The following is a 48,044-nucleotide window of genomic DNA, read 5'->3' as shown; positions in this document are numbered from 1 at the left end:
AAACTGCGCTACACTAGTTTTCGGCGGTATGCTTACTAACATATGTATATGATCCTGACATGCATTTGCTTCTATTATTTCTACGCCTTTATACTCACAAAGCTTTCTTAATATTTTTCCTATATCAACCTTTATCTTTCCATATATAATCTGCCTTCTATACTTAGGTGCGAATACTATATGATATTTGCAATTCCATTTGCTGTGTGCTAAACTTTGTGTATCCATTTGGATAACCTCCTTTGTTCTCATTTCGGTTGGCGAACCTAATTTGAGTTTAACAAAGGGGGTTTCTTTTTTCTACTCATAGCTATAAGCTTTTTAGAACCACGGGCATAGCCCGTGGTATTCGTTACACAAAAAAGCAGGAGCACCAAATAAATTTGGCATTCCTGTTTTTTGATTAAATGTATTAATATTTAAAATCGTAGAACCATCCACAATTTCTACAATGGTATCTCGTGAAACCATTTTCATGATACACAGTTTCTATGTCTGGACTTGGACATGTACAAACCGGTCTAGCAATTGCTGTCTTTATATTAGCCCCAGCCCCACCTACAATACATAATGTAGTTAGTGCAAATAAAAATAAAGAAACTTTTTTAAAAAACTTACCTTTTTTCATTTATACATCCCCTTTTTAATTTATATCAAACATATTATACCTAATATTATATAAAAAATACAATATTAGTAAATTAAAATATGATAAATATTCCTTTTATATAGTAAAATTTATATATTTTTAAAAGGTTATTCTTAATTAATGTAGAATATTTACTTTATATACATATTTATACTTATAATCTAATAATATATGGGGGAATGTATAATGAAAAAATTTAAGCTGCTTTTATCCACCTTAATAATACTCTGTGTTATATCAGGTGGTTGCAGTAATAAAATCAAAAGAGATTCTTCCTTAGATAACAGCTATAATAAAGCAATTGAAACCCTTAATAAAAATGAAGAAGCTATTAACAATAAAATTGCTGAAAAATATATGAATGTAAACAAAGGTACATTAAACTACGACACTTACCCTGGACAATACTATTTCTATGAAACCTATGATGGATTTGTAACTACAGACTTAATGTCTAAATTTCCTAATTTTGATGATAAAAGATATGGTGAAACCCTATGTGAATACACCTATGCTCCCGAAGATAACCCTTCAAGTATGAACTATGAGGATGCAATAAAACTAGTGTATTCAGTCTTGCCTGATGATATAAAAGAAGAAAGAACTATATATAATAAAGCACTTCAAAAAACATATATTGTATATTCATCTAGCCAAGGTAACTTTGTAGTAGGCTTAACCCACAGTGTTATTGTTAATACCAATGGAACACCTACAGAAAATAGAGATACAATTGTAGGTATAGATTATCTTAAAGAAATTTAAGATTAAGAATAAAATTCATTTATCCTTGAAAATAGAATTATAATTATCGTAGACAAGCAGATTTCACCAACATTTATCATTCTATTTTCATTAGATAATTTTTATTTTATGAGAATATTTAATTTGAATTGAAATTTAAACCTACAGTTTTTCTAAAAAATATTTTTATTTTAGAAATCTTTCTAAGAAGATTTTATCCTTCACTCTCAACTATTTACACTACTTACCCTCACTTTTCTTAGATAATTCTTTAATTAAAATATAGAATTTAATTATAAGTTTTTCCGAACATAGTGAAGAAGAACACCTCTAACATTATATTTTATAAGGTTTTCACCTAATCTTTATATGTTATTTAATAATTATATTACACAATCAGAAACACAAATATATATGTATATATTTGTGTTTACGTTTATATTTTTGTATTTATTTTTATAGATTAACTTGTTACACACCAATTCTAAACCATTTACATATTAGGCACATGAAAGAAAATAACAATTCCAAGATTCCATGTATATTTTATACAAACTGTTTCTTATATAATACTTTTGAGTGTATGTCATGCAAAATTATAATAAGTATTATCTTTAATTATCAAACTCTCCTTATTTTTAGTAGTAACTTCATTTATGAACTCATTCCAATTGTCTATTATAGTGGTTTTAATTGTTTTATTTTCTCCATAATAGTTTTTATATTTTATGTTATCCATATTTTTAAAAAACTCTGAATCATTGCTATATCTATAAATATCGCTATATTTAATATCTTTCCGTTTTTCATCATATTTATTTTTTGCATAATCTAGGCTTTCATTAATTGTATCTAAAATATTATTACTATTATTGTATTTATTTATTACAAATTTAAATACATCGTTAATAGCTTGTTTGTCCATCCTTGCAAATCCTCTTTTATCTTGTACAATTTTTTGAGAATTTGCATATTTATTATCATAATTCTCTATAGTATTATGATAATAATTTTTCTTTACAATATTAATTTTATCTACAATATCGTCTCTCAAGTTAGAATTTTCTAACAATATATTGGTTTTTAGTTCTATTATACCAAAATTAAGTCCTAGGGCTTCTTCGTTTTGGTCAAACTCCCACTCACAATATATAGGTTTTTTAATATTATTAACAAAAGTTGACATTACAGAAAGTTCATCTTTACTATAGGTTTTATCTAAATCCTTATAATCTCCTGATTTGCAAACCCCCCTTAACTTAGAGGACATATAATAATTATCTTTCTCTAACCATTTATTCTTAGGACTTTTAATATTTGCATAGTTATCATTTTCATCTATATATTTGGAGTAATTTTTAACCTGTTCTGAATATATATTTTTTATACTATTGTAAATTTTGTCCTTTTCTCCACTTAATCCATTATTTTCTAAAAATCCACCAACCATATTTGAAAATTCATGTGAATACCTATCTATTGTATTCTCAAACATATTATCAAGTAAACTTATTTGCTTCTTTAAGTCTTCCCCTTGAAAATTCTCTTGAATCTGATTTTTTAAAACTGAATACTGCGATGATAGATAGTCTAAACTGTCACTAAAATTATTATTATTTAAAATATTTCCACTAACATTCACTAAATTCAAATTTAATGAATCCCAATTTATCTCTTTATCAAGTCCATTGTTTTGTATTTGTTTTATAAATTCATCTTTAGATACTTTACTTACATCCGTATTAAAATATTCCCTATTTTGCGCTTCATCATAGGTAATTGGTTTTAGTGGGTTATAGTCACAACTTTTAATTTTCATACTTTTTAATTCATCACTAATAGGTGTAATCCCTGAACTCTTTACTATATGTGTAATATCAATTTTCATTGTTAAATTCCCTTCTCCCTAATTACTTACTTAGTTACATTTAAATAAATAACAAATCAAATGCATTAATGTACTGACTTGTTATTTTCTTTCATGTGACTTAAATAAACTTATCACTTAATTCAAAAAGTTTATTGTTGGTATAGGTTCAATTCCACTTGCATAATAAAAATTTAGTACGCTAAAAAAGTCAATTGACTTACCTGTATCTAAATCTACTACCAATATATGATCTCCGTAAGTTGTCATATCCTCAGCATCAATCCTTCTAGGTGTTGTTTTTCCAGTAGTATCAACAAAAGAATTATGATAGGATGTATTTACACCAGATTGAAATGCTGATTCAAAATAGGTAAACAAAGTTCCTTTGTCTAGATAAATTAACATTGCGTTAGCTGAACTTGCATACGATGATTTATAGCTTACAGGTCCTGATACAGACTTAATTTTCATATCAGAAATACTATGCTTACGACTAGTATATCCTCCACTATTCGGAAAATAAAATTCACGTTCCCAATTTAATTGTGAATTGTCCTTGTCTAGATTACAAACATATTTTCCATTTGAATATATATCTTTATTAACATATTGTATTGTTAAATATTTTAATGAATCAGACTTTCGTAAAATTGTAGAATTATCACCACCTGGATTTAATGCATTCATTCTAAGAGTATATTTATCACCAACAGTGTTATTATTTGAAAATACCCTAATACCATAACTACCTGTTGGTAAATTAGCTAATTTAATTTGATTACCAGAAAATACATATATATCTGTTGGATTAAACGTTCCATCTTGCCAATTAACTATTCCTAATTGTGCTACATAATTTGAATTACTTGATACCATATTCATTAGCATAGTTTTAGTGCTATCAACATTAAAAAAGTAAAAATCAGTATTATCTTCTGCAGTTAATGACTCCTCTAAACTTATTAATGGAACATCTACCATCGATTGCGATTTTAATTTCTTATTTTTTATTAATTCTTCTTTAATCTTTATAGTTTTATTATTAATTTGTCCTAGATTATTAACTTCGCGTACATCTTCATTTTTTGTGATCAAACTATTTAAATTAAAATCAACATTTTTTTCATTTGTTGTTGCCTTAACCGAAATGGCTCCTCCTAAAAGTAAAGCTATACAAAGAAAACCTAAAGCTTTTTTAAAATAATGTCTATTGTTTTTCATCACATTTACCCCTCCATTTTTTTATATTGCTATATATATCGTACTATATTGGAAATACTTTAAAAAATTTTATAATATTTACATTAAAACAAAAATAAGGATGTTAGATTCACTCAAAAAATTTTATATTTTTCTTTACAGCAAATACAGTTATATTAATATGTACTATAATTGGTGAGAAAATCCGTATTGTTTCACATTAAATTGAAAATAGTTAACTTTAATATCTATTAAATATCTTTTCAATAAGTTTATTTGAAATAAATTTAACTATAAATAGTAAAATAATTATAATGTATTTAAGATCTATATTATCTGATTAATGCACATTCAAAAAATAATAGACCTGTATGCTTGTCTATTTTGCATCATACTTCGTCAGCAAATTCAGCTAATACCCCTACTATTAACTAAACTTTTCTCCTTGCCTCATATAAAATATACGATACCTCTTTGGTCTATTCTTTTATTTCATATGCCTAAATATATAATTTGAATATACAAAACAACTTTAGTTGTCTTTATGTTTAAACAATTAATTATATAATTATTTAAGTAAACACATTCTATATACTAAAATCATTTAATTTAAAATAATAAAAATTCAAGTTATAAAACAAACTTTAAAATTACTAATTTGTAAACATAATTGTTTATGTTTATGTTTTTATTTATATATTTATTTTTTTAAATAATTTTGTAATTGTATTTATAGAAATATAATTAAAATTAAATACTAAAATATATGCCATTTTTTGCAAACATATAAATCGATTAATTTGTAAACTTTATTGTTTACATTTACATTTTTAATTATATAAATATATATATATTTGTTTTTTATTTTATTTATAAAGATATTTGTATAAATATCTTTATAAATGTACATATATTAAGGAGTTATAATATACATAGTTTACTTAATTAATATCTTATATATAGGGACATTTTCAAAAGCTGTCTACATAAAATAAAAAAAAATTAGGTTGAAACTAATATAAAAATTTATAAATAGTTTCATCATTATAATTTTATTTTAGCCTAATTTTTTAAATTAAATTTATTATTTTTTAATTATTATATTACTTTATTTTTATAAATTTCACCGTGTTATTTATAAAAAAATTTAACTTTACATAAGTTAAGCTTTATCTAATTTTTTATTTTACATTGTTTTTTTACTGCATTTATTAATAATAAAAACCCATTAAAGATTAATATAAATTCTTAATGATTTTTTACAATATAAAGATACCAAATTTCAGTTGTATTTTTTGTTTATTCCTTATTCTTAGTAAATCCTTTTATGTTTATTTATATATGTTATTAACTATGCATATAAAAGCCTTGAATTAGTAACAAATAGTATGAGAAATGAATTCTCTAATAAATTCATATTTTGAAAAGGTCATTTATAGTAGTGCTATTAGTGACTTTTGACCATGAAGTATTATTCCAACTAGACAAGAATACTGGTTTATTATTTTTTAGAGATGTCTTAAAAACCACCACTATAAATTAGTGATGGCTTTTAAAATATCATTATAAAAAGTAGATACTCAAAGTTCTAATTAAAAATTGATAATTATAGTTGAGATTAGAGCGTTGTGGTTGAAAATCACAGATTTTCTTTAATAATATCTTTTTATTTTATAAATCTTCATAAGAAGATTTCATCCTTAACTCTCAACTATCCACATTCAACTTTCAACTAACAAAGACTATACATATCTAATGTCTTTTAACTATACGCATATTCAACTTCATTATAAAGACCTACTCATCTAAATAGTACTCACATCTAAATCCATAACCACAAACTTGCTAGTTGAAAATGGTAATAAATTATCCTTTGACACTCCTCTAAATCCATTTCCAAACATATCATAAATATTTGATGTAAATTGTATTTCTGGTAACCTTCCTAATATCTTCTCGCCATCAAATAAAAATGCTAATTGAACAGGAGTTGCAAAATCACCTTTTGGCGTAAATTCTCCTCCGTCTGCCATCATACTAATAATAGCCATATCTCCACCAATAAGTTCCTTTAATGTGTTGTTACTTTCCTTAATCTTATAATTTAAAGGTGAGACAACAGGAACACCATCATAAAAAGAAGTTGAACTTCCTGTTAAAGGTAAATTAAACTTTGTTGATGTCTTTTTATCAGTATAAAGAGCTTTTAATACTCCATTTTCAATAAGTGTACACCTATAATCATTATTTACCACACCTTCTGCATCAAAAAAAGGCATATTTATAACATCCTGAGGATTAAGTGATTGGTGAAATGTAAAATTTTCACTAAAAATTTTTTCATCTATTTTGTTTGAAAATAATGAACTACCAGTACCAAATGCCTTTCCACTTAAATCATTTATTAATTTATTTACTGGAATATAGTGTGCAAATACCACTGGATACTTCTTGTTTTTAGGAAGATTTACTTTATTATTAAATGTATTTAGAATAATTTCACTCTCTTGAAGTAATAAATTTCTATCATATTTTCTTTCTTCAGCTCCTATAAACCCATCAAAAAGACTTGATGAGTTCTTATGCTTGAATAAAAGTTGTATAGTAATGCCTCTATCTGCATATTGAAGATCTAATACATTATCATTTAAAATTCTTGTACTAGTTTCTTTTAAGTTTATTTTATTTGAAAAACTAAATTCAGGATGATTATTTTTAAGTTCACACAAGAATTTATCAACTTCACTTACTAATTCTTCTTCTTTAATAATTTCTAATCTTTTATCAACATTTTCTTTTCTATACCCTGAAAGCTGATATGGATAAGGAATATTTTGTTCTAACCCTTCTATTGCTTGTTTTTCAAGTTCATCCTCATTATATTTTCCTATAGCCCCTGCAACGCCAATAATTCCATCCTTATACACTCTAAGACTTGTTTTAGTGTCATTTTTAAGTCTTACAGCATCTATATTGGAATTAGCAATACTAATGGAAGTCTCTTTAATATTCTCTATATATTTTTCTTTTAGCATAACATTCCCTCCTATTGAACATTCATATTTCTTACTCTTACATATGGTCCACCAAATCCCACTGGTAACGTATATTGTTCTATTTTTCCGCATCCCCCTAATGCACTTGACCATATTTCTAGTTCATTAGAGAGTCCATCTATTTCAGAAAGAGTTTCAAATACATTACCAGTTATTACAGATATGTCAACAGGTTCTACGATCTTACCATTCTCAATTCTATATGCAAGGGATGGAGCTATTGTAAATGTAGACATTCCTGATCCATATTTAAAAGTTTCAATATAAAATCCTTCTTTAATTTCAGAGAAAAGTTCTTCCTTACTTTTCTTTCCTGGAAGTATATAAGTTGATGTCATTCTTACGATAGGTTCAAATTCATAATTCATTGAACGTGCATTTCCTGTTACTTCCTCCTGAAGTTGTGCAGCAGTTGATACACTGTGAAGTCTTCCTGTAAGAACTCCATCCCTAATTAAATATGTCTTTCTTGCCTTAGTTCCCTCATCATCAAATGGAACATACCCATTGCCATTTTCTTGTCCACTATCAACAATTGATAAAATATCAGAACCCACCTTAGTCCCAATTGCCCATTCCCTTTTCATAGTTTCATCCCAAACCATAAAGTCTGATTCACTCTTATGTCCAAAACTTTCGTGAGCAAATACACCTGCCACAATTGGTGATAAAACCACTGTATATCTTCCTGGTTTAGCTTTTTTCGAATTCATTAAGAACTCCTCACATTTTTCAATATAAGTTATTAACTTATCTTCTTGTTCCTTTAAATCATTATAATAATTAGACCCCTTATTAAATTTCTCAGATAAGTTTTTATCACCATTTACTAAGTCAAATTCTAATGCAAAACCAGATCTTTGAGCATCAAAGATAAGATTTGCTCCTTTACTAGAGTAAAATTCAAAATTCTTTTTACAGTCAATATAAGTAGCTTTCCACATTTTTATAGACTCTCTACCCTCAATAACTTTAAAATATGATTTTAAAAGTTCATCTTTTTCTTTCTTGGTTATATGTTCTATACTATCATCATTAAACTTTAAATATTGACCCTTATTTACCTCAAATTTTTTAACTATAGGATTTTCATTCAAATTTGCATTTGGCTTTGCCATGTTACAAAGCTTATTAATTTCATCTTGGATTGAATTCACATCAGATATTGATGAATAATACCATCTCACACCGTCAAAAACCCTTAAAAAAGCAGCCTTATACTTTCTAATTTTCGATTCTTCTAAATCCCCTAATGTGTATACAATATTTGTCTCGAATACATCCTCAATTCTTACATCAGTATAAAGATTTTCTGGAAATTTAAACATAACTCTACCCCCTTACAATTTATTAAGTTACAAGTTTAAAGTTACAAGTGACAAGTTAAATTAAATATTCCTAACTATTTCACTCCAACTTATAACTAAATAACTTATCACTAAGTGAAGCTCTTTTTTTCAATTTGAAAAATCAATTATTTATTTTTTAGTATCAAGTGATTCTTAGCCCCACATTGTAGAAAATTTGATCATTAGATCCCCTAGAAATTTGGTAATTTTTAAGAAATAATGGTATGATACTTGTATAATTATTGCTATAATTGTAAATGTATGTTATATAATTATTACATAAAGTCCCTAATAATTGCAACATTATAGGAGGTAATTAAAAATGGATATTAAAATCGATGAACATTTTGAATATACTAAAACCCCTTGGGGTAACATGTTCTATAAAATTGCTTGGAAGGAACAAAAAAGAAATAAAGGAAAGCTAAAAAGCTTTCCTTTAATCTTTATATATTATTTTATTGAGTCAAAGTAGTTTCTAATCCTCCATAAAGATAATACAAGTTATAAAAGTATTCGTGTCTTTCTATTAATGAAGAAAATTTACCAATTTCAATAATCCTTCCATTTTTCATAACAATGATTTCATCATATTTTCTTAATATATCTTCTCTTAATTTATGAGTTACAACTATAGCAGTAATATAATCTAAGTTTAATATAGAATTTTCTATATTATAAGATGTTTCATTATCAAGAGAAGATGTTGATTCGTCTAGAATTAATATAGAAGATTTTTTTATTAAAGCTCTAGCAATAGCAATTCTTTGCTTTTCTCCTCCAGATAATTTATTCCCATTCTCCCCTACAGAATCCTTTATACCTAGTTCAAGCTTATCTATAAATTTTTTTAATCCTGATACCTCTAAGGCTTCATCTATCGTGTCCTTACTATAATTTGAATATAATCCTATATTATCTTCAATAGTACCATCAAACATAAATACATTTTGATTTATTACTGATATATGATTATAAAAATCATTAAAATCTATAGCTTTCAAATTTAAATTATCAACCAGTATTTGTCCATAATACTCATTGTAATAACCTAAAATTAATTTTATTAAGGTGCTTTTACCACATCCACTCTCACCTACAATTGCATATTTTTTCCCTTTTTCAAAGGTTAAATTAATATCATCTAGTACATTTTTATTTTCATCATATCCAAAGGTAACATCTTTTAATTCTATGCTTTTATTAAATTTATTTATTTTATTTAATTTAATATCTTCTTTGTTATTACTTAGTAGTATACTTTCAATTTTATTTGAGATGTTTTTTATTGATTTTATTCTATTTAGAATAGCTACACTACTACTTAATGGAGTTGCTATGTTGTTCATAAGCTGCACTGAAGCTATTATTGACCCAAAGCTTATTATTCCTCTCAAGTTAAGAAAGCCACCTACCATAATAACACCTATAAACATAGAAAAACCTAATAAAGCCGCCAATAAATTTATGAATTCTTCCATTAGTGTATAATCTTTTTTACTTTCCTCCATTTTATAAGTAGACTTACCAAAAACTTCTTCAACTTTATTATATAAGTTAAAGCTTTTTATAACCTCAAATCCTGAAAGCATATCCTTAGTTGTTGATGTAAAGTTTTCAAGGCAATGAGAATACCTTGTTTTTTTATATATTAACTTATTAGATAATATGGTTGGGATAATAAATGTAAAAAACCCCAATATAACTATTGTTAATGTAATGTATACGCTTATGCTAATTAAGGATATAAGTGCAATAAAAAAGCTTAAACTAAAACTTATTAAGTTAAATATGTTATTAAAAAAATCGTCCTCAATAATCTTCATATCATTAGTCAAAATAGAAATATATTTTCCACTATTATTCAGTGTAAACTCCTTCATATCTTTTTTAATAATACTATTAAAAAGATCATTCTTTAATGTAATTAAAGTTTTCTTCATGTAAATAGCTCTTATGTATCTGTTTAAATAACTAATTATTAAATAACTTAATAAAAAAATTATAATTATAATTAATCCATTATGAAAAAGCTTATCAAAATTTCTATTTGTTATTAATTGAATTAAATATCCTAAAAGAAAAGCCAATGATATATCAAGAATACTACAAACAAGGATTGTAAAACACCTCAATATAAATAGTAGTTTATATTTAAATAAATATTTTTTCATTAAAATTATCCTTTCATAACTAATAATAAAAAAATTGTATATAAGTTGAATATTCAAATATATACAATTTTTTTTATTATTTAATTTTTTTATTTTTTTTAAGTACAAGCCCAAATATGACACCAACGGCTGCACAAAATACTATAAATAAATAATTCAAATTAACAACTCCTCCTATTTATTTATACTTTTAATCAGTAAAATAAAGCATGTCCTCACTTTCAAACGCTCTTAAAAGTATAACTATAAAGACAAATATTGCTATAATATTAGATATTAATATAACCCCAATTTTATAAATATTAAAATCATATCTAATACTCATTTGTATTAAGTCATAAAAATTTACTATAGGTATAAAATCAAACCACCCTAAAGCACTTCTATATGAATTCAACGTATTAATATCCATACCAAAAATTATAGTCATTGGACAAAGCAAAACCCATGGAAGGTAAACTAAATATACTTGAGCTTGTTTTACACTCTTAGCTATTAATCCAAAGGTAATTTGAGCTAATGAAAATACCGTGCAAAAACCTAATATATTAAATATTAGCAAAGGAATTTTACTAACTAAATCTAAATCTACCTTAAGAAATACTTTAAAAAGCATTGTAAAAACAAAATATATTGGTAAGAAAATAACTATTGCTATAGAAAAGCATGAAATTAAATTAGATAACCATTTGCCTAATATTATTTGCATTTTTGATAATGGAGAACTTAATACAATTTGTATAGTCCCTGAAGCTTTTTCTTTTGTAGATAAATAATAGGCATTTGAATTATTTATTCTCATAGATAATAAGATTATTATATAAGAACATATTACTCCAATTACATTATAAATAATTTTATTATAATCCTTATCCCTATATTCTATGATTGATTGGACTGAAGGTAAATTTATATTACCTAATAATATTATTTTTATATTGCTTAAAATATCATCCTTTAAAGCTTCCATATATGGATCATCTTTAGTTGCACTGTTTTGAAAAAAAATAACAGATTCTTTTGATTCATCAAAAATAACACCTAAAGATATTTTTTCATTTTTAATATCGTCTTCAATATCCTCCTGACTTTTTTCAACAAACTCATAATAAGTATTTGAATCTCCTAATTGCTCTTTTATATACAAAGAATTGATTCCTATAGTAATCTTGTCACTTTTTTTCTTAGAATAATTTCCTAATAATGCTGATGTTATTGATATAAATATAATTATTAACAATGGAAATAAGATATTAAAGATTAAGCTTTTCTTATCTCTTGTTAACTCTTTTATTTCCTTTAATGTTATATGAATAAATGACATCAACACATTCCTTCCTTTTCAATTTTATCTTGAATAGAAATATATACATTTTCAAAACTATCAGCATTGTATTTATTTTTAAGATTTTTTATAGTATCATGTTCAAAAATAGTTCCCTTATTCATTATCACAACCCTATCACATAATAAATCTATATCTTCTGCTATATGAGAAGTAAGAATTATTGTTTTCCCTTGTTCCTTTAATTTTTTCGTATATAACCTAATTAAATTTCTAGAAATAATATCAAGTTCACCTGTAGGTTCGTCCATTAATATTATTTTGGGATCAGTAATAATTGATCGTATAAAGGATATTTTTTGTTTCATTCCCTTTGAATAAGTATTAACTTTTTGATTCTGAAAGTCTACATGTAATTCTTCATATAAATTTTTAAGTCTAGAATACACAACTTCTTTATCAACCTTAAATAATTTTGCATAATACACTATATTTTCTTCACCAGTTAACTGCTCATATAACATTGGATTTTCAAATAAATACCCTAAATTTTGCTTTACCTTTGATGGATTTTTAATGGTATCATAACCTGATATATATATAGATCCCGAATCCTGTTTATACAAAGTTGATAATAATTTCATTGTTGTTGATTTTCCAGCTCCATTATTACCAAGTAATCCAAATATACATCCTTTTTCAACTTTAAAGCTAAGATCTTTTACACTATAAAAAGTATTCCCTTTATATTTTTTATAGACATTGTTCAACTCTACCATTTAAGTCTCCTTTAAAAATTTCAAATTCATTTGTTTTTCCTAATAGTACATTAACAAACTTTTGATAGTATTCTCTTAAATCATTAGCTGTTAAATGTTTAGTGTTAATAATTGCATTGTCCATTGTAAACTTATTCCAATCAGCTGTTAATAATTCCATTTCATAGCTTTTCATATTCTCATAAATCTTTGTACCTGGATAAGGAGTTAATATACTACCAAAAACATTAGCTTTATATAATCTTCGTAACTTTAAAGCAAATAATATTGTCTCTTGTACTGTTTCGTGAGTGTCGAATGGATGTCCCATAATAAATGAAACATTAATATCGAATCCAATACTAGAAGCTATTTTTACTGCATTCTCAATTTGCTCAACAGTAACTTTCTTACCAATCTTTCTTAATATTTCATTATTAGCACTTTCCATGCCAAATTGAATTTTTCTACAACCTGCATCATATAAACTCTGTAGAAGCTCACTACTAGCAACATCTGCCCTTGATTCACATCCCCAAATAAACTTTTTACCTGTATCCTTTAATATATTACAAAACTTTATAGCTCTTTGAGCATTTATAGTAAATGTATCATCTATTATAAAAAACATATTTAAATTAAATTTATTTTCTATTTCTAAGACTTCTTCTAATATATTTTCTGGTGATCTAAAGTATATTTCTTTTCCCCAATATGCTCGAGAAGAACAGAAAATGCAATCTCCTGGGCATCCTCTCGAAGTAGATATAGTAATTGGATATACATATTTCTTTAAATCTATAAAACTTCTATCCGGAATTTCTAATTCATCTAAGTTTTTTATCCTAGATTTTTGTTTAGTTATATGAACCTTACCTTCTTTTAAATAGGATATTCCATCTACTGATTCTATATCCAATTGTTGTTTTATTATACAATCACATAGTTGAGAAAATGCAAATTCCCCTTCTCCAAAAATTACATAATCAAAATCTAACTCTTTTAATATTTGATCGTTACAGAAAGTAGCACAGGCCCCTCCTCCGACAACTACAACATCACTTAATGTATTCTTAATTAAATTTGATACTATTTTTATAGGTAACCATGATTCAACAAAGGTTGATATGCCTACAATTTTAGGCTTAGTTCTATTTAGTAAACTCACAAAATCGTTTTTATTGTAATAATTAACAGCCATATCAATAACCTGAACCTCATAGCCCTCTTTTTTAAGATGAGATGCTATATAAAGTAATCCTAAAGGTGGCATTGATATCACATCTGCTAAATCCTTCTTATAGCCCCTATTGGTTGGAACATTGATTAACAAAACATCTATATTTTTCATATTTTAAAATTCTCCTATACTATATTAATATGCATAATAACTACTGATTCTAAAATACTAAAAACCTTGCAATTCATTGAACGCATTATCTACATTAAGAAATTTTATGTCTTCATTTGGAGTAGTTATTTTTTTGGAATGATCTAATAATAAATTTTTTAACTTCTTAGGAGAAAGTACTTTATTTTGAGATTTTAATAGAGCAATTGCTCCCGTTACAAATCCACACGCCATTGAACTACCAAAATCATAAACATAATTTCCTCTTATATCAGTTGTATAAATATATTCTCCTGGTGCATATATAGTATCTTTTTTGCATTTATTATTCTTAGGGGATGCATACAAGTGAAAAGGACTTAGTTTTATTCCACAAGATGCAACAGATATTACACTACTATATGCTGCTGGATACTGTGTTTCTTTTCCATAACCATTACCCACCGCACTGATTATTGGGACAGACTTTTTTATCAATTCACTTACTATTTCTTCCTCAATGAAATAATCCTGAGAATTTTTATTAGTTAATATATTTAAGCAATCTTTATAATATCCCAAACTTAAATTTATTATATCTATATCATTATTCATACACCATTCCAAAGCTTTAATTATGTTTTTTATATTTGCTTTTCCTCTATGATCCATAACTTTAAGAGGAACTATTTGTACTCCACTAGCAACTCCTGCAATTCCAATTTTGTTGTTTTTTTCTGCACCTATAATCCCTGCCACTCTAGTACCATGACCAAAATGATCTGTTGTATCCTTAGAATTATCAATAAAGTTAAACCCTTCTATGACAATATTTTTTAAATCTTCATGATTTCTATCTACTCCAGAATCTATTAATCCTATTTTAATATTGCATAAATCCAAGTTACTAATCTTACTCCAAGTTTCTTCTAAATTTATTAGCCTAAGTCCCCATAATAACTCTTTATATTCATCATTAATCAAATCATAAACTTTATTTTTCTTATTATATAAAGATTTAGTCATTTTAAGCCTTACTCTACAGGTTTTAATGGGCTCCATAAGATATTTTCTATAGCACCCTTTTCATATTCACAAAGTGGATATTTACCGCTTTTTTCTTCTGTATGAAAAATAGTATGAGCCCTACAACCACCTAGGCAAAATATTTTATAATCACATGAAGTACAATCCTCAAGTTCATCAGTTCTAACAAAAGGCTTATGCTTAATAGGAGCCTCTTTTGCATTAGAAATTAAAAACTTACTGCTATGGAGAACATGACAAGGATATATGTTTCCATTTACATCAATACTTAATTCATTTACACCTGCACCACAGCTTAATTTTGGTGTAAGAGAGAAAACATTATTCATACATCTTTGTATATCTCTCACAAAAATTATGTTATGTTTTTCATGCTCACTATGTTTAAGTTTATTATTTTTCCAAGAATTCATTATAGCAATCATCTTGCCTAGTTCCTTATTTTTCTCTTCTATTTTCTTATGGTCGTAATTAAAATGTTCTTTTAAATTATTGCCTTCTGAATCTATTAAGATTGGTTCATTTACAATAAAGCCTAATGAACCTACATTCTTAACAAAACCTATAACTTTTTCTAAGTTATCTATATTGTACTTTAATGGAGTAATTCCAATAAGAAATGGTAAATCATATATTGTACACATTTCAGAAGCACTTAGTACACCCTTAAATGATCCGTCACCTCTAATATAATCATTCTTTATTTCTTCAAATTCATCTAAAGAAATAATTATATAATCGCAGTATTCTTTTAACAAAATTGCTTGTTTAGAATCCAGCAATACACCATTTGTCCATAAAACTATTCTACAGTTATATGATTTAATAGATTTTAATATTTCTTCTAAGTTTGGATGAAGCAATGGTTCCCCACCTGTAATGTTTACAACTATATTCATATTTTCTGATAATGGTGTTAAATTATCTAAAATAGTTTTTAAACTTTCTAATTCCATAAATTTTGCATTGTTTGTAGAAACACATTGTTTATTACAATATCTACAGTTTAAATTACAGGCATCTGTTATATCTATAAATAATGATTTTAAGTTATTATCAAACTTAGGTCCAATACATTCTTTTTTCTCCTCAAATATTACCTTATTTTCTATACCATATTTACAAAACTTAATAACATCATGTTCAACTATTTCTTTAGGTAACATATATTCCTTAGAAATTTCATCTACAACTTCAAATAGCTTTTTATTTCCATCAAGTTTATTTAAAATATCAGCGCCTGTTAAGCTTGTCTTTATCCAAGAAAAAAATGTGTTTGAAAAAAATAATTTAAACCCATTTCTTTCTTCAGAATTAAAATAGTCTTTATGAAAGTATAATTTTTTATCAAGTAGTTGCATCGTATTTCCCCCTATTCACATATTTCCACAAAATCATTTTTAGAGTTATTTGCATTCATTAAAGCTACTATTTTCTCATAATAATATCTTAATTTTTCTATACTTATGCTTTTAGTGCTTATTATGGGATTATTAAGTTTAAAATTATCCCAAGTATTACTATGAATTTTAATTCCTAACTCTTCTGCTTTATAATATTGTTCAGTACCTGGAAAAGGAGTATTAACACTTCCCATAACATAAGCACCATATTTACTTTGTATATATTTTGCAAATGAAATTGTTTTTTGAATAGTTTCATCTGTATCGAAAGCATGTCCTACAATAAAAGATGCAGAAATATGCATTCCATATTTATGAGCAAGGCTTATTCCATTCTCAATTTGTTCGATAGTAACTAACTTATTTAATTTTTTTAAAATATTATTATCTGCACTTTCTAAACCTATTTGAATTTTTTTACATCCACATTCTGAAAGCATACTCATTAACTCTTCTGTTATAATATCTGCTCTGGATTCACATCCCCATAAAAAATTTATATTACTTTCTTTTATCATTTTACAAAACTCATAAACTCTTTTTGAAGATGCTGTAAAAGTATCATCAGTAATATAAAATACAGTAGTACCGTATTTTTTATTTAAATCCATTAATTCATCAAATACACTTTTTGCTGATCTCATTTTTACTTTTTTACCCCAAAATGCTCTAGATGAACAAAAGATGCATGCTCCTGGACATCCTCTAGAAGTACTTATAGTGTATGGAATTAGATATTTATTCAAATCAACTAAGCTTCTATCTGGAAATGGTAATTTATCTAAATCTTCAATTCTTTCCATAGATTCATTTATATATAATTCTTCATTATGTATTTTGAATACTATTCCGGGAACATTCTCAAGCTTTTCATTGTTTCTTTCAAATATAGCATCACATAAATGCAATACTGAATGTTCTCCCTCACCTTGTATTATATAATCAGTCTTGCTGTCCATTAAAATATCTTTATAACAAAATGTAGCAAATGCTCCACCTGCAAATATTTTTGAACTTGGAAGAACTTCCTTTATAAGCTCACAAAGTAGTTTTTGTGCTTTCCATGATTCATTATAAGTACTCATACCAATTAATTTAGGATTAAGCTCATTTAACGTATTAGAAAAGGATTCTTTTGTAAATTTTTCAACTGCAAAATCAATTATTTTAACCTTATAGTTACTCTCTTTTAAAACAGTTCCTATATATAAAAGACCCAAAGGTGGCATTCCATTGCTTTGGGCAAACTTTTCTTTATACCAACTGGTTGTAGGAAGATTGATAAGTAAAACATCTATATTATTCATAATTTGCTCCCTTCAATTAACCAAAAATCAAATTAAATTCATCTTCAACATCAATTATATAAATTAAGTTATATAACTTTAGTTCTTCAATTGTATTTTCAAATTGATTCCATGTGACTGAATCCTTAACTTTATTCCATAGTTCCTCTAAGGTGATCTCATAATTTATATTAACCCATATATTGCTAAAAACAGGATTTAATATAACGGACCCACCATCTTGGGTACATATTTGAATTAATTTATCCTCTCGTATATACCAGTTATTACATTCCCATTTTACAAGCTGTTGATTTTGAAATTCCATATATATACTCCTTAGATAATAAATACTTAGTTTTCTTATTAATTGACTTTAAGAAAACTATCTATATACAAAAACTTTTAAAACTAATTAATTACATATAAAATAACATAAAGAACAATACTGTCCTATAGAGGACAGTATTGCATTTTAAATTTTAGCCCGGAACAGCTGGACCTGGAATAGAGTCAGCAACTATAGCCCCAGCAACACCACTAGAAACACCACCAATAACATTACCAACAACTGTCTCTAACCATGATGCAGGCATATACATATCAGTATTATTTTTTGGTAGTACTAATTCAGGAGTCATATAAATCTTCATGTTCATCCCCCCTTCTTATTTTATAAAATACATAAAATCGCCTTTTTATAAAAAGGAAAATAATACGTTTTAAGTGTTAATACTTGCAATCCTCAATATAAGTAATAGCGATAAAAACATTTATAAGATTTATTTCAAAAACCTTAATAAATGTTATGGCTTATTTTAACAATTTTTATAATATGTTTCAATATATTGGGGACAACTGGTCATATATAGGGACAACTGGTCAACTTTTCATAAATACAAGTTATTATAATTGAAAAATGGATAAAACTAGTTTCCTTAATTTCTTTGCATTGATTCAAAATAATGATATTAAGTTTGATTCAACCTTTCATAAAGACATGTTAAAACTTGAATTATCTGTATCAGATATGGAACCCTATAAAAGCATTTCTTTTTTAAAACACTATATTTTAACAAAAAAGAAATAAAGGAAAGCTAAAAAGCTTCCCTTTAATTAAAAATTATCTTTATTCTATTATTTGAGTGTGATATGAAATCATCCTTATTTATTAGTTAAATGCTCCGGGTAAATGAGCAATTAATTCTTTATATTGGTTTAACAGGGTCATAATAAAAGATGATTTCATATCTTGGGGACCTTTTTTGTTAATTTCATTAACAACCTATTTCATAACCTAATATACTACCCTATGAATATATATACAACCCCTTAGGGACAACTGGGTCATCTCAGGGGACAACTGGTCACTTTTTATCAAATTGGAATAACTATCTTTAAAATAAATCTATCTTTTGTATAATCTACAACCACTTCTCCATCATATTTTTCAGCACATCTTCTTATACTACTTATACCAAATCCATGTTCAAATCCATCTGCTTTATCTGTAACAATCTTATTATTATGGATTTTTATACTATTAACCTTGCTATTATCAACTCTTATAACTAAAAAATTACCTACATATGTATTTTTTATATCTACATATCTTTTTATATTACCATCCTTAATTTTATAACAGGCTTCAATTGCATTATCTAATGCATTAGAAAATATACTACTTAAATCAATAACTTCTATGGGTATTCCCTTATTAATATTAATCTGAGTATTAAACTCTATATTATTTTCAGTACATATTCTCTTCTTTTCACTTAAAATAATATCTATAATTGAATTGCCAGTATTAAATATATTAATATTCTCTACTTCTTCATTTACTTTTTCTATATAATCATATGCTTTATTTTCATCTCCATAAAGCTCCTTTATACAGACAATATGATTCTTCATATCATGTTGAAGCTCTCTTAAGTTCCTATAAGACTTTTGTAATTTTATATAATTTTCATGGTCCATCATTGTTTTTTGTTTGATTAAAGTATTTTCTAACTTCAACTCATTATTTTTAATTAACCTTTTCATCATCCCAATTATAGCCACGTTAGATAATATAATTATTACAGTAATCACAAGCAACATGTAATTATTTATTGAATTTTTTACTGTAATTGAAAATGTGAATTTAAATATAATGAATAGACAAAGCATATTTGATAATATAGGTACTGCTATAAGATTAAAATCTTGCTTCTTTAAACCTACCGATATTGTTTTGTTCTTATAAATTATAAAAATAATTATAAAAAAAAGCTTAGATAAAGCAACTGTTATTATCTTATATGGATTTTCATATACTACAGCTCCTATATTTTGAGAAGTAACTATTGCAATAATAATCATACTTATTGATTCAGTTGCTGATAATATAAACCAACATATCATTATAGTTATTGTGCAATTCCATATATCCACCTCATAATTAATTTTATAAAAAATAGCTACAATGACCATATTTACAATTACTATAGTATTTGGAAAAATATTAAGTATATTAATCCCTATTCCTAGTACCATTAAAGTAATTAAGCCTATGCCTATGAAGGTTCCATTTCTTTTTCTAACACTTATATTATCTAATATCACATAAAAAATACCTATTTCTACGCTTACTAATAATACAATAGTTATAGTCCAAGGTGCACTGTATTCTAACATAACATATCTCCCAATAAATTTGTTAATTCAATCTTTAATTCTTTATATCTATGTTTACTCACAGGTATAATTTTCTCTCCGAGTCCCACATTATCTCTATTTAGTGATGTTATACCTTTCAAATTAACTAAATAGCTCTTATGGCATCTAAAGAAGTTATAACTAACTAAATTTTTTTCTATTTCCTTCATACTTAATTTTGCATGATAAGATCCATATTCCATATGTATACATATATAATTCTTTATTGATTCTATATATAATATCTTGTCTATATGTATCTTCTTCAATCCTTCAGTGCATTTAATTGCTATAACACTATTCTTTTCTTTCACATACTGTATACATTTCATAATACCTTCTTCTAATTTTTCAGGATCTATGGGCTTTCTTAAATACCTATATGCCCTGACCACATACCCTTCTTCTGCATAATCCTTAAAAGACGTTGTAAATATAATTTCTAAATCATTATCAAACTCTCTAATCTTATAAGCTACTTCCATACCTGTAAGCTTATCCATTTTAATGTCCAACAATAAAATATCCATGTTTTCAGGATAGTTTTTAAGTAAATTTTCTCCACTTCTAAAAATAAGTAGCTCATAACATATCCTGTTTTTTTCAAATATATTTTCCAAATGGGATTTCATAGAATCAAGTTGCACTAATTCATCCTCGCATATTCCTATAGTTATCATATTACTCCCCCCAATGGACTTTAATTTTTAACATCATTATACATATTTTTGAATATATTGTATACCTTTCTTTATAACACTATTAATAGGAACAAAGGTAGCTACGGCATGGTTTTCTATTACACTCTTTCTTAGGAATATATATGTATTCCCCTTCCACATACTTTTGAATTAACTCTATTACTTCCATTGGTAATATTTCCTTTGCCTTAATATAGCACATAATGCCCTCCTAAATTTAAAATTGTCATTTAGGATTAAGCAAAGGCTATTTATTTATAATCCATTAATTGTTTTATACTAAGATTTTAGTATCCAAAAAAACTTAAAGTCATTATGCTTATAAAAAAAGGTATCATATTGAAAATACAGACACATACATATATGTTTTCTGTAAACATTTCCACTTTTTTCGTAATTAAACATACAAAGTAGTCCCATAGAAATAAAGAATATTATTGGTGCTAAAAAAAGTAATAAAGCATTCATATGATTATTAACGAGGATTGGCACGTATCCCATTGTATTATTGAAAATACTACAATTAGAAAGCTACAAACACTCCCTAAGAACATACTAATAACAAATTTCTTTTTATTTTTATAATCTAAGGTTCCATTTCTAGATAATGTATACGCAATAACTCCTAATATAGTTGGAAAAAATACTAAAGTTATTACTCCCCATAATAAGGTTACTTTTCTTTTAAGTACATCTTTAATTATATTTATTTATAAAAACACAAATACAATTATAAGCATAATTAATGGTAATAACTCAACTAACTTTGCTTTTTCCTTAATATTGATAACCACAAAAGCTATTAATAAAAAACTAAATACCAATAAATATGGTATTACTTTACTTAAGTTTATCCTTAACACTTTAAACACGCTTCCCACTCCTTATTATTTTCTTATCTTATATTTATCACTCCCATCCTCTTACAAAGTGGGCGATAAAAAGTGCTATAATCCTGGATTATTCAGATATACCATGGAATATGCATTTTTTTAAGGGCTTGGGGACAACTGGACATACTTGTCTGATCTAAAATATACATTGCATCTTTGACTTATTATTTTCTTTCATGTGCCTTATTGCAACCTTTCTAGAAGTTTACTTATCTAATATAGTGTACTAAACTTTTAATTGCCTAATTATTTTCGGAGGTAACAATTAATGGAACTATCAATAGAACAATCCCTTAATAAAGATAAGGAAGCTTTTATAGAAGCTATAAATTCATGTACGCCTACACTATATAAAATAGGTAAAAACATGGTGGAGAACGATGAAGATATAGGAGATGCTATACAAGACACCATACTAACAGCATATGAAAAAGTTAATACCCTAAAGGATTCTAAATACTTTAATACCTGGGTAGTTAGAATTTTCATAAATAAATGCAACTGCATCTTAAATAAACGTAAACCTAATATAGCCCTTGATGATGCTTATAATATAGGCTGTAAAGATGGATCTATAAAAGATCTTGAATTAAAGGAAGCTATAAATAAACTAAAAAAAGATTATAAACTTGTAATTATTCTATATTACATTATGGGATTTAGTATAAAAGAAATTTGCTCAATTCTAAATGAAAAAGAAGGAACTATAAAATCTAGACTATGTAGAGCACGAAATGATTTAAGAGATTTTTATGGTGTTAATAAGGAGGATAATTAAATTATGGATAACTTAGAAAAAGATTTATTAAACCTAAAAAATGAGGACATAACCATTCCCCCTAGTGTTTTAAACAAGATAGATACTGCCTTTGACACAATTAGAAATGATAATTCAAATGATTTAAAATGTGTAAACTTAAAATCATATAATAAAAAAACTAAGTCTAAAAAAAGAAAATACTATTTAACTGCAGCTAGTTTAGCATTAGCTACAACTATAGGTTTATCAAGCCCTGTTAGAGCTGCCATTGAACAATTTGTTTTTAGCTTTAAAAATCCAGGCATAGAAAGTGCCGTTAAAAATGATTATGTTCAAAAGATATCAGATACAGAAGTTTCTAGTGACAAGTTTAATATGAACCTTAACAATATATTAGTTGATTCTGGACACATTGCCTTAGATTTTGAAATTAAAATTAAAGATAATTCAATGATACCAGAAGATCTTAACCAATTCGGTGTTACTATGGATGTGGATTTGTACAATGAAAATGGTGAGATTATTTATAAAACAAATACACCTGTTTCTAATCTTGCTTTAAGTGGTTATTCTATATTAGATAAAAGTAATATCGAGAATAATATATTAAATTTCAAAATATTACTTACATCAGATTCTGCTAAAATACCAACTATGGACACACTAAAAATTAATGTAGAAAAAATAGTATTTGCCCATTTAGTTGATACAGTAATTCTGTCTCAAGATTTGAATTTTGAGACATCAATAAAGCTAGATGATAAATTTAAAGAAGGTAAAAACATAAACTATTCATTTAACAATGATAACCCAAACATTAAAGTTTATAAAGCTACATCGCTACCAACTAGTATGAACTTAGAATTTGACTATCTAGTTGCTGGTGATGAGGCAAAAATAGTACATCGAGCAACCTTAGTTGATGAAAATAATAAAAGATATATCTCATCTTCAGCTTCTACAGAGACTTTACCTGGTGGGGGAGCCACTTTAAAAATTGTTTTTGATGGTATTACTTCCTTTGATAATGCAAATAAGTTCACTTTAGAAATTGAAAATCCAAATGGATCTACAGTAGATAAGGTTGAATTTAATAGAATGACTCTTCCTTAAGATGGTGTTCTTTTCATCATCTAACCGAAAAGTGAGGTCTAAGCTACGCAAACTAGCTGACTAACGCTTATGATTTTATTGTTATGAAAATGTATACTATCTTATAAAGTTAAATCTGTATACACTTAATTAAATTCATAAAAGCCATGAATTAAAGTTAAAAAACTTCATTCATGGCTTTTTCTTATTATGCACATTCAAAAATATTTACTCTTTAATTTGATAAATATTGTATTAAAGTTTAATTATTGGTAATAATTTCTTATACAATAGTGGACAACTTACTTTTTAATCATTTTATTTAATCCATACATTGGTATTACAAAAGTGTAAGTTATAACTGTTACTTTGTAATTTACTTAAATGGTTGGCTTTATTGATACAAGCTATAATAAATACATAAGGTCAAACAAAACAAATTAAGGGAGGAAACAAATTATGTTAAAGAAGTTTTTAAAGAAAGTTTTCAATGGAGAATTAGTTAAGGAAGAAAAAACTGAAGAAAAGGGACTTTTTAATATGGACAAAGACTATGAAATAGAAGCTATTGAAGCATTACAATTTATGCAAATTAACTCAATTGGATAGTTACTTTACTAGGTATTTATGATTGATAATAATACTATATTAAATATAAGCTACAGTTAAATTTTAAAATACGCTTAAGTGTTATTGCTATAATATATATGATTTTATAATAATTGTTTAACCAATATAGTAATATATAAGTTCTAATTAATAAAGTTCATAAGTTGATAATTTACATTATTATCAATTACTAAAATCACAGTTTAAATTCAAATGAATAAACTTTTTTAGAACATATATAAATAAGCTTTAGATAATCTTATTTAATAAATATTAAGATTGGAGATAGTAATGTGTGAAAAACTAAATAGCAAATTCTATTGAACACTGAGGTATATTAAAAATATATTTTAGTGTTTTTTATTTATATATTTGTATCTATTATTGTTTACATTTACATTTACGTTTTTAATTTTATTTAATTTTATATTTTTATTTTTGTATTTAATTATGTATATTGATTTGTATATAACTTTTATATTTCTTATTATTTTTAAATGCATATCACATGTAATAAATACATATGTAAACACAAACACATTTGTAAACATTTCTATTTTTATTTAGGTTTATATATTTGTACTTTTCTATACAAATATATTTGTTTATTCTATTGAAATTAAAGGATTTCTAACATAAATTTGAAGGGTAGTCCTGCTTATTTTTAAATGAAACTTCATACTTATTTTATTTCAAGCTTATCTAATTAAATTACTTATTTTTTAATATATATATGTACATACTATAATATATTATCTAAATCTATTTAAACTTATTCCTATATAAAAATCTATAATATAAAGATACCAAATTTCAGTTGTATTTTTTTATAAATATATTATTAAACACAATGGAAATTTGGTATCTTTATTAAGTGATTTTTAAATACATATTTTTATCTAAATCTTAAAGGAACTTATCTATACTCATAAAAATATTTACCTTATGGATACAACCTATAACACCACCTGAATAAAGATCCGTTCTGAAAACTTTAATGAGTGACAAGTTGCAGTAAAAAAGGGCGTTCCTTTCGTTCTCTGACACAAAATATACATGGTATCTTTGACTTGTTATTTTCTTTCATGTGCCTTATTTCTTCTTATTTATACTTTCAGCTAAAATTCTTGCTATATATTTTCCTGTTAACTGAGCCTCCTTTGATGTATTTTTTTCCGTTCCAACTTCAACTAATAAAAGATTCGAATTTTTATCTTGATTAAATCCATTTATTCCGTGGCCATATGTGAATGTTCCACTACAAAATCCTGGATATAATTTATTGCTAATGTTTATAAGTTCATTTACAAGTTTCATATTTTTATTTATGTTAGGTCTTCTTTTTGATATTACAAGCATAAATTTTGCTACATCTTCACCATTTACCTTTGTAGTAGTTGATGCCTTTGATGGTCCTGAATCTCTATGAATATCTATTATAATTTTAAAATCCTTATACTTGCTTAAATATTTATCCAAAGTTTCTCCTGATTTTGTATAAGCATTTGATCTTAATTCATCATGTATTGTTTTATCATGTATTACTGATATTCCGTAATTCTCCTCAAGATTTTTTGCAAGTTCATTACCTACAGACACTATATTTTTTGAGTTATCTCTACTGTATGCCTCATCACCATAGCTCTCTTGATTATGGCTATGATAAATAAGCACCTCAGGTTTAGATTTATCCAAATTCTTTTTCAGTTCTGTATTTACATCATCCTTATTTTCTAAACTTTCTTTGTTGATGCTAGCTTCATTCATTACAAAAGGGTTTAACTCCCATGCAGCCTCCTTCTTTGCTTCAATATCTCCATCCATAGCTATAAAAGAGATTTCCTTCTCCAATATTGACGTGGGATTATATATGTTTATACCTAAGAAATCCAATACTTTATCTTTAATAACATAATTATTATTTTCTATATCTTTTAAAACTTTCGAAATATTATCATTATATCTTCCATTAACACAAAATACTATAATAATACCTATGGCCATAACCCCTATTATCTTAATAAGATTTTTACTTCTAGGCCGCATAAACGCACTCACCCCCCTGTTACAATTTATTCGGCCTTATATATATTTATGTTGCTTAATTATTTTCCAAAAGGTCTTAGGAGCATTCAAAAAATAACAATCAGTATGCTAATCTATTTCTTGTCATACTGCGTTAGTAATATTATCCCATAGCCTGTACCATGAACTAATATCGCCTCCTTGTTATTTTCTTTCATGTGCCTTACAACTTGAAACTTATAACTTCCAATACATAAACTCTAATTTACCACTTCTAGCTCTCCCTTTAAATTGAGAATTAAAAGTTATCGCAGCCTTAAGAATGTGACAAATATATAGTTACAAGTTCAATATCAAGTTCTTATCCCTAAAAGTCACGTATTCTCCAACTTGTAGAAGATTAGAGTGTTAGATCTAATAGACATAGTATAAACATTGAAGTGATACCTTACACCATAACTTTCGATTATTAAAAAATTCTTTAATAAATGTAAAATAATATGTTTAAAGATTATATTTATGGACATACTTACTAATGTAGTAGATATATTATGGAGTTAAGTTCCTTAAATATCCTCCCCCCCATAAAGATATTTAATTTTTATATCTATAGTATTTAAAGCTCTCTTAATCCTATCTTATAGAAGTGGGATATAACATCTTTAAATTTTAGATAAATTCTTATACAGATTAAATAGGAAGTACTTTTTTAAATTTGTCTTCCTATGTGATTTAAGAATAGTTTAATACTTAACTCCATGATTCCCCCTTATACATAAAATTCAATTCAGTTTATTTTCATAGCTATTCAAAAATTCACCTTTTATAGATTATCTTAAACATTAACAGTGATCCTTTATTTAATTAGCTTCGCTATAAGCTATATATTTATCTTATAAGTATAACCTGTAACATCCTCCTACTAAGTAGGGTAGAGTATACCATGTCTATGCTAGGTTCTAGATTAATTCTTATAACATTCACATACTGTAAAGAACAAAAGGCTGCGCCCTTTTTTAATTGAGAATTGACGATTGACGATTATTGTTGAAAGTCACGGACTTCCTAAATATAAAGTTGAAGGTTGAGAGTGGAAAGTTGAAAGTTTAGGCCAAAAATCACATATTTTCTTTAATTATATTTTTAAAATTTAAAAATCTTCCTAAGAAGATTTATCCTCCAATTGTCAATTCTCAATCGTCAATTGTCAATTCATTTCAATCTTCCTAATGCTAGTCTATTTCGTGTGCCTAACCCAAATGAAAACTCACTCTATTTACTATAATGTTTACATTTTTATTTGTTTTATTATTTATATATATAATTGTTTGTTTAAAAAACCATATCTTTACACAAACTATTTTGTTTACAATTGTGTTTATATATTAGTAAATGTAATTATAATTATTTATATATATTTTTTTAATTTCAAAATTGTTTATATATTTGTTTATTTGCCTTTATTTATTGGCTTTATATCACTTAATTTATATTTAAAAATTTGATATTATCATTATATTTTTAGATAATTATAAAGAAATAAATTTAATTATTTCTTTATAATTTATCTCCTTGCTATAACTATTTTTAAGCCTTTAAAATTCGTAATATAAAGATACCAAATTTCAGTTGTATTTTTAATATTATATCTATAAGAAAGATATAGCTTTATATATATAAGTTTAATTAATGATTATAGTATATAAAAATTATTTTTAATGTCTACTATATTTTATAAGCCTTTTTAACCCTACATAAAGATATACCTTTATGTAATTTAATATATGGAAAGGTATTGTATTTTTGTTTAGATAATAATGACACTATATCCATTATTATCTTGCCTTCTAAAAAACAAAGTGATATTATATAAATGACACTAGAGTCATTTATATTTAAAAGGAGGTAAATATGCCAAAAGTTAGCACTGAATATATAAATAATAAAAAAAATTCAATTTTAGAAGCTGCTTTTTCTGTATGTAAAAACAAACCGTTATATGAAATTACAATGAAAGATATTATTAAAAAATCTGGGGTGAGCCAAGGTGGAATATATTGTTATTATTCAGACATAGACGATATATTAATCGCATTAATTAACAAGTCTAATACTAATGCTGGTTATAAACAAAATATAGATGAAATCATACAAAGTAGCACCACCCCAAAAGAAGTTATTGAAAGCATCTTTGATTTCATAGGAAAAAACTTAAAAGAAAACATGACTACCACAGGAAAAATTCAATTTGAACTTACAGTATTGCTTACCAATCATCCAGACAGACAAGAAAAATTCATGTCTCAAATAACTGAAATGCAAAACAGCCAATATTTAATGCAACAACTATTTAAGAAAATCAATGAAGGAATTGAAATAGGATATTTTAATCCTATATTGCCTAGTAAAAATATTTTATGCTTTATCATGACTTCTATTGATGGTATTGTAAGAGATTCTATTCTCATAAACTGTTATGGACCAATTAAAAATACCCAAATAGAAATTGATGAAATTAGTCTTATTAATACATTATCAAAAGCTGTCTTGTTAATGTTAAATGCTTATTAATAGAGAGGAAAAAGGTAAATGGAGAAAGATGTAAAAAGATATTTATGGTACACATTCGCATCATCATGGATTTTATGGGGAATTATAATAATTGCAAATCAATTGAACCTTATGCGTTATGGAACACCACTGTCTATGTTATTTTTTATTGCAGGAGGACTTACCCCACCTATTTGCGAGATATGGATTAAAAAGAAATATAGCTCAAGTAATGATTATAAATCATTTATAAAAAGTATACTTAATCCAAGACATCAAGTTGTTTGGTATATTATTGTTATTGGCTTAGCATTCATATTTTCATTTTTACCAACGCTTTTTGGTGGAGCAACTATAGAACATCCACTATATATTGCAATATTGGCATTTCCCATTATGATAATTGGAGGAGGATTAGAAGAAATAGGGTGGCGAGGATTTTTACAATCTGCTTTACAGAAAAAGTTTTCAATCATTAGCAGTACTGTAATTGTTGGTATTATATGGACTGTTTGGCATCTTCCTTTGTGGTTCATTTCAGGCTCACCTCAATCTAGCATGAGTTTTTTATGTTTCTCTATCACGGGCATTGCTTTATCATTTTTATTAGCAGCAATTTTGTATGGAACAAAAAGTGTTTTTCTGTGTATAATCTTTCACACTTTCATAAATTCATTTTGGTCTGTATTTGTACCTAATGAAAGATTGCTACCAGCGTGTTTTATGCTTATATTTGCTATAGTAATGTTCATAGTTATTGAAAAAAAGACCAACTTAATCCTTGATATTAATTAAAAAAATCAATCTTATTAAAACGAAGGTTCTTAAAATTAACGACAATAGTACCTTAACATATACTAGATTTTTAGATACACTAATTAAGCCAATGGATTTTTAAAAGATCTACATTCAAGATTAATGTTTAATACCACATCACATAATCGTGGATTTGCAGGAATTTATAAAATTATTCCTAATCTGATAATAGGAACAGATGCGAAAATAGCACAACCTTTGAGGTTGAACTGAAACTAGATGAATTGTTAGAATTGTATTATAGTTTAAAGTTCTGTATCAAAATAAACTTTGATACAGAACTTTCCTTTCACAATTAAACAATAAAAAAAAGTTAGTTATAATTTATTTGTTTCTATTCTCACATTTTAAGTGGCAAAAGATTATAACTAACTTCCTACAAACTCAATGAAGAAATTATAAATATTTTTATACTTTACTATGTATATAATTATTTATATACACAAAAATGTTTACAAATATAATTGTGTTTACATTTGTATTTCTATTTATAAATGCAATTTTATTATACCTTGTTTGTAATTATATATGTTTACATTTATGTTTCTGTTTACGTTTATAAAATTATAAATATTTATAATTTTATTTATATATCATATAGTTATCACACTCATTTATATATAATATTTTTACTCTTATATATTTAGAAATATATACTGTATTTCTATTATAATTTATTTGATTTTTTACTTACATATTGTAATAATTTTATTGTCTAAATATATTATAAATATTTATAATATAAAGATACCAAATTTCAGTTGTATTTTTTGTTTCATATATATAACCTTTATACCTTAATATTTCTATATAGAATCTCATCTGAATATTAGATGGAGAATTAAAATCATCAGTTTAATGATATAATAAGTTTGTACTATTTATGATAGTAGGTGAACTCGCAATGAGAACAAAGCGAATTAACTACTTTGATATGGTTATAAATAAGCATGAAGTATATAATGTATACGAGGTAAAACGCATTCTAAAACCTAATGATATATTTGTTACTCATCAAGTAGGTGGAAAAAATAATGAAAGTCTTTCTAAAAGATTAATTAAAAACTTTTCCTCCCAATACTCATATATTAATTTTAATTATGTATCAGATGAACTTAAAAGAAATTCATTTGAGATTTTATATAAAAATGAATATTTTACATACCTACGCTTTTATGATATTGGAGCTCTTGTATATTTTGCTAAAATTATTCAATGGGAATTTCCGGGGTTTTCAGTAGATACTTGTTTTGATGAATTGCTTAAAATACATGAAGAGTTTCAAAATAATACATATATTGAAAGTCTTGAGCATAGGTTTATTATTGCATGTAAAAATATTAAAAGATAATAGTAAAAACTATATTTAAGTAAATAGCATAACTATAGTTTTTTATTGTAAACAAAAATTCATTAAGAAAGCACTCTAGTATTGATTAAATAATTAGAGTGCTTTTTTGTATAAATTATTGAGAATTCTAAATTCCTTGTAAATACATTTAACTTAAATCTTATTATACCGTAAAAATCTAATACAACTTCTTAATTAAGTAAACCTAAAATAAGTCTGATACAATCAATTGTTGCGTCATGTATCTTATATAAAAAGTTCCTACCTTCAACGCCCTATCTAAAATTATCGTTATCACTTCTACCTAGCAAACTCTTAAATCCTAACTCTACCCCATTAAAAACTTATCAAAAAAATCTCTTCTTAATATATATCCTTTTAAAACTCCTAAGTAAACATCAATTAATCTAATCCTATAAGATCATAACTTATCATCTCTTAATGTCTTATTTCTTGATAAATAAATTATTTCCCTGTATACTAGAAATAATTGCAAGTATATAAGAGATATAGGTCACCTAAAGGCTCCATAAAAGAACAAACATTAATTTAAAGATACCATATTTCAGTTGTATAATGTAAAAAACAATTTTATTATATACTTTTATATATAATTTTACCTGATAACTTGTTCTTCTCATTAACAAACCTAATATGTATACATTATATGTGCTCTCTCATATCTTCCACTCCATGTTCATGCTCATCATTTATACCCTGTTAATTACTACTACCACTTATCTTTCTTACCCTCAATTTACTCTACCCTATGTAATATCAAACTATACAAGCTCGCTACTTAATTATATATGCAATTAGCTCTATCTTAATTGTACTATTATATTAGATAGTTATTTTTGCTTTTTCACTAAATAATACAACTATCCTATAGTAATCATCCTTTGTATCCTTATCTAAGCCTTCACTATGTCTAAAAAATTAGATATAAGATATTATATCTAATTGTATATCTACTTGACTATTGACTTAATTAAAGTAAAATACTATAATTAGTTTATAATAAATTGGATTAAGCGCTATTTGAAAAAAGCTGTGAGCCTAGGAAACCTCAGCTTTTTTCTTTTTTATATAGAACTTTATTCTTAAAATTATATCCAATAAGCTGCTCCCCTAGATAACTGTTATAACATTCACATTATTGAATTAAGATTCATTATTACAACTACAAGTAGAAATTCTCAATGGTCTTGTCTTTCATATCATCTGTTATCCCTATATATCTTAAAGTAATACTTGGAGATGAATGATTAAATATATCCTGAAGTATTGCTACATCCTTATATTGATTATAATGAAAGTATCCAAAAGTCTTTCTTAATGTATGTGTACCAACCTCAACTAACCCTATGTTTTCTGCTGCTTTATTTAATATCCTATAAGCTTGTACCCTTGTTATGGGTGTATTATTTCCCTTTTGACTTTTAAACAAATAATCCATATCTCTCATATTGTATATGTATCTGTCTATATCTCCTTTTAAATTTGAATTTATAAGTATTCTTTTTGATTTACCTGTTTTCTTTTCTTTGATAACTAAATGCGATTTATTTCTCACATCAATAACTCTTAAACTTAAAAGATCTGAAATTCTTAATCCTGTATTTATTCCCATGTTAAATATCATATAATTTCTATATCCATTTTTTAACAATTCATTTTTCATTTCATATACTTTATCCATATCTCTTATGGGTTGGACATACTTCAATTTTACGACCTCCCTTGCTATCGAAAAATTTTCAATAGTACATTTCTATGATTAATCAAAAACTTTTTTCAAAAAATCACTTATATTTTGATTTGTAATTTTTTTACAACTTTTTATTTTTAATTATCAATTTAATGTACTTATTGCTTGCTAAGCACTCTTATAATTAATTTACTTCAATTTTTATTCTGTTTCTAACAACTTGTCACTAATTAAGCCTTGTTCTTAAGAAATTTCCCTATTTTTATTTTATTACATTTTACGTAACATTGATATAGTTTTGTTACATTTATTATTAAAATTTTATCATTTTAAGTGGAAATACTAAGGGTAACCCCTTCCTATTCAAGGACTTTGCCATTTTCCTCTTAAATGTAACAAAATACATAATAAGTTACATTTAAATTTTAGGTTTATTTTTATCCTTTTAAGGCACATGAAGAAAATAACAAGTCAAAGATGCCATGTATATTTTGTGTCAGACAAGGAAGTGATACTAGTTCATAGCATAGGCTATGGACTAATATCGCTAACGCAGTATGACACAAAATAGACTAGCATACTGACTTGTTATTTTTTTGAATGTGCCTAAGATTTTATAGCCTATAAAACACAAAAAACCGTATCAGAATTCTCCAATACGGTTTTAAAATGAACTTTTTAACTTATAACTATATAAAATGCTCCTCAAAGTTATCTATATATTTCAAATCTATAATATCCTTAACAGATTATCAATCTGTTTAACTACTTCTCCCCAAGATATCTATAGAATTTGTTTGACTTATTATAAATACAATTCTCTATTCCTTCAATGTATCTTTTTGACTTTCATATAATTCATTAATGCTTTGCTTTACTAAATTCCCACCATTATTAAGTACTAATTCATCATTATTTATTTTAATTATAGTTCCTTCATACTTAATCTCTTTTCCACTTGTCTCTTCTCTTAGAGTATTGTTTACAGTATTATTTACATATATTTTCCCATCATTAGTTATAATTAAATTTCTATAATCTACTGGATCTTTTAACTTAATATATGTGCCTTTATTAGATTCAGTATCCTTAGTTGTTATAAATAGTTTAGTTATTGTATCGTCTTGTCTTTCTCCTATATATATATTGTCATCATTATCTACATTTAATAACCTTGGGTTTTCAAAATTTTTAATAATTATCTTCTTAGATATTTCATCCTCTTCCTTATCTAAAATATAAACTATAGGGGTTTCATTGGCTATATTTTCATACACAAGGACATCATTTCTATTTAAAACATTTATATTGCCTATTAAACTAGTTTTAAGCTTTATTCTATCTAGATTTACATTTATATCTATACGATATACACTGTTTCTTTTATTGCTATCTTCAACATCCACATAAATTGCATTTGTTAATGTAGATAATTTAATATCCTTAACCTTTGATTCTCTATCATTTAAATTTATACATATTGGCTCATTAGTTTCTGAATTGGTTACCTCACTCTTTTTATTATTTTTAACATCATATGAGAAAAAATCTATCTTACGATTTCTACTATCTTTCTCTGCTATAAATAATCTATTACTATCTGAAACCCACTTATAAAAACATTTGCCCTCTTTATCTTCTGAAAAAGTTACATCTCCAGTTAAAGTATTTACAATTTTAAATTCACTATCTATAAAATATGACATATGCTTTCCATCATGAGATAGTTGTACATCTTTTGCATCTGAAGGTATTGGTATATCTATTTTTTCTTCCTTTTCTTCTGCAACTTCTATCTTTTCTATTTTAAAAGTATCTTCTTCAGCATATCTATACTTGTCCAAATACATATATATTGAACATTGAACTATTAGGGATAGTGCAATCCCTATAAGAACAAATTTTAATTTCATTTTAGGTAATTTCAATTTAGTCATTTTCCACTCTCCTCTATGGTTCAACATACACAATTGAAGCTGTTGTTCTTTCCCCTAATGGGTTTGATGGCTCATTGACAAGTTCATCTTTGTAATACATAGCTGTGGATGCTCCGCCATCCAGATTTACAGCATTATGTGCTCCATACTGCATCATAATGTTTTGAACTTCCTTAATTGATGCCCCTTCTCTAATGGCACTGCTTTTTGATTCAATAACCAGTAAAAGCATTTCTCCATTTTTCCTTTGTCCTATGGCAGTTCTTGGATTACATCCTTGACTTCCATCATCCTTTATTTGAGGTTCTCCATCCACTACTAAAACTGGACCAAAAGCAACAGCATCTGTAACACCTTTTGCTTTTAATTCATTTAAGCTATAGCTTCCAACTACCAAAACTCCTTTTTCTGTAATACCCATTATTGATGGAGATTTTTCATCATCTTCTAGCCATTCAGGTTTAAATTCAACCTTTCCCTTTGACATAAGAAGTCCAGATGGAACTGCCCCTGTTCCTGTATTTATTCCACCTTCAAATCCTCCAGCATTTATTGCAGCTAATGCCTTAAGAGATGCTGCTATTTCAGTGGTTTTTTCTCCCTGAACTCTAAGCTTACTGCTATATCCAACTTTCACCTTTAAGGAATTCTTTACAATAAGCATGTACCCATTAAATCTATTACCTTGTATTTTTTCTAGTTGAATTCCAGAGCTAGTGGTTTCTTTTATATCTATATCATCTATATTTTGCTCCTTAACAACATTTTCTGTTCCTTTTTGATTTTTGTTTAATATCTCGTCTATGTTTTCCTGAGATAAGAACATGGTGGCCAAATATTTATGTTTATATGTTGCCATTGCAGTACCTACAACGGTTTTCTTCAGATTATCAAATGGTCCATAAAATATCAGGATAGGTGCTGATATTACTGTAAACACAATTTCAAAACATAGAAACATAGCTATGAAACATTTTTTAGAACGTTTCTTTTCTACCTTTACTTCCTTATTTTCTAATTTCATAATGCAATACACCTTTCTATAGTCATAGTAATTTAATGTATATATTGAAATTCCTTCAATAATATATACATTAAATTATACCAAGATATCCATAAAAAAAGTATATATTTTCAATGAACAACACCAATTTATGCTATAATAGCCACTTTAACATCCTATAACTTTCCAAACTTGTAATTTGAAATCTATAACTTACTAATTTATAATGTTAAAACGTATGCAGTTAACCACAACTTTTAATTTATTACTGACTTTACAGGTTTAGAATTCAAAACATATATTTAGATACTTTTATATGATAATTTAAGTACAAAAATAATATTAACCAAATATATACTTTTATAATTTTACCAATATTAATACTTTTTTCTCAGCATTTAAAGCATTTAAAATGTCTAAAACTTTATGTTATAATGCAAGAAAAGATGAGATTACTCATGAATTTTAGAGAAAACTTTATAGGTTTTAAATATAGGAGGTAGTATGAAATTTATACGAATGAATGATGTGAAAAGTACTTGTTGGAGTAAAGCTTGGAAAATATATATAAATAGTTTTCCTTTATTTGAACAAAGAAAAATAGAGGATCAAATAGAGATTTTAAAAGATTATAGATATCATTGTATAGTTGTGTGTGAAGAAGAGTCTATAATAGGAATATTATTTTATTGGGAATGGGACAATTATATATATATTGAGCATTTAGCTATATCTTCTGATCTAAGAGGTAGAAATTATGGATCTAAAATACTAAAGGAATTTTGTAAAAACAATAAGTGTATAATTTTGGAGATAGATCCTCCAGTAGATGATATATCAATTAAAAGACTTAAGTTTTACTCTAATTTAGAGTTTAGGTTACAAGAGTTTGATCATGTTCATCCTCCATATAGAAAAGGTTATAAAGGACATAATTTAAAAGTATTAGGCTACAATATCATTTTATCAAAGAGGAACTATGATGATTTTAACACCTTCTTAAAAGAAGAGATTATGAAGTGTTAAGGATATTAAATAATTGACTTATCCTAATGTTATAGTTAAGTCTATGACAATGAAACATTAAATATATATATGTTGTAATTAAAAATCTATAATCAATTCAAGTATTCCTCTATCAACTTTATGAATATAAATTATTACAACATCTATATTAACTCATTGTAAAAAACGTTTGTAATTGATTTATAGGATCATTGATATTATGATTGAACTTAGTTATCTTAAGAAATTATAATAATAAACAATTAAACCAAAATAAAAAAGATTGAGTTCTGTACAATACAGAATTCAATCTTTTTTATTTGTTTAGTTAAACACGTCTAATCTAGTGGTAAATCAATTATTTTTATATAGTTTCTCTTCTTTATTTTTTAATTTATATTATAAGGATAACTTAATTTTTTGTATATATAATTTTTAACTACGGTAACTAATGCCATATAAGCAATTATTATTGGTATTAAATATATAAAGAAAACCAATGGTACATGAACCATTACAACTACTCATCAAAAATGTAAATATAGCAGTGCTATTGCAAATGCTACTACATTTTCTCATTGCAGGAGCATCATTAATTCCATCTCCCATAAATCCAACTACATTTCCATTTTCTTTTAATGCTGAAATTATTCTTGCCTTTTGACTTGGGGATAATTTTGCAAAAACATTTGTATGTTTGACAATTTCTTTTAATTGTTTATCTAATTGCTGCCACCTGTAACAGCCCTATTTACTTACAATGTATTGGTTAACAAGCTGCTACAATCCTAGATTAACTTATTTAATATTCAGATTTGCAAAAAACCTACTCCTTGAATGACGATTCATTCTATATGTTATAAACAATAATATAATTGATACTATAATATATACAATTCTAACTTTAAATAATTCCCCACTTTCATAATCATAGTATTGATAAATATGACCTAATATTCCTTTTCCCTGTGTTACCTTACATTTCCATAGAGCTTCTTCAATTAAGTAATAGGATGTAATTATAGTTGTACTTACTGCTATATCTCTTGATAAAAACAATATAAACAAACTTAAAGATATGATAAAAATATTTGTAGTTATGGAATAAAAAATTATTTCTTTTAGTGGAACGAATATATTATTATGATTTGCTAATTTAATATGTAGAGTGTATATATTAACAAATGATACTAAATATAAAACAACATAAAGAGAGAGTATTGATATTAATTTTCTAGCCATAAATTTATTGGTATTACTTCCTCCTATAGCTAAAGTCATTTCTTCCATACTGTTTTTAAAATCTGTGCCTAAAAAGAAAAATATTAATATTATAAACAATATTAAAAGATATACATCACAGTAAGTATATAATTTATAAGGAATTATTTTAAGACTGTTATCTTCAATGGAAATATTAATAAACTTTCTTGGAAAAATTCGTATTATAACATTAAAAATTAATACTAACAAAGTTACTATATATAATAAATTTTTAGTAATCATGTTATTTTGTATCTTTAAATAAAACTTAATCATAAAATTTATCCCTTTCATTTTATTTAGGTACATAAAAGAAATTTAAAAGTCAAATATACTAGAATACTGACTTATTATTTTTTGAATGTACCTTAATAGCTATCATATTAAATATAAAGATTAATAGGTGCTATATTTTATATGAACATTTCTAACCTTTTTTGTGATTTGAATTAGGCACATGAAAGAAAATAAACAAGCATACTGGTCTATTATTTTTTTGAATGTGCCTTAACATGGGTTTTATTATGAATTATATAAGCATCCTGAAGATTTACCTTAACATTTACTGAGTTATCTGTTAAAGGCTTATTACTTACATATTTTACATGACAACTTTTTTCATTATATATTGTGGTTAAAACTAGGTTCTTTTCTGTTATCTTTATTAAAGTTTCAGTATCAACATCTGCTTCCCATAACAATCCGTCTACTTCTTTTATGAAATTTTCTTTTGTTCCCTTGTATATTAATTCTCCATGATTTATTACCAATAAATAATTACAATAGTATTCAATATCCTCAACTATGTGGGTTGTTGCTAGTACAATTCTATTTCTACTTATTACTGGGAAAAGCTCTCTAATGGTATTTCTTTGTTCAGGGTCTAATCCAACTGTTGGCTCATCAATTATTATTAACCTTGGATCTCCAATTAACACTTGAGCAAAACCTAATTTTTGTTTCATCCCTCCTGAATACTCTTTAAATTTCCTATCTATATATTCCTTCATATTAAGCTTTTCAACTATTTCATTTATATGATTGTCTATAGTTTTCTTATCACAATCTAGCTTTAAATTTGCTATAACTTCTAGAAATTCTCTTCCTTTTATATTTCCATAGGTAGAAAAGTTCTGAGGTAAATATCCTATATTATTTCTAACCTTATTTAAATCTTTTTTATAATTTAAATCATTTAAGCAAATTTCTCCACTTTGTATTGAAAATAATGTGGTTAATAACTTCATTAATGTGGTTTTACCTGCACCATTTGCTCCTAAAACGCCTATTAGTCCTTCATTTACATGAAATGAAACATCTTTAAGAGCTTGTACTTTACCATAGTTATAATTTAAATTATCTACTTTTAAATTAAGCATATTTATTCTCCTTTTCTACCTATTCTCTTAAATATAAATAACCTTTTTCATAAGGTTTGTCCATTTTACCTTTAGTTGCACCTGGAACAAAGGGTGAAGACACTATCTTTTTTATTTCCTTTAAGTTTTCACGTTCAATCATATCTATTAATCCATCACACTCTTTATCATTACTGATTATTTCTTCATTGCCCACTATAAGATATCCCTTATACTGTCTCTCTTTTACATTACCTCTTACTAAAAAGATATCACTATCTTTTCCTGATAAATTGCATTGTCCTAAAGTACTTTCACCATCTAAATTAGAATATATTTTATTTTCTCCAGTGAATTTTATATCTAAATTATATTCTTTCACTCTACTATCATTTAACTTTGGATACCACTCAAATACATTTCCTAAAAACATCCAATTGTTTCTTATAAAGAATAATTGTTTTCCTTGTGTCCATACTGTATTAACTTTCCCAGCATAATGTGTATTTACCTTTATAGTTTCTCCCTTTTTGTATTCTCTTGGAAGATTAATTATAAAACTATTATTAGTTCTTTCAAATTCTACTGTTTGGCTATCTACTTCTACTTTAGATAAGGTAAGTTCTTTATATAATCCTAATTCTAAAGAATTTATATTATCCTTATCTATTTTTATTTCCATTGAACAGTAATTTTCAATACCATCGTTTATAGTTAAATCCATATTATATTTATCTACATAATATCCTGAGTCTTCTTTGCCAAAAAATGTTTCATGGTTGTCATTTGTGTACTTACCATTTGTTATATTATCTCTTAAATGTATATCATAATACTTAGGATTCATAGAATACACATTTACTCCTAAAAATGCACAAAGAGCAATTGATATAACTAAAGTACCTTCTAATTTAAATAAAGCTTGTCTTTTATTTTCTTGCCAATACCTATGTATTAATATTAATTGGAAGAATACATATGACATTATTACCCAAAATAAATTGTGATATAAATATCTCTTATCATAAGCAATAACATCAAATTTACTTGTCATAACATTTATATCCATAACAGGAAGTATATCATTTGAAACTTTATAAAAGTTGCATAGTATTACAAAAGATATAATTATAGCTATAAATCCTATTACAGATCCAGCATATTTACTGAAGGTTTCTCCTATTAATAGCCCTAAAAAGTTACAAACTATTAGACAAATAACCGTATTTATTATATAACCTATAATCTGATATAAAAAATACTCCATAGATACTTTATTTATTAATGCTATTATAATAGCTACTCCTAAATTAAGTGCTAATATTATAATATCTACAATAATAAGAGTAAGAATCTTCCCCATCATTGTTTCTTTAAGAGAAATATTCATTGTCTTAAACAGTTCATCATCATTTTCTCCAATTTTCATGCTTAAAAGCATAAGTGGTATCATTATGAAATTTAATGGTAACCAAGAAACTTGAATTAATTTAACTAATGTTAAAGAATTTTCTCCAAATGTAAACATGGCACTTATACACTGCTCAATTCCAAATATATACAAAATAGCCATAACCCATAAAAGTTTTCCTCTTTTTAAATTAATAAGTTCATATTTAACTAAAGCATTAATTTTTCTCATAATATTTCACCTCAATTTGTTCTATAAGGCACATAAAATAGACTAGCATACTGACTTATTATTTTTTTGAATGTGCCTAATATAATTTTTATATGTTCTCTGTCATTTTAGGAAAAAGTGGCTACGCCCTCTTTTAGTGACAAGTTATAAGTGAAAAGTGACAAGTTTGGGTTGAAAATCACAGATTTTCTCTAATTATATTTTTTATTTTTAAAATCTTTCTAAGAAGATTTATCCTTCAATTTTCAATTGTTAATCATAAATTCTCAATTTATTTAACAATTCCATATGTTTCAACACTTAATAAAGTTATCCATAGATTTTAAATTTAATTTTTTGAATGTGCCTTAATAAAAGCATACTCCTTATCTCGTATTTTTATTGTCAAATCAGTGTATAGAAAATAAAATAAAAATATGCAAAATAAGACAAAATTTGCATTGAAATTTAGTTTGCACCCTGATAATTAACCACAACAATAAAGGCTGTCTTAAATAGAAATATAATTCCATTTTGAGACAACCTTTATTTAAGTTGGAATAGCATTTATTATTGAATCCTAGCTAAAAAATATTATTCTTGCTAGATTTAATATATATTGTAAGTGTAGCTAAACTTATAACAATATATATTGCATTTAGAGATCTAGAATATGAATTTATAGCTATATAATAAGCTATATCTTCATTATTAAATATGGTATTAACTGATATTAAAGACTTACTTATTTCTGGGGAAAATAGATTTACTGTAGATATAATAATCAGGGTTATAATTAAAGTATTTTTCTTCATTAAGTATTTCTCCAATAATTATCTAAATTCTTTACTATAATGAATTCCTATTGGCTTAAGTGCATAACCTGTCTCCATCCTTGTATCAGGAAGACCCATCTTTCCTCTTAAATATATTCCATATTCATATTTTTCATATAATGGATGAGCTTTTAGTACAGCTCTACTAACATTTGAAGGAACTGTATATGATCCACCATAGCTTACTGAATAACTTTTAGAAACATTAAACCCAACTGAGGAAGATATGTCTGATTTACTAACTCCAAAAGTGCTTGTAACAGAAGCAGATATAGACTTTTGTAGCCCTAAATTTAAAGTTATTCCTGATGCTCCTGATAAAGTTTGATAAACTGTACTGTAATCAATATACTCTCCAAGATTTTGTATATTCTTTACTTTATAGCTTGCCATTCTTGAAACTATCTCATCATCATCTAAATCTTCTATTGAGAATTTAGAATTTAATAGATTTCTGTCTATTACCGTTATCCCCTTGTCATCTTCTGTTACCATAAGGTTATCATTTGGATTAGTTATTTCTGTCTTAATGCTATGTTCTTTTGCCGATACTGAAGTAGTTGGCATTATAAGATTCAGTGACATTACTGCAATACATAAAACAGATAATACTTTTTTCATATTGGTTCCCCCCTTTAAATTTACTTTACTACCATATAATAACATAGTTGATAATGAATTTCAATATCTTTCAAATATATTTTGTAATATATTCCACAAAAACAAGCCTAATATCTTTATTGATATTAGGCTTTTAATTTATTAAGTATATTTACTCATCAATGTTAGTAGTTCTTTTTCTTCCTATATTTAAATTAACCTTTGATAAAATAAAGTTTAATTCCGTCTTTATAATCTTATATTAATTATAGTAATTTCTATATTCTCAAACATTAAAGAATAAATGACTTTTAGTGAATGCCCTCTAGTTTATTTCCCTACACTTTATATATTCAATATAATTTGTTAACTTCCTCTTTGAAATAAATATCCCTTCAAAACTTGCTATTGACTACTATGGTTTTTCAAATTAAACTTTATTTAATTTTCCAAATATTTTATGATGTATATATGGTTCAATAAAGTTTATTCATTTAGAATAAGTGCTGTTCATATATTACGACAATATAAATATGATGTTATTAATGAAACATATATAATAGAAAAAAATGAAGGTGTGTAAAAATGAAGCCTAAAAAAAATATTCTCGGACTATTTCTAACTCTTGTTTGGTATTATTTTGTAATATTTATTGCAAATAAATATCTAAAAGGATTAAATACTATAAGCTATTTTACTATAACTATAGTTATGTTACTTGTAGGGGATACAATCCTTGAACGTCTTGTACCCAATAAAAATAAATAATATATTTAAACTGTTACTAATTGTATACAGTTTTGAATATTACCAGCAACAAATCAATTATAAAACTTAAAGCATAATAAGCTACAAAAAAAACATTCCCTTAATAGAAGGAATCTTCCTTCAGATGAGTTAATCTAGGGGCGTAGCAACTGTTATCTACCTTATAAGAGGATGGAGTTGTTTACAGTTGGTAGCCATCAGAGAAACTTATTCATATCTCCACCTGTAGCTAAATCCGCCATGTATTGTAGTACAAATGCCCATCCACCCCCAAGAGCAGAAATCACCAACTGAAAGAAACAAGTTATAGAAAATAAGCCTTTAATTTTTAAAATATACTTTCTCATAGAGCCCTTTATTACTTTTATTACATTATTTCCCAGGAATTTTTTTGATTAATCTTCTATCCCTAACTATTATTTTGAAATTTGCATATAAATATTTACAGTAAAATTACACCATTATTTTTCCTGTAAACAATTATATTTTATTACAGACCAAAAGTTACTAAGCCATTTTTAAGTAACAAGTTTATAGTGGCTATTGACAAGTTGAGGTTGAAAACCACAGGTTTCCTTAAAAATATTCTTTACTTAAGAAATCTTCCTAAGAAGCTTCCTATAGTCCCCCTAATTACAATGAACAATGTTTACTCAAACAAAGTAAAATAGTTTTAAGATGATTAGGAGGTCTAAGGGATGGAGAAAAAAAGATTTTATCACTGTTCAAAAATCTCTCTAATTCTGGGTTTTATCAGCATTTTAGAATCAAAAAAACTTATATTTTCCTGTAAATTAAAAATAAGGTATGCTAATTATTACATAACATACCTTTAAATGTGCCTAAATTGCTTATTGATACCTCTTATAAGAATAACTAATATTTCTTATATTTGTATACTAATTTAAATTTGTAATTATATTTTTTCAAATCAGTATTCAAGGAAATTTAGTAGCTTATAATATACAAAAACAATTGGAATTAAAATGATTAGGCATCTAATAAGTTATATGAAATGAACCATGATCATTCCTAGCACTAGAGCAAATGGAATAGGTGTTGCTGGCAATCCTTTATATCCGGGTTCATTATATATATGACATACAATCAAATAATTAATTAAGCAGCCTATAAAAATCATAATTAAACTGTTTATTGCTATCACGGGGTCTAAAAATTTATATACACCTGATGCTATAATTGTGTAAAAAAAGAAATCTCCTACTCCTTTTGTTGGTACTGGAGACCTATCTTTAAGACTTACCCCATACACAATAAATTTCGCCATAAGGTTTTTGTTATTCATTACCTTTGCATTTAAGGTTTTCTTACCTTTTTTAGTAAAACTAACCACATCATAAACTGAAATACCTATTATAATTCCTACTATATTTGATAACTTTATAGCTTGTCCTATTAATATTCCTAAGGAAACAACTGTTATTAATTCTATCCAGCTATTAAGTATTAGTGCATCCTTTTTATAAGGTTTTTTAATATAAAGTATTGAATATATTAACCCCAAAATTCCTATGAATAAAAGCAAGTATATATTCTTAGCTTTTGTAAGTAGTAGGTTTGTTATAACAACCCATAAAATCATTATTATTACTGAATGTACTATTGATTCTATTAATCTCTTTCTTCTGTCCATATTTCACCTCTTATGTATTGATATATTTACTTTATATTATAAATATACCATATTTTATTTACCATTTTATATCCTATTTATCAAATTTGTTTATATAATACATTTTATCAAACATATCTTAACTGACTCTTAATTATGTATACTTTAAATATGAATTTATGGATATCTAACAAATTTTCCCAGAATATAATCATGAAAAAGTAGACATCTTGAATATCTTAGGTAAGATGCCATGTATATTTCATGCAATACAAGTAGGTACACAGGCTATGTGCTAATATTACTAACTCAGCATGACACGAAATATACTAGCACACTAACTTGTCACTTAATAAGACTTATCAGTAGTTCCTTCTATCAAGAGACTCTTAGCTTCAGATGGAACTTTCTTAATTATATGCACTAATCAATTAACATATAATTTTTTAGAAGGAGAGTTTTTATCTTAGTTTATTTTTATATTAATTCCTTATTTCCTTCTCTTTTACTTCCTATGCTTAAGTAGACTTATTTTAATTATAATTACCATTTATAGAATATTTAAGGCAGTTTAGGTTTATACGATACTATAAACATATAAATATATAATTAAGGAGCAGGCTATGTTTATTAAATTAGTAGATCAAAATCTGAATAAGCCCTATGTTCATAATAATTCCAATGATAAAGTTGAGAGAATTACAAACACTGAATTCCAAAACAATCTTAATAAATTCAGACAACCTAGAAACACAAAAGATTACAAGAATGCTTCTAAAAATAAAATCTCTGAAATAGCATCTTATTGTCCTTATGTAAAATCAAATAAATCTTTAAGTCACATTAATCTTAATGATGAAGAACAAACATTAATTGAAGATGAAAAAACATATGAAAGGTTTAATGTAAGAGAATATGGCATTGAATTCAATAGTGAAAAATTTGAAATATGGAAAAAAGAGCATAATTACAACACTTATCCTCCACTTGATTCTCCATGGCAAGTTAGAAGAACTTTTAGAGAAATGGAAGAAAGCATTAAGGATGATCCTATTTTAAGTGAAGAACTTGATTCTCTTAAATTACATTTGAATTCAATAATGTTACATCCAGAAGATTTTGATTATCCTAAAGACTTAGATTTCTCAAATCCTGATTCATATTACAAACTCATTGATTTAATAATTAATAAGTTAAAAGATGTACATGCTATTGTACCTCATAAGAATTGTTTAAAAGATGCTACTATGTTAAATAAAATCCTTTCTATATTAAAAATACATAATCAATATGTAGCATCTACCCTGTATATTAAACATAAAAATTAAATATATAGACTACTACCCAGCTGACTATTTAGTCAGTTGTGTAGCAGCCACTAAAGATAATTTGAGTATTTATCATTTCATTTTGCAGTAACTAATACAAGTATCATATTCTAAAATCACTTCTCCATTTTTATTATATTTATCAAATAAAGTTTTAAGTTCTTCTATCATGGGTATAAACCTAGAATCACTTTCTTTAGGAATATAAGAATATGAAACTAAATTGCCTTTTAATCCATCAAAATCAACTATTTGAGGATTGTGTAAGATTTTTTCATGAACAGTTTTTGATTCAAAAAAATTATTTGGTGTCTCATCCCTAGATTGGTTACTATACTGTTCTCCATACTTTCCTATAAGTTCTAAATACTTATCCATAAACTCATTTGAATTTTTTCTTATGTTATACAATAATACAACTGAACCATTAGGTTTAAGTATTCTTAGAAACTCATTCTTTGTTGGTACAGGATCAAACCAATGAAATGACTGTGCAGCTACAATGATGTCAATGGATTCTGATTGTAAATTAGTAGTTTCAGATTCGCCATCAATAGAATAAAAGTTGCTGTAAGCTTCAAATGATTTTTCTGCTACTTCTCTCATGTCTTTATTTGGCTCAATGGCATAAACAGTATTTCCATTTTCTAAAAATATCTTAGTTGAAATACCAGTTCCTGAACCTATATCAGCAATAATAGAAACCTCATTAAGTCCAATAGCCTCATTTAAAAAATCAATTATTTCCTTTGGATAGCTTGGCCTATATTTATCATATGTTTCACCACAATTACTAAATCTACTTTTGGGATTTAACTTTTTTAAGTCCATATAAAAACACTCCTTACTCTATTATAGAAATTTTTTATCTTTTTCCTTCAATTTCTAAAACTTTTTTAATACATTTGTCATACTTAAAATCATCTTTTCTTAATGTATCTTCAACATATATATCAGCTTCTGTTTTATTCATACTATTGATATATCCTGAGTTATCAGTGGTTAATCCTAATGTAAATCCAAATCCACCACCTCAAATTTTAATGCAGTGTTAAAATCATATATAAATTTATTAATATTAGGCACATGAAAGAAAATAACAAGTCGAATCTACTATCATACTGACCTGTTATTTTTTCAATGTGCCTAAATAAACTTCTTACCAAATGATTAATTTTAAATTTAATTATCAGTTTTTTCGATGAAGTGAAAAACATCCTCGGATTGCTCCCCGCTATCTGGACTAAAGTTACTCATTCTAAAGTTTTCTCAAAATTTCAAGCTAAGCTGAAATTTTATTTTTATAATATTCATGTGGGGATACATATCC

Annotated in this window: 43 protein-coding genes and 1 pseudogene; 12 read left to right on the top strand and 32 right to left on the bottom strand. The window is 25.9% G+C overall.

Annotated elements, in window-relative coordinates; translation table 11 throughout:
• Together tnpA and BM119_RS14125 are read right to left on the bottom strand one after the other, a co-directional pair.
• On the bottom strand, window positions 1-228 hold a 228-nt coding region (gene tnpA / locus BM119_RS14130; protein WP_143087331.1), incomplete at its 3' end, for an IS200/IS605 family transposase.
• A 184-nt stretch (window positions 229-412) separates the two neighbouring features.
• Window positions 413-628 (bottom strand): hypothetical protein, encoded by a 216-nt coding sequence (locus BM119_RS14125; RefSeq protein ID WP_090042394.1) that lies wholly within the window; start codon window positions 626-628, stop codon window positions 413-415.
• A gap of 207 nt (window positions 629-835) precedes the next feature.
• Between BM119_RS14125 and BM119_RS14120 the strand changes: the two genes are divergently transcribed.
• On the top strand, window positions 836-1,414 hold the full coding sequence (locus BM119_RS14120; protein WP_090042393.1) for a hypothetical protein: 579 nt from the start codon (window positions 836-838) through the stop codon (window positions 1,412-1,414).
• A gap of 565 nt (window positions 1,415-1,979) precedes the next feature.
• Here the strand turns inward: BM119_RS14120 and BM119_RS14115 are convergent.
• From BM119_RS14115 to BM119_RS14100, 4 genes are all read right to left on the bottom strand, one after another.
• Window positions 1,980-3,281 (bottom strand): hypothetical protein, encoded by a 1,302-nt coding sequence (locus BM119_RS14115; protein ID WP_090042391.1) that lies wholly within the window; start codon window positions 3,279-3,281, stop codon window positions 1,980-1,982.
• 117 nt (window positions 3,282-3,398) lie between these two features.
• Window positions 3,399-4,484, bottom strand: coding sequence for a hypothetical protein (locus tag BM119_RS14110; protein WP_143087330.1), 1,086 nt, complete (start codon window positions 4,482-4,484; stop codon window positions 3,399-3,401).
• Window positions 4,485-6,268: 1,784 nt separating this feature from the next.
• Window positions 6,269-7,498 carry a metallopeptidase TldD-related protein gene (locus tag BM119_RS14105; RefSeq protein ID WP_177199439.1) on the bottom strand — a complete coding sequence of 410 codons (1,230 nt, stop codon included), beginning with the start codon at window positions 7,496-7,498 and terminating at the stop codon, window positions 6,269-6,271.
• Window positions 7,499-7,509: 11 nt separating this feature from the next.
• Window positions 7,510-8,847, bottom strand: a complete 1,338-nt coding sequence (locus BM119_RS14100; RefSeq protein WP_090042388.1) for a TldD/PmbA family protein — start codon at window positions 8,845-8,847, stop codon at window positions 7,510-7,512.
• 343 nt (window positions 8,848-9,190) lie between these two features.
• Between BM119_RS14100 and BM119_RS19985 the strand changes: the two genes are divergently transcribed.
• Window positions 9,191-9,343, top strand: coding sequence for a hypothetical protein (locus BM119_RS19985; RefSeq protein WP_177199438.1), 153 nt, complete (start codon window positions 9,191-9,193; stop codon window positions 9,341-9,343).
• On the opposite strand, the gene BM119_RS14095 is transcribed toward BM119_RS19985, so the two are convergent.
• The 13 genes from BM119_RS14095 to BM119_RS19970 all read right to left on the bottom strand — a co-directional run bounded on the left by BM119_RS14095 (window position 9,327) and on the right by BM119_RS19970 (window position 22,427).
• Window positions 9,327-11,042, bottom strand: coding sequence for an ABC transporter ATP-binding protein (locus BM119_RS14095; protein WP_143087329.1), 1,716 nt, complete (start codon window positions 11,040-11,042; stop codon window positions 9,327-9,329). The two genes, BM119_RS19985 and BM119_RS14095, sit on opposite strands and share 17 nt — an antisense overlap.
• A gap of 190 nt (window positions 11,043-11,232) precedes the next feature.
• A complete protein-coding gene (locus tag BM119_RS14090; RefSeq protein WP_090042386.1) occupies window positions 11,233-12,366 on the bottom strand; it encodes an ABC transporter permease subunit in 1,134 nt (377 codons plus the stop codon).
• Window positions 12,366-13,106 carry an ABC transporter ATP-binding protein gene (locus BM119_RS14085; protein ID WP_090042385.1) on the bottom strand — a complete coding sequence of 247 codons (741 nt, stop codon included), beginning with the start codon at window positions 13,104-13,106 and terminating at the stop codon, window positions 12,366-12,368. Before BM119_RS14085 ends, BM119_RS14090 begins: the two co-directional genes overlap by 1 nt.
• Window positions 13,081-14,436: a B12-binding domain-containing radical SAM protein gene (locus BM119_RS14080; RefSeq protein WP_090042383.1), complete on the bottom strand. Its 1,356-nt coding sequence runs from the start codon at window positions 14,434-14,436 to the stop codon at window positions 13,081-13,083. Before BM119_RS14080 ends, BM119_RS14085 begins: the two co-directional genes overlap by 26 nt.
• A gap of 57 nt (window positions 14,437-14,493) precedes the next feature.
• The gene (locus BM119_RS14075) at window positions 14,494-15,477 is read right to left on the bottom strand and encodes a S8 family peptidase (RefSeq protein ID WP_090042382.1); all 984 of its coding nucleotides are present in this window, start codon (window positions 15,475-15,477) and stop codon (window positions 14,494-14,496) included.
• A complete protein-coding gene (locus tag BM119_RS14070) occupies window positions 15,450-16,823 on the bottom strand; it encodes a PqqD family peptide modification chaperone (RefSeq protein WP_090042381.1) in 1,374 nt (457 codons plus the stop codon). The genes BM119_RS14075 and BM119_RS14070 overlap by 28 nt, the downstream gene beginning before the upstream one ends.
• Window positions 16,824-16,834: 11 nt before the next feature.
• Window positions 16,835-18,172 carry a B12-binding domain-containing radical SAM protein gene (locus BM119_RS14065; RefSeq protein ID WP_090042380.1) on the bottom strand — a complete coding sequence of 446 codons (1,338 nt, stop codon included), beginning with the start codon at window positions 18,170-18,172 and terminating at the stop codon, window positions 16,835-16,837.
• A gap of 16 nt (window positions 18,173-18,188) precedes the next feature.
• Window positions 18,189-18,479: a hypothetical protein gene (locus BM119_RS14060; RefSeq protein WP_090042379.1), complete on the bottom strand. Its 291-nt coding sequence runs from the start codon at window positions 18,477-18,479 to the stop codon at window positions 18,189-18,191.
• 154 nt (window positions 18,480-18,633) lie between these two features.
• Window positions 18,634-18,804 (bottom strand): hypothetical protein, encoded by a 171-nt coding sequence (locus BM119_RS19980; RefSeq protein WP_177199437.1) that lies wholly within the window; start codon window positions 18,802-18,804, stop codon window positions 18,634-18,636.
• Between the two features lie 724 nt (window positions 18,805-19,528).
• Window positions 19,529-20,833: an ATP-binding protein gene (locus BM119_RS14055; RefSeq protein ID WP_090042377.1), complete on the bottom strand. Its 1,305-nt coding sequence runs from the start codon at window positions 20,831-20,833 to the stop codon at window positions 19,529-19,531.
• Window positions 20,827-21,534, bottom strand: a complete 708-nt coding sequence (locus BM119_RS14050) for a LytR/AlgR family response regulator transcription factor (RefSeq protein WP_090042376.1) — start codon at window positions 21,532-21,534, stop codon at window positions 20,827-20,829. Before BM119_RS14050 ends, BM119_RS14055 begins: the two co-directional genes overlap by 7 nt.
• An 82-nt stretch (window positions 21,535-21,616) precedes the next feature.
• Entirely contained in the window at window positions 21,617-21,757 is a 141-nt protein-coding gene (locus tag BM119_RS19975; RefSeq protein ID WP_177199432.1) for a hypothetical protein, read from the bottom strand.
• A 508-nt stretch (window positions 21,758-22,265) separates the two neighbouring features.
• A complete protein-coding gene (locus BM119_RS19970; RefSeq protein ID WP_177199436.1) occupies window positions 22,266-22,427 on the bottom strand; it encodes a hypothetical protein in 162 nt (53 codons plus the stop codon).
• A 289-nt stretch (window positions 22,428-22,716) separates the two neighbouring features.
• Here BM119_RS19970 and BM119_RS14040 point away from each other — a divergent pair, with 289 nt between their 5' ends.
• The 3 genes from BM119_RS14040 (at window position 22,717) to BM119_RS19965 (ending at window position 24,909) form a co-directional block, all read left to right on the top strand.
• Complete coding sequence (locus BM119_RS14040; RefSeq protein ID WP_090042375.1) at window positions 22,717-23,226, top strand: sigma-70 family RNA polymerase sigma factor; 510 nt, start codon at window positions 22,717-22,719, stop codon at window positions 23,224-23,226.
• Between the two features lie 3 nt (window positions 23,227-23,229).
• On the top strand, window positions 23,230-24,321 hold the full coding sequence (locus BM119_RS14035) for a hypothetical protein (protein WP_090042374.1): 1,092 nt from the start codon (window positions 23,230-23,232) through the stop codon (window positions 24,319-24,321).
• Window positions 24,322-24,759: 438 nt separating this feature from the next.
• Window positions 24,760-24,909 carry a hypothetical protein gene (locus BM119_RS19965; RefSeq protein ID WP_177199435.1) on the top strand — a complete coding sequence of 50 codons (150 nt, stop codon included), beginning with the start codon at window positions 24,760-24,762 and terminating at the stop codon, window positions 24,907-24,909.
• 1,092 nt (window positions 24,910-26,001) lie between these two features.
• Here BM119_RS19965 and BM119_RS14030 read toward each other — a convergent pair.
• Complete coding sequence (locus tag BM119_RS14030; protein WP_090042373.1) at window positions 26,002-26,955, bottom strand: stage II sporulation protein P; 954 nt, start codon at window positions 26,953-26,955, stop codon at window positions 26,002-26,004.
• Window positions 26,956-28,845: 1,890 nt separating this feature from the next.
• On the opposite strand from BM119_RS14030, the gene BM119_RS14025 reads away from it, so the two are divergent.
• The 3 genes from BM119_RS14025 to BM119_RS14015 all read left to right on the top strand — a co-directional run bounded on the left by BM119_RS14025 (window position 28,846) and on the right by BM119_RS14015 (window position 31,651).
• Window positions 28,846-29,505 (top strand): TetR/AcrR family transcriptional regulator, encoded by a 660-nt coding sequence (locus BM119_RS14025; protein WP_090042372.1) that lies wholly within the window; start codon window positions 28,846-28,848, stop codon window positions 29,503-29,505.
• 18 nt (window positions 29,506-29,523) lie between these two features.
• Window positions 29,524-30,279 carry a CPBP family intramembrane glutamic endopeptidase gene (locus tag BM119_RS14020; protein WP_090042371.1) on the top strand — a complete coding sequence of 252 codons (756 nt, stop codon included), beginning with the start codon at window positions 29,524-29,526 and terminating at the stop codon, window positions 30,277-30,279.
• Window positions 30,280-31,204: 925 nt separating this feature from the next.
• Window positions 31,205-31,651 (top strand): hypothetical protein, encoded by a 447-nt coding sequence (locus BM119_RS14015; protein WP_090042370.1) that lies wholly within the window; start codon window positions 31,205-31,207, stop codon window positions 31,649-31,651.
• A gap of 1,183 nt (window positions 31,652-32,834) precedes the next feature.
• On the opposite strand, the gene BM119_RS14010 is transcribed toward BM119_RS14015, so the two are convergent.
• From BM119_RS14010 to BM119_RS14000, 3 genes are all read right to left on the bottom strand, one after another.
• Window positions 32,835-33,380 carry a site-specific integrase gene (locus BM119_RS14010; RefSeq protein ID WP_090042369.1) on the bottom strand — a complete coding sequence of 182 codons (546 nt, stop codon included), beginning with the start codon at window positions 33,378-33,380 and terminating at the stop codon, window positions 32,835-32,837.
• 803 nt (window positions 33,381-34,183) lie between these two features.
• Window positions 34,184-35,299, bottom strand: coding sequence for an NHL repeat-containing protein (locus BM119_RS14005; protein ID WP_090042368.1), 1,116 nt, complete (start codon window positions 35,297-35,299; stop codon window positions 34,184-34,186).
• A 13-nt stretch (window positions 35,300-35,312) separates the two neighbouring features.
• Window positions 35,313-36,323, bottom strand: a complete 1,011-nt coding sequence (locus BM119_RS14000; RefSeq protein WP_090042367.1) for a phosphodiester glycosidase family protein — start codon at window positions 36,321-36,323, stop codon at window positions 35,313-35,315.
• Between the two features lie 483 nt (window positions 36,324-36,806).
• On the opposite strand from BM119_RS14000, the gene BM119_RS13995 reads away from it, so the two are divergent.
• Complete coding sequence (locus BM119_RS13995) at window positions 36,807-37,328, top strand: GNAT family N-acetyltransferase (protein WP_090042366.1); 522 nt, start codon at window positions 36,807-36,809, stop codon at window positions 37,326-37,328.
• Window positions 37,329-37,880: 552 nt separating this feature from the next.
• Here the strand turns inward: BM119_RS13995 and BM119_RS20245 are convergent.
• The 6 genes and pseudogenes from BM119_RS20245 to BM119_RS13965 form a co-directional block, all read right to left on the bottom strand.
• A pseudogene (locus tag BM119_RS20245) lies at window positions 37,881-38,000 on the bottom strand (HAD family hydrolase); the annotation flags it as partial.
• A gap of 105 nt (window positions 38,001-38,105) precedes the next feature.
• Window positions 38,106-38,846: a hypothetical protein gene (locus tag BM119_RS13985; protein WP_090042364.1), complete on the bottom strand. Its 741-nt coding sequence runs from the start codon at window positions 38,844-38,846 to the stop codon at window positions 38,106-38,108.
• Window positions 38,847-39,058: 212 nt separating this feature from the next.
• Entirely contained in the window at window positions 39,059-39,949 is an 891-nt protein-coding gene (locus BM119_RS13980; RefSeq protein ID WP_090042363.1) for an ABC transporter ATP-binding protein, read from the bottom strand.
• A gap of 19 nt (window positions 39,950-39,968) precedes the next feature.
• Window positions 39,969-41,570, bottom strand: a complete 1,602-nt coding sequence (locus BM119_RS13975) for an ABC transporter permease (protein ID WP_090042362.1) — start codon at window positions 41,568-41,570, stop codon at window positions 39,969-39,971.
• A gap of 563 nt (window positions 41,571-42,133) precedes the next feature.
• A complete protein-coding gene (locus tag BM119_RS13970; RefSeq protein ID WP_090042361.1) occupies window positions 42,134-42,364 on the bottom strand; it encodes a hypothetical protein in 231 nt (76 codons plus the stop codon).
• 18 nt (window positions 42,365-42,382) lie between these two features.
• Window positions 42,383-43,006 (bottom strand): hypothetical protein, encoded by a 624-nt coding sequence (locus BM119_RS13965; RefSeq protein WP_090042360.1) that lies wholly within the window; start codon window positions 43,004-43,006, stop codon window positions 42,383-42,385.
• Between the two features lie 564 nt (window positions 43,007-43,570).
• Here BM119_RS13965 and BM119_RS13960 point away from each other — a divergent pair.
• Entirely contained in the window at window positions 43,571-43,753 is a 183-nt protein-coding gene (locus BM119_RS13960) for a hypothetical protein (RefSeq protein ID WP_090042359.1), read from the top strand.
• Between the two features lie 197 nt (window positions 43,754-43,950).
• Here BM119_RS13960 and BM119_RS19960 read toward each other — a convergent pair whose 3' ends face one another.
• Window positions 43,951-44,100 (bottom strand): hypothetical protein, encoded by a 150-nt coding sequence (locus BM119_RS19960; protein WP_177199434.1) that lies wholly within the window; start codon window positions 44,098-44,100, stop codon window positions 43,951-43,953.
• A gap of 351 nt (window positions 44,101-44,451) precedes the next feature.
• Between BM119_RS19960 and BM119_RS19955 the strand changes: the two genes are divergently transcribed.
• The gene (locus tag BM119_RS19955) at window positions 44,452-44,589 is read left to right on the top strand and encodes a hypothetical protein (RefSeq protein WP_177199433.1); all 138 of its coding nucleotides are present in this window, start codon (window positions 44,452-44,454) and stop codon (window positions 44,587-44,589) included.
• 170 nt (window positions 44,590-44,759) lie between these two features.
• Here BM119_RS19955 and BM119_RS13955 read toward each other — a convergent pair whose 3' ends face one another.
• A complete protein-coding gene (locus BM119_RS13955; protein WP_090042358.1) occupies window positions 44,760-45,407 on the bottom strand; it encodes a hypothetical protein in 648 nt (215 codons plus the stop codon).
• A 602-nt stretch (window positions 45,408-46,009) separates the two neighbouring features.
• On the opposite strand from BM119_RS13955, the gene BM119_RS13950 reads away from it, so the two are divergent.
• The gene (locus tag BM119_RS13950) at window positions 46,010-46,714 is read left to right on the top strand and encodes a hypothetical protein (RefSeq protein WP_090042357.1); all 705 of its coding nucleotides are present in this window, start codon (window positions 46,010-46,012) and stop codon (window positions 46,712-46,714) included.
• Window positions 46,715-46,786: 72 nt separating this feature from the next.
• On the opposite strand, the gene BM119_RS13945 is transcribed toward BM119_RS13950, so the two are convergent.
• Window positions 46,787-47,545 (bottom strand): class I SAM-dependent methyltransferase, encoded by a 759-nt coding sequence (locus BM119_RS13945; RefSeq protein WP_090042356.1) that lies wholly within the window; start codon window positions 47,543-47,545, stop codon window positions 46,787-46,789.
• Window positions 47,546-48,044: the final 499 nt, after the last annotated feature.

This window comes from Clostridium frigidicarnis (assembly GCF_900111985.1).
GTDB lineage: Bacteria > Bacillota > Clostridia > Clostridiales > Clostridiaceae > Clostridium_Z > Clostridium_Z frigidicarnis.
This window is presented reverse-complemented; position numbering and strand designations above follow the sequence as displayed.

Coding starts and splice junctions, on each gene's coding strand:
- BM119_RS14080 (WP_090042383.1), bottom strand. CDS start 14,436: ATGAAAAATATAGATGTTTTGTTAATCAATGTTCCAACCAATAGGGGC.
- BM119_RS19975 (WP_177199432.1), bottom strand. CDS start 21,757: ATGTGCTATATTAAGGCAAAGGAAATATTACCAATGGAAGTAATAGAG.
- BM119_RS14065 (WP_090042380.1), bottom strand. CDS start 18,172: ATGAATAATATAGATGTTTTACTTATCAATCTTCCTACAACCAGTTGG.
- BM119_RS14120 (WP_090042393.1), top strand. CDS start 836: ATGAAAAAATTTAAGCTGCTTTTATCCACCTTAATAATACTCTGTGTT.
- BM119_RS14075 (WP_090042382.1), bottom strand. CDS start 15,477: ATGGAGCCCATTAAAACCTGTAGAGTAAGGCTTAAAATGACTAAATCT.
- BM119_RS19960 (WP_177199434.1), bottom strand. CDS start 44,100: ATGAGAAAGTATATTTTAAAAATTAAAGGCTTATTTTCTATAACTTGT.
- BM119_RS13985 (WP_090042364.1), bottom strand. CDS start 38,846: ATGATTAAGTTTTATTTAAAGATACAAAATAACATGATTACTAAAAAT.
- BM119_RS14015 (WP_090042370.1), top strand. CDS start 31,205: ATGAGAACAAAGCGAATTAACTACTTTGATATGGTTATAAATAAGCAT.
- BM119_RS13980 (WP_090042363.1), bottom strand. CDS start 39,949: ATGCTTAATTTAAAAGTAGATAATTTAAATTATAACTATGGTAAAGTA.
- BM119_RS14125 (WP_090042394.1), bottom strand. CDS start 628: ATGAAAAAAGGTAAGTTTTTTAAAAAAGTTTCTTTATTTTTATTTGCA.
- BM119_RS19980 (WP_177199437.1), bottom strand. CDS start 18,804: ATGAAGATTTATATGACTCCTGAATTAGTACTACCAAAAAATAATACT.
- BM119_RS14035 (WP_090042374.1), top strand. CDS start 23,230: ATGGATAACTTAGAAAAAGATTTATTAAACCTAAAAAATGAGGACATA.
- BM119_RS14110 (WP_143087330.1), bottom strand. CDS start 4,484: ATGAAAAACAATAGACATTATTTTAAAAAAGCTTTAGGTTTTCTTTGT.
- BM119_RS13960 (WP_090042359.1), top strand. CDS start 43,571: ATGAAGCCTAAAAAAAATATTCTCGGACTATTTCTAACTCTTGTTTGG.
- BM119_RS13955 (WP_090042358.1), bottom strand. CDS start 45,407: ATGGACAGAAGAAAGAGATTAATAGAATCAATAGTACATTCAGTAATA.
- BM119_RS13945 (WP_090042356.1), bottom strand. CDS start 47,545: ATGGACTTAAAAAAGTTAAATCCCAAAAGTAGATTTAGTAATTGTGGT.
- BM119_RS14100 (WP_090042388.1), bottom strand. CDS start 8,847: ATGTTTAAATTTCCAGAAAATCTTTATACTGATGTAAGAATTGAGGAT.
- BM119_RS13995 (WP_090042366.1), top strand. CDS start 36,807: ATGAAATTTATACGAATGAATGATGTGAAAAGTACTTGTTGGAGTAAA.
- BM119_RS14000 (WP_090042367.1), bottom strand. CDS start 36,323: ATGAAATTAGAAAATAAGGAAGTAAAGGTAGAAAAGAAACGTTCTAAA.
- BM119_RS19955 (WP_177199433.1), top strand. CDS start 44,452: ATGGAGAAAAAAAGATTTTATCACTGTTCAAAAATCTCTCTAATTCTG.
- BM119_RS14030 (WP_090042373.1), bottom strand. CDS start 26,955: ATGCGGCCTAGAAGTAAAAATCTTATTAAGATAATAGGGGTTATGGCC.
- BM119_RS13950 (WP_090042357.1), top strand. CDS start 46,010: ATGTTTATTAAATTAGTAGATCAAAATCTGAATAAGCCCTATGTTCAT.
- BM119_RS14070 (WP_090042381.1), bottom strand. CDS start 16,823: ATGCAACTACTTGATAAAAAATTATACTTTCATAAAGACTATTTTAAT.
- BM119_RS14040 (WP_090042375.1), top strand. CDS start 22,717: ATGGAACTATCAATAGAACAATCCCTTAATAAAGATAAGGAAGCTTTT.
- BM119_RS14095 (WP_143087329.1), bottom strand. CDS start 11,042: ATGAAAAAATATTTATTTAAATATAAACTACTATTTATATTGAGGTGT.
- BM119_RS14090 (WP_090042386.1), bottom strand. CDS start 12,366: ATGTCATTTATTCATATAACATTAAAGGAAATAAAAGAGTTAACAAGA.
- BM119_RS14055 (WP_090042377.1), bottom strand. CDS start 20,833: ATGTTAGAATACAGTGCACCTTGGACTATAACTATTGTATTATTAGTA.
- BM119_RS14025 (WP_090042372.1), top strand. CDS start 28,846: ATGCCAAAAGTTAGCACTGAATATATAAATAATAAAAAAAATTCAATT.
- BM119_RS14020 (WP_090042371.1), top strand. CDS start 29,524: ATGGAGAAAGATGTAAAAAGATATTTATGGTACACATTCGCATCATCA.
- BM119_RS14105 (WP_177199439.1), bottom strand. CDS start 7,498: ATGCTAAAAGAAAAATATATAGAGAATATTAAAGAGACTTCCATTAGT.
- BM119_RS13965 (WP_090042360.1), bottom strand. CDS start 43,006: ATGAAAAAAGTATTATCTGTTTTATGTATTGCAGTAATGTCACTGAAT.
- BM119_RS14115 (WP_090042391.1), bottom strand. CDS start 3,281: ATGAAAATTGATATTACACATATAGTAAAGAGTTCAGGGATTACACCT.
- BM119_RS14050 (WP_090042376.1), bottom strand. CDS start 21,534: ATGATAACTATAGGAATATGCGAGGATGAATTAGTGCAACTTGATTCT.
- BM119_RS14005 (WP_090042368.1), bottom strand. CDS start 35,299: ATGACTAAATTGAAATTACCTAAAATGAAATTAAAATTTGTTCTTATA.
- BM119_RS19965 (WP_177199435.1), top strand. CDS start 24,760: ATGTTAAAGAAGTTTTTAAAGAAAGTTTTCAATGGAGAATTAGTTAAG.
- BM119_RS14085 (WP_090042385.1), bottom strand. CDS start 13,106: ATGGTAGAGTTGAACAATGTCTATAAAAAATATAAAGGGAATACTTTT.
- BM119_RS13975 (WP_090042362.1), bottom strand. CDS start 41,570: ATGAGAAAAATTAATGCTTTAGTTAAATATGAACTTATTAATTTAAAA.
- BM119_RS14060 (WP_090042379.1), bottom strand. CDS start 18,479: ATGGAATTTCAAAATCAACAGCTTGTAAAATGGGAATGTAATAACTGG.
- BM119_RS19985 (WP_177199438.1), top strand. CDS start 9,191: ATGGATATTAAAATCGATGAACATTTTGAATATACTAAAACCCCTTGG.
- BM119_RS13970 (WP_090042361.1), bottom strand. CDS start 42,364: ATGAAGAAAAATACTTTAATTATAACCCTGATTATTATATCTACAGTA.